Annotated in this window: 48 protein-coding genes and 1 riboswitch (2 of these 49 only partly in view); of the genes, 20 read left to right on the top strand and 28 right to left on the bottom strand. The window is 48.2% G+C overall.

Features of this window, described 5'->3' with window-relative positions; genetic code table 11:
* The 4 genes from L2713_RS20510 to dsrO all read right to left on the bottom strand — a co-directional run.
* On the bottom strand, window positions 1-804 hold the 5' portion of the coding sequence (locus L2713_RS20510) for a methyl-accepting chemotaxis protein (RefSeq protein WP_315973157.1). Its footprint begins 495 nt before the window's first position; the window shows 804 of its 1,299 coding nt (coding positions 1-804); its start codon is at window positions 802-804; its stop codon lies off the left edge, out of view.
* A 291-nt stretch (window positions 805-1,095) separates the two neighbouring features.
* Complete coding sequence (locus L2713_RS02235) at window positions 1,096-4,203, bottom strand: tetrathionate reductase subunit A (protein ID WP_248966734.1); 3,108 nt, start codon at window positions 4,201-4,203, stop codon at window positions 1,096-1,098.
* Between the two features lie 50 nt (window positions 4,204-4,253).
* Window positions 4,254-5,348, bottom strand: coding sequence for an NrfD/PsrC family molybdoenzyme membrane anchor subunit (gene nrfD, locus L2713_RS02230; protein WP_248966733.1), 1,095 nt, complete (start codon window positions 5,346-5,348; stop codon window positions 4,254-4,256).
* Window positions 5,338-6,096, bottom strand: a complete 759-nt coding sequence (gene dsrO / locus L2713_RS02225; protein WP_248966732.1) for a sulfate reduction electron transfer complex DsrMKJOP subunit DsrO — start codon at window positions 6,094-6,096, stop codon at window positions 5,338-5,340. The genes nrfD and dsrO overlap by 11 nt, the downstream gene beginning before the upstream one ends.
* Before the next feature lie 386 nt (window positions 6,097-6,482).
* Between dsrO and L2713_RS02220 the strand changes: the two genes are divergently transcribed.
* The 7 genes from L2713_RS02220 (at window position 6,483) to L2713_RS02190 (ending at window position 17,298) form a co-directional block, all read left to right on the top strand.
* Complete coding sequence (locus tag L2713_RS02220) at window positions 6,483-8,363, top strand: sensor histidine kinase (protein ID WP_380823581.1); 1,881 nt, start codon at window positions 6,483-6,485, stop codon at window positions 8,361-8,363.
* Window positions 8,360-8,971: a response regulator transcription factor gene (locus L2713_RS02215; RefSeq protein WP_248966730.1), complete on the top strand. Its 612-nt coding sequence runs from the start codon at window positions 8,360-8,362 to the stop codon at window positions 8,969-8,971. Before L2713_RS02220 ends, L2713_RS02215 begins: the two co-directional genes overlap by 4 nt.
* 226 nt (window positions 8,972-9,197) lie before the next feature.
* On the top strand, window positions 9,198-12,869 hold the full coding sequence (locus tag L2713_RS02210; protein WP_248966729.1) for an ATP-binding protein: 3,672 nt from the start codon (window positions 9,198-9,200) through the stop codon (window positions 12,867-12,869).
* 11 nt (window positions 12,870-12,880) lie between these two features.
* Complete coding sequence (locus L2713_RS02205) at window positions 12,881-13,534, top strand: condensin complex protein MksE (RefSeq protein ID WP_037422308.1); 654 nt, start codon at window positions 12,881-12,883, stop codon at window positions 13,532-13,534.
* A 42-nt stretch (window positions 13,535-13,576) separates the two neighbouring features.
* Entirely contained in the window at window positions 13,577-14,797 is a 1,221-nt protein-coding gene (locus tag L2713_RS02200) for a hypothetical protein (protein ID WP_011715822.1), read from the top strand.
* Window positions 14,785-15,657, top strand: coding sequence for a DUF7281 domain-containing protein (locus tag L2713_RS02195; RefSeq protein ID WP_248966728.1), 873 nt, complete (start codon window positions 14,785-14,787; stop codon window positions 15,655-15,657). The genes L2713_RS02200 and L2713_RS02195 overlap by 13 nt, the downstream gene beginning before the upstream one ends.
* A 390-nt stretch (window positions 15,658-16,047) precedes the next feature.
* The gene (locus L2713_RS02190; protein WP_248966726.1) at window positions 16,048-17,298 is read left to right on the top strand and encodes a dicarboxylate/amino acid:cation symporter; all 1,251 of its coding nucleotides are present in this window, start codon (window positions 16,048-16,050) and stop codon (window positions 17,296-17,298) included.
* A 62-nt stretch (window positions 17,299-17,360) separates the two neighbouring features.
* Here the strand turns inward: L2713_RS02190 and L2713_RS02185 are convergent, their stop codons facing one another.
* The 6 genes from L2713_RS02185 to L2713_RS02160 form a co-directional block, all read right to left on the bottom strand.
* The gene (locus L2713_RS02185; RefSeq protein ID WP_248966725.1) at window positions 17,361-17,831 is read right to left on the bottom strand and encodes a hypothetical protein; all 471 of its coding nucleotides are present in this window, start codon (window positions 17,829-17,831) and stop codon (window positions 17,361-17,363) included.
* 407 nt (window positions 17,832-18,238) lie between these two features.
* Entirely contained in the window at window positions 18,239-18,727 is a 489-nt protein-coding gene (locus L2713_RS02180; protein WP_011621445.1) for a TIGR00645 family protein, read from the bottom strand.
* A 469-nt stretch (window positions 18,728-19,196) separates the two neighbouring features.
* Entirely contained in the window at window positions 19,197-22,487 is a 3,291-nt protein-coding gene (gene gapS6b, locus L2713_RS02175) for a GapS6b family protein (RefSeq protein WP_248966724.1), read from the bottom strand.
* A gap of 5 nt (window positions 22,488-22,492) precedes the next feature.
* Entirely contained in the window at window positions 22,493-22,852 is a 360-nt protein-coding gene (gene gapS6a, locus L2713_RS02170) for a GapS6a family protein (protein WP_248966723.1), read from the bottom strand.
* A 199-nt stretch (window positions 22,853-23,051) separates the two neighbouring features.
* Complete coding sequence (locus L2713_RS02165) at window positions 23,052-24,041, bottom strand: nuclease-related domain-containing protein (protein ID WP_248966722.1); 990 nt, start codon at window positions 24,039-24,041, stop codon at window positions 23,052-23,054.
* A gap of 630 nt (window positions 24,042-24,671) precedes the next feature.
* The gene (locus tag L2713_RS02160) at window positions 24,672-25,664 is read right to left on the bottom strand and encodes a class 1 fructose-bisphosphatase (RefSeq protein ID WP_248966721.1); all 993 of its coding nucleotides are present in this window, start codon (window positions 25,662-25,664) and stop codon (window positions 24,672-24,674) included.
* 296 nt (window positions 25,665-25,960) lie between these two features.
* Between L2713_RS02160 and L2713_RS02155 the strand changes: the two genes are divergently transcribed.
* The gene (locus L2713_RS02155; RefSeq protein WP_248966719.1) at window positions 25,961-28,252 is read left to right on the top strand and encodes a S9 family peptidase; all 2,292 of its coding nucleotides are present in this window, start codon (window positions 25,961-25,963) and stop codon (window positions 28,250-28,252) included.
* Window positions 28,253-28,588: 336 nt separating this feature from the next.
* Here L2713_RS02155 and arcA read toward each other — a convergent pair whose 3' ends face one another.
* Window positions 28,589-29,305, bottom strand: a complete 717-nt coding sequence (gene arcA / locus L2713_RS02150) for a two-component system response regulator ArcA (RefSeq protein WP_007644695.1) — start codon at window positions 29,303-29,305, stop codon at window positions 28,589-28,591.
* A 587-nt stretch (window positions 29,306-29,892) separates the two neighbouring features.
* Between arcA and L2713_RS02145 the strand changes: the two genes are divergently transcribed.
* From L2713_RS02145 to L2713_RS02135, 3 genes are all read left to right on the top strand, one after another.
* Window positions 29,893-30,327 carry a DUF3293 domain-containing protein gene (locus L2713_RS02145; RefSeq protein WP_011621450.1) on the top strand — a complete coding sequence of 145 codons (435 nt, stop codon included), beginning with the start codon at window positions 29,893-29,895 and terminating at the stop codon, window positions 30,325-30,327.
* Window positions 30,328-30,569: 242 nt separating this feature from the next.
* Window positions 30,570-30,744: riboswitch (Lysine riboswitch) on the top strand.
* Window positions 30,745-30,887: 143 nt separating this feature from the next.
* Window positions 30,888-32,243 carry a lysine-sensitive aspartokinase 3 gene (gene lysC / locus L2713_RS02140; protein ID WP_086901965.1) on the top strand — a complete coding sequence of 452 codons (1,356 nt, stop codon included), beginning with the start codon at window positions 30,888-30,890 and terminating at the stop codon, window positions 32,241-32,243.
* A 1-nt stretch (window position 32,244) separates the two neighbouring features.
* Window positions 32,245-33,360, top strand: a complete 1,116-nt coding sequence (locus tag L2713_RS02135) for a succinylglutamate desuccinylase/aspartoacylase family protein (protein WP_248966718.1) — start codon at window positions 32,245-32,247, stop codon at window positions 33,358-33,360.
* A gap of 54 nt (window positions 33,361-33,414) precedes the next feature.
* Here the strand turns inward: L2713_RS02135 and L2713_RS02130 are convergent, their stop codons facing one another.
* Window positions 33,415-34,380: a zinc transporter ZntB gene (locus L2713_RS02130; protein WP_248966717.1), complete on the bottom strand. Its 966-nt coding sequence runs from the start codon at window positions 34,378-34,380 to the stop codon at window positions 33,415-33,417.
* Window positions 34,381-34,560: 180 nt separating this feature from the next.
* Between L2713_RS02130 and L2713_RS02125 the strand changes: the two genes are divergently transcribed.
* Window positions 34,561-34,935, top strand: a complete 375-nt coding sequence (locus L2713_RS02125) for a YacL family protein (RefSeq protein WP_086901968.1) — start codon at window positions 34,561-34,563, stop codon at window positions 34,933-34,935.
* 88 nt (window positions 34,936-35,023) lie between these two features.
* Here L2713_RS02125 and L2713_RS02120 read toward each other — a convergent pair whose 3' ends face one another.
* On the bottom strand, window positions 35,024-35,653 hold the full coding sequence (locus L2713_RS02120; protein WP_011621455.1) for a response regulator: 630 nt from the start codon (window positions 35,651-35,653) through the stop codon (window positions 35,024-35,026).
* Window positions 35,646-37,439, bottom strand: coding sequence for a nitrate/nitrite two-component system sensor histidine kinase NarQ (narQ, locus tag L2713_RS02115; RefSeq protein ID WP_248966716.1), 1,794 nt, complete (start codon window positions 37,437-37,439; stop codon window positions 35,646-35,648). Before narQ ends, L2713_RS02120 begins: the two co-directional genes overlap by 8 nt.
* A 241-nt stretch (window positions 37,440-37,680) precedes the next feature.
* On the opposite strand from narQ, the gene nrfA reads away from it, so the two are divergent.
* Window positions 37,681-39,084, top strand: a complete 1,404-nt coding sequence (gene nrfA / locus L2713_RS02110; protein ID WP_248966715.1) for an ammonia-forming nitrite reductase cytochrome c552 subunit — start codon at window positions 37,681-37,683, stop codon at window positions 39,082-39,084.
* A 186-nt stretch (window positions 39,085-39,270) separates the two neighbouring features.
* Here nrfA and L2713_RS02105 read toward each other — a convergent pair whose 3' ends face one another.
* Complete coding sequence (locus L2713_RS02105; RefSeq protein WP_248966714.1) at window positions 39,271-41,211, bottom strand: bifunctional diguanylate cyclase/phosphodiesterase; 1,941 nt, start codon at window positions 41,209-41,211, stop codon at window positions 39,271-39,273.
* A 254-nt stretch (window positions 41,212-41,465) separates the two neighbouring features.
* Here L2713_RS02105 and L2713_RS02100 point away from each other — a divergent pair, with 254 nt between their 5' ends.
* Window positions 41,466-42,188 (top strand): phosphatase PAP2 family protein, encoded by a 723-nt coding sequence (locus L2713_RS02100; RefSeq protein WP_248966713.1) that lies wholly within the window; start codon window positions 41,466-41,468, stop codon window positions 42,186-42,188.
* Between the two features lie 52 nt (window positions 42,189-42,240).
* Here the strand turns inward: L2713_RS02100 and L2713_RS02095 are convergent, their stop codons facing one another.
* Window positions 42,241-42,789 carry a DUF2799 domain-containing protein gene (locus L2713_RS02095; RefSeq protein WP_089068481.1) on the bottom strand — a complete coding sequence of 183 codons (549 nt, stop codon included), beginning with the start codon at window positions 42,787-42,789 and terminating at the stop codon, window positions 42,241-42,243.
* Between the two features lie 201 nt (window positions 42,790-42,990).
* Here L2713_RS02095 and L2713_RS02090 point away from each other — a divergent pair, with 201 nt between their 5' ends.
* Together L2713_RS02090 and L2713_RS02085 are read left to right on the top strand one after the other, a co-directional pair.
* Entirely contained in the window at window positions 42,991-43,332 is a 342-nt protein-coding gene (locus L2713_RS02090) for a hypothetical protein (protein ID WP_380823577.1), read from the top strand.
* Window positions 43,333-43,602: 270 nt separating this feature from the next.
* Entirely contained in the window at window positions 43,603-44,460 is an 858-nt protein-coding gene (locus tag L2713_RS02085) for a PA4780 family RIO1-like protein kinase (RefSeq protein WP_248966711.1), read from the top strand.
* 720 nt (window positions 44,461-45,180) lie between these two features.
* Here the strand turns inward: L2713_RS02085 and L2713_RS02080 are convergent.
* Complete coding sequence (locus L2713_RS02080) at window positions 45,181-45,414, bottom strand: transposase (RefSeq protein WP_011621463.1); 234 nt, start codon at window positions 45,412-45,414, stop codon at window positions 45,181-45,183.
* 655 nt (window positions 45,415-46,069) lie between these two features.
* Here L2713_RS02080 and L2713_RS02075 point away from each other — a divergent pair.
* Together L2713_RS02075 and L2713_RS02070 are read left to right on the top strand one after the other, a co-directional pair.
* The gene (locus tag L2713_RS02075) at window positions 46,070-46,762 is read left to right on the top strand and encodes a YiaD family glycine zipper/OmpA-like lipoprotein (protein ID WP_011621464.1); all 693 of its coding nucleotides are present in this window, start codon (window positions 46,070-46,072) and stop codon (window positions 46,760-46,762) included.
* Window positions 46,763-47,001: 239 nt separating this feature from the next.
* The gene (locus tag L2713_RS02070) at window positions 47,002-47,829 is read left to right on the top strand and encodes a molybdate ABC transporter substrate-binding protein (protein ID WP_248966710.1); all 828 of its coding nucleotides are present in this window, start codon (window positions 47,002-47,004) and stop codon (window positions 47,827-47,829) included.
* A 70-nt stretch (window positions 47,830-47,899) separates the two neighbouring features.
* On the opposite strand, the gene mgtE is transcribed toward L2713_RS02070, so the two are convergent.
* The 11 genes from mgtE to L2713_RS02015 form a co-directional block, all read right to left on the bottom strand.
* On the bottom strand, window positions 47,900-49,264 hold the full coding sequence (mgtE, locus tag L2713_RS02065) for a magnesium transporter (RefSeq protein WP_011627202.1): 1,365 nt from the start codon (window positions 49,262-49,264) through the stop codon (window positions 47,900-47,902).
* A 210-nt stretch (window positions 49,265-49,474) separates the two neighbouring features.
* On the bottom strand, window positions 49,475-49,750 hold the full coding sequence (locus L2713_RS02060; protein ID WP_011621467.1) for an HPr family phosphocarrier protein: 276 nt from the start codon (window positions 49,748-49,750) through the stop codon (window positions 49,475-49,477).
* Entirely contained in the window at window positions 49,737-50,591 is an 855-nt protein-coding gene (rapZ, locus tag L2713_RS02055) for an RNase adapter RapZ (protein WP_011073702.1), read from the bottom strand. The genes L2713_RS02060 and rapZ overlap by 14 nt, the downstream gene beginning before the upstream one ends.
* The gene (ptsN, locus tag L2713_RS02050; RefSeq protein ID WP_011621469.1) at window positions 50,588-51,031 is read right to left on the bottom strand and encodes a PTS IIA-like nitrogen regulatory protein PtsN; all 444 of its coding nucleotides are present in this window, start codon (window positions 51,029-51,031) and stop codon (window positions 50,588-50,590) included. The genes rapZ and ptsN overlap by 4 nt, the downstream gene beginning before the upstream one ends.
* 2 nt (window positions 51,032-51,033) lie before the next feature.
* Window positions 51,034-51,321: a ribosome hibernation promoting factor gene (hpf, locus tag L2713_RS02045; protein ID WP_007650503.1), complete on the bottom strand. Its 288-nt coding sequence runs from the start codon at window positions 51,319-51,321 to the stop codon at window positions 51,034-51,036.
* A gap of 28 nt (window positions 51,322-51,349) precedes the next feature.
* A complete protein-coding gene (locus L2713_RS02040) occupies window positions 51,350-52,825 on the bottom strand; it encodes an RNA polymerase factor sigma-54 (protein WP_088211739.1) in 1,476 nt (491 codons plus the stop codon).
* Between the two features lie 106 nt (window positions 52,826-52,931).
* Window positions 52,932-53,663 carry an LPS export ABC transporter ATP-binding protein gene (lptB, locus tag L2713_RS02035; RefSeq protein WP_248966709.1) on the bottom strand — a complete coding sequence of 244 codons (732 nt, stop codon included), beginning with the start codon at window positions 53,661-53,663 and terminating at the stop codon, window positions 52,932-52,934.
* Window positions 53,660-54,211, bottom strand: coding sequence for a lipopolysaccharide transport periplasmic protein LptA (gene lptA, locus L2713_RS02030; protein ID WP_248966708.1), 552 nt, complete (start codon window positions 54,209-54,211; stop codon window positions 53,660-53,662). The genes lptB and lptA overlap by 4 nt, the downstream gene beginning before the upstream one ends.
* Complete coding sequence (gene lptC, locus L2713_RS02025; RefSeq protein WP_011715847.1) at window positions 54,198-54,758, bottom strand: LPS export ABC transporter periplasmic protein LptC; 561 nt, start codon at window positions 54,756-54,758, stop codon at window positions 54,198-54,200. The genes lptA and lptC overlap by 14 nt, the downstream gene beginning before the upstream one ends.
* The gene (gene kdsC, locus L2713_RS02020) at window positions 54,755-55,306 is read right to left on the bottom strand and encodes a 3-deoxy-manno-octulosonate-8-phosphatase KdsC (protein ID WP_023268678.1); all 552 of its coding nucleotides are present in this window, start codon (window positions 55,304-55,306) and stop codon (window positions 54,755-54,757) included. Before kdsC ends, lptC begins: the two co-directional genes overlap by 4 nt.
* Window positions 55,306-56,283, bottom strand: coding sequence for a KpsF/GutQ family sugar-phosphate isomerase (locus L2713_RS02015; RefSeq protein ID WP_011715849.1), 978 nt, complete (start codon window positions 56,281-56,283; stop codon window positions 55,306-55,308). The genes kdsC and L2713_RS02015 overlap by 1 nt, the downstream gene beginning before the upstream one ends.
* A 561-nt stretch (window positions 56,284-56,844) precedes the next feature.
* On the opposite strand from L2713_RS02015, the gene mlaF reads away from it, so the two are divergent.
* Together mlaF and mlaE are read left to right on the top strand one after the other, a co-directional pair.
* The gene (gene mlaF / locus L2713_RS02010; RefSeq protein ID WP_011715850.1) at window positions 56,845-57,663 is read left to right on the top strand and encodes a phospholipid ABC transporter ATP-binding protein MlaF; all 819 of its coding nucleotides are present in this window, start codon (window positions 56,845-56,847) and stop codon (window positions 57,661-57,663) included.
* Window positions 57,660-57,671: the 5' portion of a lipid asymmetry maintenance ABC transporter permease subunit MlaE gene (gene mlaE / locus L2713_RS02005; RefSeq protein WP_023268675.1), read on the top strand. Its footprint extends 774 nt past the window's final position; the window shows 12 of its 786 coding nt (coding positions 1-12); its start codon is at window positions 57,660-57,662; its stop codon lies beyond the right edge, outside the window. The genes mlaF and mlaE overlap by 4 nt, the downstream gene beginning before the upstream one ends.

Raw genomic sequence — 57,671 nt, 5'->3', positions numbered from 1 at the left:
GGCGATATTGGCCGCATCCCGAATCGCATGGCTCTTGATAATCCTCTGGGTAATGTCACTGGCAAACTTGATTACCTTTACCACTTTGCCGTGATCATCCATCACAGGGTTGTAAACGGCCTCAAGCCAAATCGAATCCCCGTAGGCATTTTTACGTTGGAATAGGCCTTTCTTGTATTGCCCGCGTCGCAGGTCATCCCAAAAATGGGGATTATCCTGATAGAAGTTATCGAAGCAGAATAGGCGGTGATGCTTGCCTTGGAGTTGCTCCTTGCTATACCCCATGGTTCTGAGGAAGTTAGCATTGGCATTGAGGATATTACCCTCGGGGCTGAACTCGATAATCGCCTGAGATTTTTGCAGGGCGGCAAACAACGCCGCCTGAGCATCTAGCTGGTATTTATCCTCGGTGATCACCGCCGCAGTTTTCATGATTTTAGTGATTTTGCCATCCAGCTTGATGGGGAAATAGGTCGCCCTGAGCCAGATCTCTTGACCATTCTTGTGTACGCGGGGGAATTTGCCTTCCTTCGCCTGTCCTTGCTTTAATTCGCGCCAAAACTGTTGATACTCAGAGGTATTTACATAGTCTGCGGCGCAAAATAATTTGTGGTGTTTACCGACAATCTCATCCAGTGAGTAGCCTACGGCCTTCAAAAACAGGGGATTGGCATCGAGGATGATGCCATCTGGGGTAAACTCAATCGTCGCGATACTCGCCTTGATTGAATCGACAACGGCCTCGGCTTCCCTGCGTTTGGTTTCGCTTTCTGCGAGGTCTTTACGTAGTGAAGAATTAAACACTGAATACTCCTGATGAGTGGGTTAACTCAAAGACGGCGTTGAGAGCCTAAGCTGAGCATTAGGCACAGAGCATTAGGCTCTTAGCGTTCGGCATAGTGCAATATTGTGTAACTATAGCCATGATTTTACTCGTAAGAGGTATTTCAACGAAACTTAATGCTGTGAGATAGATACCAATTATCGTCAAAATAAGATCACACTGAGGATAAAAAAGAGCGGCATGTGTCGTGCTTCAAAGGCGGGTTATTTATCCAAGGCGCCGCTGCAAGCGCCTTGGATGGTGAGCCTAGGTTAAGCGATTTTTTCTATCTTGGCGGGCAGTCCTTGCCGCGCCGATGCGCCACTGGCCCAGTCCACCAGTGGATAGCGCCCATGGCGGCTTGGGTCGAACAGATTCAAGTCGTTCATATTGACCCCGACGCGGATCAGCGGATTGGCGGCAATCTTTTTATCATCGATGACTATATCCCGCGCGCCTAACTCCTTATGACCATATCCGTGCTCGATGGCAATGCAGTCGGGATGCACGCCCGCCACACATTCCACCAAGGCCACCACACTGCCATTTGGCGTACTGATCTTGACCGTATCTCCGGTCTTGATGCCAAAACGTGCGGCAGTTTGCTCATTGATGCGCACCGGATTATTGGGGTGCACTTGGCGTAAACGATCCGAACCTATGCTCATCGAACTCATGGTATGCGACTTATAACTGCTGATCAGCAGCGGCCACTGTGACTTATCGAACGCTTGCTCCAAGGGCGTGCCGTTGGCGAGCGCAGGGTGATAACGCCGTGGACAGCCGCTCATATATTCGCCGCTCAAGCTATTGCGCCGACTGCCGACCTCAGGGTTCCACAGCATTAAGGGTTTTGGCCAAACTTTGCTGGGGTTGCCCGCCTCGTCGCGACCAGCGCTGATATTCTCAAAGCGGCCGCCACGGGCAAATAAGTAACTGACTTTTTTGACCTCTTCGGGTTTGAGTCTGGCATTGAGTTCCGCTTGAATGCGCCCAACACCACTGAAGTACATATCTTCGGCATTGATATCGGCAACGGGTTTACCAAGGTAAGCCACGTTTGCCGCGCCGTAGAGCGAGAAGTCGGCCGCGCGGCTCAGGGGATGCAAACTGCCATCGGCGGCCTTGACCGCATTGGCGCCAAAGCCGGGAAGATTAAGTTTTATCGCCACTTGGCTCAGGAAGGATTCCATACAAATCACATCGCCGTCGGCAGTTTTGGCGACCCTCGGCTCGACAATCGGCCAGCGTCCGGAGGCTTCTTTGGTGAGCGTGCCGTGCCACGCGGCGCTCCAGCCCCAAGATTCATAGGTTAAAGTGTCGGGCACTATGTAGTCCGACAGCGCCGAAGTCTCATTGATAAAGCTGTCGATGCTGATAAATAGCGGTAATACTTTAGGATCTTTTAATTGTGCACCAATGGCTTCGCCGAGTCCCGCCTGACCATAAATCGGATTACCCATATGGTTGATCCACGCCTTGAGTCGATAGGGATAACCATGCACCGCCGCAGTTAAATGCTCACCGAGCAGGGGCGATGAGATAGGGAACCAAGGCTCCTTCGACGGATAGGGCGACTCACCCGCATCGACTTTACGGCGGTATTCAGAGGTTTTCTCGTAGGGGAACTTAGAGCGGGAAAGGAATACGCCCTTAGGTTCGACTCTGCCGTCAAACTCCTGCAAATTGTACCTTGGGCCAGCTCCAAAGGCGGGGAAGGTGCCGCCCTTAGCCATAGCGCCGCCCTTAAGATTTAGGTTACCAATCATGGCGTTAAGCATCATGATCGCCCATGCACTGTAAAAACCGTTAGCACTCATGGTACCGCCGTGGGAAATCACCGCCGCCTTAGTGCCGTGATCTGTGAATTTGTGGGCGAGGGCGGCAATTTGCGCCTCGCTGATATCGCACTCCTTGGCGTAGTCCGCCATCTCGACGCTGCGCGCGGCTTCACTGAGCTGCTGAAAACTCGATTTCACCCTCAGCTCGCCCTTTGGCGTATTCACGATTTGCTCAACCTCAAGTTGCGCTTTGGCGCATTGTCCGGCGGGTAGGAGCTGCCCAGTAGCGGCATCGACAACCAGTGGTGAATCCTGCTCGCCGTAGGCTTTACCTTCGAAGGGCAAGCCGAGATCACTGGCATACAAATATTGGCCGTATCTGGGGTGATTTGGCGTGCTGATGATTAAGAAGCTGGCATTACTAAAGCCGCGATAACCCGCAGCTTTCGCCGCCTCGGCATTGGGCGCGGTTAAAAATGCACTGGCGTAGCGTTGGTTATCGATAATCCAGCGCAGCATGCCCATGGCGAGGGCGGAGTCGGTTGCGGGGCGAATGGGCAGCCAAGTATTGTTACCCGCGCAGGGCTGGTTCGAGGTGTTGGGCAGCATGGGCGACACCACCACATAACTGAATTCTCGCCCATCGACCCGAGCGTTGGCTAACTGCCGTGCTTGGCGTTTAAAAGGATTGCCGGACTGCTGCGGCGAGGTGCCGATAAACAGCAGAAACTCGCTATTGTCCCAATCGGGCTTAAGATGAGCGTACTTTTTTAAATCGTCGAGCAGGGCACCCGCACCTGCGCGATAGGTAAAGCCGCAATAGGCGCCGTGGTTGGCAAAATTTCGTGTACCGAAACTATTGAAGGTAAAGCGTTTAATGATGACATCTCGGCCCTCATCCGAAGCGTTCGACACCAATAATTGGTTGGCCTTGGGGCCATATTCAGGATTATTGGCATCGAGTGGCGTACTGATATCGCGGATGGCTCTTAAGCCTTCGACTTGGCCTTCGCCAAATAAGTCACCGCCATCGACGACCTCGGTCAGCAGCTGCTCGAAACTGATGCTTTGCCATTGACCACTGCCGCGCGGCCCGACCCGTTTAAGGCATTGGGTGACGCGATACGGGCTATCTAGTTGTTCTAACATGGCATTGCCACGGGCGCAGGCAGTAGAGCGCCCCTGTAAGCCTTGCTCTTGATAAGCACTCAAGCCCACAAAGGCGGTTTTGATCGGCGTATCGAAGTCAATATGTTCCCGCGCCGAGAGTGGATGATAGGGATTACCGCTGATGCGGAGGATCTTATCTGTCTTATTGTCGATACGGGCACGCACACCACACTTGGTCCAGCAGCCGAGACACATGGTATTGGCGATGCGTTGTTCATCGTTGCCAATCAGCTGGCCTGAGGTTAAATCCACTTTATATTCAGGGGCTAGCGAATTGCCATGGATGGGGTCTTGGGTGGTTTTCCCCGAACTGCCATTCACCACGCCTTTGCCCATTTGCGCTAAGGTATGGCTGTAACCTGCGGCAAATAATCCCACGCCACCCGTCACTGCTGCGCCTTTGATAAAACGACGTTTACTCTTATCCATCACGGACTCCTTAATGCGGTAACTTTTCTTAATATGGACGGTGCTGTGGCTCAAGAGGCCAACTGAGTTGAGCGTGGTTGATGGCGAATAAATTCAGACACTAATACCATCAGCGCGAGCCAGAGGCCGAAGGTGCCAGCGATACCTAATAGGCCCTCTGGCCCCCATGGCAATTGATAGAAATAAGTGCCCGCGCCGTATTTAGGGTCAGTTTGCGCTTGGATAAGTACAATCCAGCGAAATCCCCATGCCAGATGCACCGCCGTTAAACTGACGACTAACATCAATACCGAGGGGAGGCGGCGCACTGCTAATGCCAATGCCAGCAGGGCTAGGGTAACCAATACCCAGATCGCGGCGAGTTGCCAGCTTGGGCTGGTGTCTAATAACTGCGCCGCTTCGTGCGCCGAGCCTTTATCGAATAAGGCCCAGCCGATAAGACACAGGGCGAAGAGACCAAAGCTTGCCCTGACCCATTGCAGTAATCTGTCTTGGGTGCTGGTTTGATAACCGTGCAAAACACGATTGAGCAGGGCGAGAGTACCGCAGGCGGCGAGTAGGGCACTGGTCGCCATCAATGGCGGTAACCAATAGGTATGCCAGAGTGGCCGTGCTTTGATCGCCATGGTTTCCATTCCGGTATAAAGCGCAATACTGCAGGCGCTTAGGCTAGCAATCAGTGCGATTGGCTTGATCCATTTATCACTATCCCAGTCTCCTAGGCGGATAAGTTGGGCAATACGCCTCATCCAATCTTGGGACGATTCCCCTGGTGTCGAGGCTTTAGTTGGCAAGTATTGGCGCAGTAACAGCCAAGCAAAAAGGGCACTCGCACCGGAAAATACCGGCAGTAAAAAAGCGCCGTACCACATCCACGAATGCGGCCTGATTTGGGCATAGAAATGCCATGCCCGCAGCGGTTGGTGCAGGTCAGCAAGCAGCGCAATCGGCGCGACTATGCCAGAGGTGAGCATCAAACAGGCGCAGAGCTTGAGCAGTCTGGCATCGGTTTGTTTCGCGCTAAATAAATGTATGGTCGCCACCCACACACTGGCGTAGGCCAAACCCATCAAAAAGAAGTATTGCACCGCCCAGGGCAGCCAAGTGATGGCGATATCTGGGGTAAAGATTTCTTTAATGACCATGGTGGATCTCCTCGCCAGTGTCTGTCAGTAGGGTGCGAACGGGGGCTTGGCCGCTGATCCTGTGTTCGAAGGCGCTGTTCATGCCGATGTAAAACACTCTAGGTGCCGTGTTGGCATCGGGCTTGAGCACCTTGATATCCGCTTGATTCGCTTTGAGTAGCTGGCTGATGTGGCTGTGAGGATCGTTCAGATCGCCAATCACCCTCGCTTCGCCGACGCAGGTTTCGACACAGGCGGGTAAGAGTCCTGCTTCGAGCCTGTGGGCGCAGAAGGTGCATTTATCGGCGGTGTTGGTCTCATGGTTGATAAAGCGGGCATCGTAGGGGCAAGCCTGCACACAGTATCCACAGCCGACGCACCATTCGTTGTTGACGACCACTATGCCATCAGGGCGTTGGAAGGTGGCACCCGTGGGGCAAATCGGGATGCAAGGCGGGTTTTCACAGTGATTACACAGTCTTGGTAACATCAAAAATGCGGGCGGCGTAACAGCATCCTGTTGCGACACTTCGTATTGCTGCACTGTGGTACGAAATTGCCCCAAGGGCGGCAGGTTTTCGAAGGTGCACGCCACGGTACAGGCCTGACAGCCGACACAGCGACGCAGGTCAATCACCATGCCGTAGCGTTTGCCCGTAGCTGCAGTTTGAGCCGTCGGTTGGGCTTGCACTTGCACGACGGGAATGAGCGCGGCGCCGACACTCACACTGGCCATTTTTCCGAGAAACTGACGTTTACTCTTGTCCATAGGAATTTCCTTCACTCTTACAGATAAAACGGGTCGAAAGACTTAGGGTTTAGCGTTTGAGGCATTCTGTAAAAGGCGGGGTGGCATCTCTATAGTGGTTTTCCACATATCGGATAGGGACTTGATCTAGCGCAACAAATATCAGTTAGAATGACCTCTCAAAAAATAGGGGTTATGATTTAGCAAAACAAAATGGATGTAATCCTAGGGCTAAGGAGTATGGCACAGTGTTGAGTGTTGTCGTATCAACTGTCGTATCAAGCGTCGTATCCGTATCAAACAATGGCAATGGCTGGAGCTGGGGCAGGCTATCGGGAGTGAGACTCATCATTGCCTTCGCTGGTTTGTTGAGTTTGAGTGTGGTGGCCGAGGAATCGGCCGCTCAAATGGCGCAGACTGGTGTTTTAAGCTTAGCGCCTGCCGCGCAACAGATGGATGACGCCGCGAACTATCAAGTGGTTGATGTGGGTGTATTGGCCATTCGAGGCTACAAGGGCACCATCAATCGTTGGCAACCGCTGATGGGGTGGCTTGAGTCACAAATTCCCAATAGTTACTTTAGGTTACATCCATTAAGCCTTGAAGAGTTAGCCAGAGGGGTCGAAACCGAGGGTCTCGATTTTGTTATCACTAACCCTGGTCAGTCGGTGATGTTGGCGCGGCAGTATTCCCTGTCTTGGCTCGCTACCCTACGAAGCCCTATCAATAATGGTGCGGCCATGCAGGTGGGGTCGGCGCTGGTGGTCAGGGCCGATTCCCCCTATCAGACCTTAAAGGATCTCAAAGGCAAGCGCCTTGGCATAGTCTCCAAAAATGCCTTCGGTGGTTATCTCACTATGGTCTACGAGGCGCAGCTAAAGGGCATAGATTTAATCCATTTAGTGGGGGATATCATTCCCTTAGGATTTCCGCTCGATAACCTAGTGTATCAGCTTGGCGGTACAGGTCAGCAGGGTGGGACAAGTGAGCTTAGTGCTACAGATGAACCAAGCGTTAAAACATCAAGCGGTAAAGCTCCCAGCGTTAAAGCTCTAGGCTTAGATGCGGCGATTGTGCCCGTCTGCCAACTTGAGCAAATGCAGGCCGAAGGCTTGATCAACATAAAGGATTATCGGGTGCTCGATAATCAGGCGCCCGTTGGGTTTCATTGCCAAGTGTCGAGTCGGCTCTATCCCAACTGGTCGATGGCTAAGACCAATCGTGCGACACAAACCTTAGCTAAGCAGGTGACTCAAGCCCTGCTAGCCTTACCCGAAGACAGTCCCGCCGCGAGAGCCGCCGAATCCGCGGGTTGGACTACGGCCGTGAGTCAACTGGCGATTGATCAACTGCTTAAAGATCTCGATATGCATCCCCTGCAAACTCCGTGGTGGCAGCGAGCGTGGCAATGGGTGAAGCTGCATCAGCATTGGGCTTGGCTAGCGTTGGCGATTTTAGTGCTGCTCAACGTGTACCATTTCTGGCTCGAATATCGCTTTAGCCGCCGTGGCCGTGAGTTGATCAATACTCAGAGGCAACTCAATGAAAACCGCGCCCTGTTGGAACATGCCCAGCGCATCGCGATTGCGGGGGAGTTAGGGGCGAGCCTATCCCATGAACTCAATCAACCGCTGGCGGCGATTGGCCATTATTGCCATGGCGCCGAGGTGCGTTTGCAGCGTGGAACCCGTCCTGAAGAATTACAAGCTGTGCTGAACTTAATTCAGCAAGAGGTCAGCCGCGCCGACAGTATTATCAGCCGTTTGCGTAACTTATTGAAAAAGCGGCCAGTCTCCAAACAACCTTTATATTTGCACCAACTTGTGAACGACACTGCGCCGCTACTCGCCTATGAGCTGGAGCAGCATCAGATCCAGCTTTCCACCAATATCAGTGGTGAAGCCTATCAATTGCCCTTAGATGAAGTCGGCATGCAGCAGCTATTGCTCAACCTATTGAAGAATGCCGCCGATGCCTGTGTGCAGCGTCAGCAGGCTGAGCTTGACCTTGCAAAACCCTATCTGCCCACAATCGATATCGATCTTAGGTATCTTGAGCGCAAGATACTGCTCACTGTGACAGACAATGGCACTGGGCTGACCGAGGATGCCAATCTGCTGATGCAGGCCTTTTATTCGACTAAGTCCGAGGGCTTAGGGCTGGGGCTGGTGATCTGCCGTGATATTGCCGAGAGTCATGGTGGCCGTTTTAGCCTAGAAACCGCCCTCGGTGGCGGCTGCCAAGCACAGGTTTCCTTACCCCGTAAGCTAGATGGAGCACCAGCATGAGCCACGAATTGCCCGTGTATTTAATCGATGACGATGAGTCGGTGCGCCGCTCGCTGCGGTTTATGCTCGAAAGCTATGGCCTGACTATCCACGATTTTGATAGCGCCGAGGCATTTTTTGCCGCCATCGATTTGAGTGAGCCGGGCTGCGCCTTAGTCGATGTGCGTATGCCGGGCCTTAGCGGGCCACAGTTACATGCGCAATTAGTGCAGCATAATAGTCCGCTGGCGGTGATTTATCTTACCGGCCACGGCGATGTGCCCATGGCGGTGGAGGCGTTAAAACTCGGGGCGGTGGATTTTTTCCAAAAGCCCGCCGATGGCGCCAAGTTGGCCGATGCGGTAGTCAAAGCGCTAGAGCATGCCAAGGCGCATTATCAAGATAATCAATATGTAAACACCTATTTGGCGCTTACGCCGCGTGAGCGGGAAATCCTCTCTCTTATCGCTAAAGGCTATAAAAATCAGGAGATTGCCGATACGTTGTGCATCGCTATGCGCACGGTCGAGATTCACCGTTCTAATCTTATGCGGGGCATGCAGGTTGGCTCGCTCGCCGAGATGATCTTAATCTATAGTCGTATCGCCGATCGCCTTCCCCCCGCATAAAACTCACCTTTCTTGGGGCGAATTGGCGTATCCTTGGCCGTTTGATGTGAGCTAACGCATTCAGCCCTAGGTGCTGAATTGCCAAGGCTCGATGATTGCCTTATTTTAGGGGCTAACTTTTAAGGCCAAGACTTTTAACATCCCGATTTTTGAAGTCTAATGCCGCTTTTGGACAACCTTATCGTTCGCTTTGTGCATAAGGTCTCCCGTTTGGATAAGGAATGAAATGCCAAGCTTGATTCGTATTGTGCTGATTGATACGCACCTTCCGGGCGTTGTGGAACTCGCCCTCAATGGCCATACCAATATTTGTGGTACTAACGCCTCGGGTAAAACCACTCTGCAACGTTTAGTGCCTGTATTTTATGGCGAATATCCTAGCCGCGTTGTGCCTTCAACCCGTGATAGTTTCGAGCGTTGGTACTTGCCACACGATTCAAGCTACATCATTTACGAATATCAAAAGGCCGATGGCTTGCTCTATCAAGCCGTGCTGGCGTCGGCGGGCGATGGTAAAGGGGTGAACTACCGCTTTATCGGCAAAGGTTTCGAGTTAAGCGATTACATTAAAAACCAAAATGGTGACACCATTTTATGCCACACCATGGCAGAACTCGGCCGCGAATTAAAACGTCAAGGCGTAGCTACCACTAACTTGCTGAATACCCGCGAATACCGCGCGATTATTCAAAACGATCGCACCCTGTTAAGCACAGGCAGCAACCGCAGCGAGCTGCGAGCCTATGCGCACCAATTCGCCCTGTGTGAAGGTGAGCATTCACTGCGCCACATCGAGAAACTCGCCAAGGCGGTGCACTCCAAAGAAGGCAAAATGGAAACGGTCAAATCCATGATCGCCGCCATTTTGGAAGAAGACGGGGTGAATCCACCTAGCTCACGCCTCAATCCACAACGCGTTGAGGCGTGGATCCGCGAGAGTCAATTAATCCAAGGCTTTGAAGTGATCCGCCCCGAGTTTGAAAAACTCGAGCAGGAATTTAACCAATTGCTCAGCGCCGAGATGCGCCTCTCGAGTCTGTCCCGTGGTTATCGCAACGACGAAAGCCTAGAGGCCGATCGTTTAGAGATCCAACAAACCCTGTCTAAGGAGCTGAATTTAAAGCTTCGGATGTTGGACGACGAATGGAAAGAAGTGCGTGACGAGCTAAACCTTGACCTATCCGCCGCCAAGGGCGACGTGGCCAAGTGCGAGTACGAACTCGATGCGATTGAAGATCAGCACGGCGCCTTTTTAGATGCCAATATCGAGCAAGCCAAGGCGGACTTGGACATGCTGCCAAACTGGCGCGCGGACATGGAAAACTTAAGCGAGCGCCATAAATTACAAACCGAAAAACACCAAGATATTGAAGCGGCTTACAATGCTCGCCGCAGTAAAATTGGCGAGCAGTTAAACCGCGAACTGGAAGGCTTACACGCGGATCAAGACAAGCAACGCGAAGCGCGCGACAAACAGCGTGAAGTGGCAAGAGCCGATCTCGATGCCCTCGAAGCCCAATGGCGCAGCCAAATGGATGCAGGCAAGGCAAGCTTTAGCGAGCAGGAATATCAATTCAAACTCAATGCCGCCGAGCTTAAATTACGTGTCGATGGCGTGACCTACACCGAGGAAGAAAAGTTAAGCCTCGCGATTTTCGACGAGCGGATTCACCGCGCCGACGAAGAGCAAGAAAGCTGCAACGCTAAGGTGGAGCGTTTAAGTAGCGATGAGCGTAAGCTGCGCGCCAAACGCGACCAAGCCAACGAAGCCCTGCGTATCGCCAGCCTGCGGGTTAACGAGCGCCAAACCGCGCTCGATGAACTGCATCATATGCTGTTCCCGCAGTCCCATACCTTGCTCGAGTTTCTGCGTAAGGAAGCCCAAGGTTGGGAGCAGAGTCTGGGTAAAGTCATTGCCCCCGAGTTACTGCACCGCACCGATTTACATCCGAGCGTGACAGGGACGAGCGACACCCTGTTTGGGGTGCATTTGGATCTTAAAGCCATTGATGTGCCTGAATATGCCGCCTCCGAGCAGGAGCTGCGTATTCGTTTAAGCAAGGCAGAAGAGGCCCTGCAAAGCGCGCAGGAATTACAGGCCGAGGCCGAATCACAGCTGGTGGCGATTAACGGTGAGCTGGATAAACTCAGCCGTGAACTCACCTTCGCCCGCACGGCTTACAAGAATAGCCGCGATGATTTACGTCGTCTGTTCGATGAAAAACGCAGTGAGCAGGACAAGATCAACAAGGCGCTGGCCGAGCGTAAAGCCTTTGCCCAGCAGCGCTTAACTCAACTCGATGGCGAGCTAAAGCAGCTTAAGCATCAACATCAGCTCTGGCTCGAAGAGCAAAAAGAGCAGGCGCTCGAAGCGCGGATGGAAAAACAAGCCTACTGGCAGGAAGTCATTGGCGCGCTCGACAATCAACTCGGGCAAATCAAGGCCACTATCGACGCTCGCCGCGAAAGCGCTAAGGCCGAGCAGAAAGCCTGCGAAACCTGGTACAAAAACGAGCTTAAGTCCCGCGGTGTGGATGAGGACAATATCCTTAAACTCAAGCAACAAATCCGTGAGCTTGAAACCAAAATCAGCCGCGCCGAGCAGCGCCGCAGCGAAGTATTGCGCTTCGATGATTGGTATCAACACACTTGGTTGCTGCGTAAACCTAAGTTGCAGACCCAATTGAGCGACGTAAAACGTGCCGCCTCGGAAATCGATCAGCAGCTTAAAGCCAAGACTCAAGAAGTGAAGACTCGCCGCCAACAACTCGAGACCGAGCGTAAGGCCTCGGATGCGGCGCAAATTGAAGCCTCTGAAAACTTAACTAAACTGCGCGCCGTGATGCGTAAGTTGGCCGAGCTGAAACTGCCCGCCAACAATGAAGAAGCTCAGGGCAGCCTTGGTGAGCGTTTGCGTCAGGGCGAAGATTTATTGCTAAAACGCGATTATTTGATGGGCTCGGTTAAGCAATATGTGGAGCATTTTGACTCTGTAATTGCCAGCAAGTCAGGCTCAGGTTTAGCCGAGACTTGGGAGCGCGCTCGCGAAGAATCGAGCTTTATCAATGACAAAGGTATACGCCTGCTGGATTACCGCAAGCTAGTGCCACAGCTTGAACAGTTACTCAATGTGATTGTGCCGCAATCGATTATGGCGCTGCGCGAACAGGGGCGGATCTTCGGGGTCGACTTAACCGCCTTCTACGATGTACTTGCCGATATCGACCGTCGCATCGCCTCCCAGAGTGCGCGCATTACCCGCGAAGTGGGCGAGGAGTTATTCCTCGATGGCGTATCCGAGTCTGCGGTACGTATTCGCTCTAAGATCAGCGAATTAGAGTTTTGGCCTGAGCTTGAACAGTTCGTTAAAGCCTTCAAAAATTGGAAAGCCGACGGCTTTAATGGTCTGCCCGATGAGGAATACACCAACAGCATGCGCCGCGCCTTAGACATTATTGGCCGCGCGGCCTTAACCGGCGGCATTGCTAAGTTGCTGGAAATCGAGCTGCGCCTCAAAGAGGGCAATAGCGACCTGATTATCCGCACCGACAGACAGCTGAACGAATCCTCGAGCCACGGTATGGCTTATTTGATCCTGTGTAAGTTCCTGTTGGCATTCACGCGCTTGTTACGTGGCCGTGCCGATGTGACCATTCACTGGCCGATCGACGAGCTTGGCACGCTGCACCACACCAACGTGAAGAAGATTTTCGATGCCTGTGGTAACAACAATATCAGCGTGTTAGGCGCCTTCCCGAACCCTGAGTCAGAAGTGCTGAACCTGTTCGAGCACCGTTACATTATTAATAAACAAACTAAGAAGTTGCAGGTGGTGAAGCCCAAAGCCAATCCGATTGCCGATATGTTGAGTAAACGCCTGAGCAAGGAGGCCATCTAATGAGTGCTGCCATGAATGAGTCAAACCAAACCGTATTAGTCGGTACGGGCGCCATTATCGAACTCTTGCTAAAAGGTGAGTTTATTTGCCGTACCACCAATGAAGATGGCTGGCGCGCATTGAAAAATAACAGCACCCGCGAGCGGGTCGAGGCTTATCTGAATCAAATCAATCGCACAGTGGCTTCGGCCGCCGAGGGAGATGTGTTTTTCTGCGGTTATTTGCAGTTAGGCGAAAGCGAACGCAAGGTGATTTCATCGCAGTTTAAGGATATTTGTCAGGCACTTATCCCTATGGTGGAGTGGCTGGTATTAGTGCAGGAAGCCAGCGGCCAAGATGCCCCCTTAAGCGAAGGCGCGCCAGTACGTTTAACCGAGTTGCAAAGCCGAATTGAAGATACGCCCGCGTTTCGTGAGCAGTTGGCCAAACTCAGTCAATACCGTTTATTTGGCTCAACCAGTACCAATAGCGATGCGCAAATTAAGTTAGTGTTCAAGCGCTTAGTGGAGCTTGGTTATCTGGTGCGCCCTAACGTGGAAAAACAAATTTATATCGCCACTGGCAAGTTGGATTACCTGTACGAAGTGATCCGCTTTATCGACGAGACCGAAGGCCTCAGCCTTGAAGCGCAGGCGGAAACGGCGACGCAGCGGGATTTACTATGATGCCTTGGACGATAACGCACAGCTTCAACCAAGGAGGCCGCGATGAGTAGTAACTTACATCAGGCTGGGGTTAAGCTACTCAAGCAGTTAGGTCGCCATGCAGACATTATTATGGACGCCTATCTGGCAGGCTCGCTCAAGGAAGAGAGCCATGACCCCGCCGTAGTTGAAAAACTCAAGCAGGCAGGGATTTTATGGCGCCCAGAGCCAGACCAAGAGCTGCGCCTTAAACGCTCGGTGCGTGCCTTGCTCGAAGAGGGCCTAAGTGATGAACGCAATCGCCAAATCGACTCCAACGTCGGCTCAGCGCTCGCCACCATTAAGACCTTGGCCGACCATTATAAAGAAGCGCGCCACAGCTCAGATTACAGCGCCGCCGAGGCGTATCTGTCTGATTTAAGTGAGCATGTGTATAGCTTTGCCGACAGTTTACGTTACTCCATCCGCGTGTTGTGGGGACGCATCAACAACGAGTTCGGTTATGTCGGTACCATTAACGCTAAGATCCGTGAAAACGAACTCGCTCAAAGCCAAGTATCTGAATTGCTCAATGGCTTGGAGATGTTCCAGTTTAGCGAATTAGGTGAAATCGCCGGTGATATCCGTGAGCTGCGTAAGCTGCTGGTGACGACTTTGCAGGAAACCATGAGCGACTGCGCCCAGGAACTCAGTGTGGTGCAGGGCAGGTTGCTGGAACTTCTCGGCCGCTTTAGGCAAATTCGCGGCCGTACTCGCTTGCTTAAGGGCTGGTTACTGTACACCGATTTGCATCCGGATTATCGCCCTGCGGACCATGTGTCTCATAAGGAAATCCCAAGCCTTTTCAATCGCGCCGAAGTGTTATTGGCCCCAGCGTCTGTGGATGTGCATAACGCCAGCCAAGAGTTTGAGCTGATGAACATTGTCGCCCATATCAAGGCAATTAGCCGCCAGGGCATAGTCGAGACTGTACGCGAGCAGGATGTGGCCGTGCCGCTGACGCAGAATGAAGACTTTGATATTCCTGATAATCCACTCAAGCAAGCGGTCGACACTTACTTTGTCGACGTGATTGAGTCGGGCTTACGTCAGTCGGCGCTCGATTACTTAGCTGAAAAAGCCCTGCCATGGGATGCCGAAAGCTGGATTTATCAAGTGATTGGCGGCTACGAAGGCTTACCCGATGAGCATAAGGCCTATTTCGAGTTAGAGCCCTTAGGCGAACCCCATCCGATCTACAGCGGTAACTTTATTATCCGCGATGTGGAATTATGGCTCGCCTAGGTAAACAGCAGTTGCAACTCTTGGAGGGCGTTTATCTTAATCGCTCTCCAAGGGTAAAACTCAGCCCGAATTGGCGAACGATTTACCGCGAGTTAGAAGTGGGCGAGCTGGATGGTGCGGAAAAATATTTGTGTTTTGTGCCGCGAGATTTTGAGTTGCTGCGCCAAGGTGTATTGGCAAAAGAGGGCGTCGATTTACAGGCGCTGGACTTTAATCTAGACCGTATCGCCATGTCCGCTCAAAGCCAGAATGAAAAGCTGGCGAGTATCCGCCCAGAAGCCGAGTATGTTTTGTTGAAGTATCTCGGTTTTGAATCCCCTCCCATGGGGATGTCTGCGCGTTCTGCGTTACGCACTCCCTTAGATGAAGCGCAGCAGCTTTGCCATGAGCTTAATGTTAACGCCATCTTAGTGGTTGAAAACCTAGATATATTCGATGCCATCACCCAAGCGCGCTTACCCGCCGAACTTAGCCGCGTTATGGTGATTTACCGTGGTAGCGGCCACCATTCACCCATTGGTGTGCGACAGTTTTTACAGGCGATGGCGGGTAAAATGCCGATCATTGCCTTTACCGATCTCGACCCCGCAGGGCTGCAAATTGCCCATACCTTAACGGGCATGACCCATTGTATCGTGCCCCAGTTAGCGCTTTTTGCACCTAGCGAGTTACTCGCTATCCCACAGATTAATTCCGCTGATGACTTTGCCAAGCAAGCGCCTCAGGCTAAATACTTACTGTCAGCCGACTTAAAAAATTGGCAGCAATTAAGCCTTTGGTTAATTCAGCAACGCATTAGCATTAAACAGCAGCACCTGCTGGCGCATCGGCTTGAGCTAGTGCTACTGGCATATTGTTAGTCGTTACTCTTCACGATCTCTCTATTAACACCGTAATATGTAGATTTTAATTCTGATTAAATTGTTTATTTGGTTTTTAAATCTAGCATTATTCAAGCTGAATCGATTAATTGTGTTTATTTGGTTTAAATACTGTTTAAATTTTGATTTTTCAACTTGCATCTTAATAGCGCAATTATTAATCGATAATTTTATTTTTAATAAAAATCATATAAATACAAAATTTTTGTGATGAGTTTGGCTTAATTGAAAATGAAATAAGTAAATTTATTCATTGAATTTACTGTCAGCATGTTTCACTATCCCCGCCTGAACCGAAAAGGGAATGGCGATTTTGCTCATCAAGGAAGATGAATAATAAAAGATGAGCTATTTGGGGAAACCATAAGCATGATTAAATCACTTTCGACGCGGATCTTTATCGGTCTGTTTGCGGGACTTATTCTCGGCACCTTAGTGCAATATTTTCTAAACGATATTGGCTTCTTTTCTGGCAATTTAGTCGAACTGGCTGGCGGCGTCGGCACTATGTTCGTCAATATGATCATGATGTTGGTCGTGCCTCTGGTGTTTGTCAGTATCGTTTGCGGCGTGTGTGAGCTGCAGGACTTAAAAAGCTTTGGCCGCCTTGGCGGCAAAACCTTCGGCTTTTACATCGTTAATACCGTGGTCGCTATCTCAACCGCCCTGTTAGTGGTGCTATTGCTCGACCCTGGTAAAGGCGTCGATATGAGCAGTACCGATGGTGTGGCGATTACCGCGACCGAACTTCCCAGCTTAATGGCGCTGCTGATTGATATAGTGCCGCGCAACCCGGTGGCGGCTTTTATGTCGGGCAATATGCTGCAAGTGATCTTTATGGCACTGATGCTGGGCGGGGTGATTAAATCCCTCGGCGAGCATGTGGCTGGCGCGGTACAAGGTTTTCAAACCGCCAATAAAATCATGATGAAACTGATTTCTGTGGTGATGAGCCTTGCACCTTATGGCGTGTTTGCGCTGATGTTTAAGTTAGGCGCCACCTTAGATGCGGCAGTATTTATGAGCGTGCTCGAATATGTCGTGATCATTCTGGCGCTGTTATTACTGTGGATTTTTGTGGTCTATCCGCTGGCGGTGGGATTCTTCACACCGATTTCGGCCAAGAGCTTTCGCGAGAAAACCCAAGAGCAAGTGCTGTTTTCCCTGTCTACTGCCAGCTCTAATGCCACGATTCCTGTGACTATGCGCACCCTAACGGAAAAGCTTGGGGTTAACCGCGCCGTGGCAGGTTTTGGTGTGCCGCTTGGGGCGACCATGAATATGGGCGGCGTGGCGATTTATATCACGATTGCGATCTTCTTTGTCGCCAATGCCTTCGGCATGCCAATCACCAGCGAGCAATTGCCATCGCTGCTGTTTAGTATCTTCCTGTTATCCGTTGGCGCGGGTGGTGTGCCCGGTGGCGGCATGGTGATGATTGGGGTATTAATCCATCAAATGGGCTTGCCGATTGAAGCCTTTGCGATTGTGGCCGCGCTGGATCGCATCATCGACATGGTGCTGACCTCCTGCAACGTGGTGGGGGATACGGCGGTGTTGACCATCGTCGACCAAACCGAAAAGGCTCATCAAGTCGAGCTGGTCGATAGCGAGTCTTAAATCGCACAACTAAAAAAGCCACTGATTACAGTGGCTTTTTTGTATCAGGACGAGACATGCCCTTACTGGCTGCACTTCTGTTTTAGTTGGCTGACCGCTTCACTAAATCCCACGGCCACTAAGGTTGAGCTAGTGTATTTGCTTGAGCGAAACGAAACAGCCTCAAGGCTTAGCTCTTGAGTTTGCAACTGAGCTAATGCCTGCCACAGATCGTCATCGGCCTTTGGCAAACTGGTAAAGTTCATCAAGGTCGCGGTGCCGCGGAATTTCACACTGTGCTGCTTGTCGCTGCGAATAATTAGCACGCTCGGATCGCTACCAAATGCAAAGGATTCACCCATAGTGACGTTTAAAATGGGTTGGGTTTCGCCAACGGAGCAGCTCAAGCTCAGCTTGAGGCCTTTATCAATAAAGTCGATGCTATGGCTTTTAGGGACGGGTTCTGCGGTGTCTAAGCTTGTGGCTAAATCTTCCTTGGCATATGCGTAGCCTAAATGACTGACGAGCATGAGGGCCAGTAACTGTGTTTTCACTTTACTACCTTGTTAATTGTGCGGACGAATACAGGTGATGATTTGTGTTGCTACATTGTCAAAATGTTGGCGATTATAAAGAATCTTGACGCATTTTAATAACCCTTTTGGGTTAATTGGTCTTGAATTTGATTCAAAAGGTTAGCCTTTGGTATCAAACGCCGTTTAGGTTGAAACTCGGGCTATTATCTCAAGCAATAATTTCAATTCAAACATGCACTTATGCAATGCCGACTAAATTAATACCAAAGTGCGAGGCACATTTTTTGTTCATAAAATAAAAAAGCCACTATTATCAGTGGCTTGTTTTAATCTTTGGCACTCGGCATTGTTTGGCAATGGCTGGTTTCGTGATGCATAGCACTCACTCTCAAACAGCAATGCCGCTTACGGGGCGATGTCGCCGTTTATTTACGAGTCATCTTATCCAAGTAACCCATGGCAAATGCCGACACCACGAAGGTGATATGGATAAGCAAGTACCACATGATTTTGTCGTTATCGATATTCTTCACATCCATAAAGATTTTCAGTAGGTGAATTGACGAAATCGCCACAATGGAGGCGGCCACTTTGTTTTTTAGTGAGCCCGAATCTAATTTACCCAACCAGCTGAGCTTCTCACTGTCTTCGCCGACATCCAGCTGCGAGACAAAATTCTCGTAGCCAGAAAACATCACCATCACAATCAGACCGCCCACTAGGGTGATATCAATTAAGGACAGGGTGACCAGCACCAGATCCACTTCGGTCATCTCAAAAATAATCGGCAGAATATGGAAGATCTCTTGGAAGAATTTAATGCCTAAACCCAACAACACTAGACTCAGTCCCAAGTAGATGGGCGCCATAATCCAGCGTGATGCGTACATTAGCCTTTCAAATATTTTTTCCATATGGAGCAAATCCTTAGTGGTTAAAGCTTAATAATCGAATCTATGAAGCCAAAACAATAACATACTGGGTTAACGCCGCGCTATCGGCCAATCGCAAAGGCGTGAGGTATATGCAGGTTAGCCTGTATAGGCTGATATGTTCTGATCAACACTAGATTTGCGGTTTAGTGAATCAATTTAATGGTTATCTAATGCGGCCTTACGGCCGAGGTAAGTCAAAGTCGTGGGTCTTCAACCCACACCCGACCAAGAGGGGATCAACAGCAATTCCCTCTTGGATCTCCCTTGCCGCCCCTAGCGAAGTTACATGCATTGGTTAGTGGCTTCGTGCTTATTCAAAAATCGCTAACGCCCTTCAGCAACTTCGCAGGGGAAGGTGAACTTCTGTGGTCCCAGTGTTGGCTGCTAATCCTAAAAGAGTTGTGCCTGCCTCATCTTTCTGAACTAATCTGGTATTCAAAGTGTACTATCACTCTGCATAGCCATTTAGATTCATATTATTTAAGCCTTCAATAGCAAATAATTTTCTTAACTCAATATCTATTTGGCATGAATCTAGAAAGTGACCTTGAACAAATTGACGAAATAGGATGAGAGCAAAGTTTGCAATATCATCAAGCGAACCTAATGCTTTGAAAATTTCATATATTAATCTAGACAGACTTTGTTCGCAGGTATCGCCTTCGAGACAGAGCATTGAAGACTCGCAGCAAGCATACACAACATGTTCGGTATATCTCCATTCGAAGAAGCTTCGCTGAGCTTTGAGTTCAATATATGCTGAGCACATTGATTTCAAACAACACTCCGTTAAAACTTGCAGTGCTATATCTGTAGATGGGTAGTTATTCGGATACATTTTAAGTATTTTGGCTGCAAGGTATTGGCCTTTTTCTTTCTGGCTACATAGTTCAACTACATCTCTGTGCATTATTGGGACAGTCAAACCATATTGAACATGACATTCAGCATGTCGACTTTCAGTTGTCTTTGTCGCTATACTGGCGTCGTTCATGAACTGGCTTACGTTAGCTAGTGGTATATCAAACTGTCGATAAAAAGAGCAAAAAATTGAATCTAAACAAAGGAAAGGTATAGAGTGAGACATTGATGCCTTGAGAGAACTGTAGTGAGATATATCGAGAATATCTTTCACCTTAGTTATTATCTCCGGCATATCGATACTTTTAGATGATATTAACTCGCACATACCATACAACAATTGCAGATTGTTAAAAGAAGCATCTCTAGCAATATCATCAGCTGTTGTTTTTAGGAAGCCTTGCTCAAATTTAGAAATGGATAAATAATCGGCACGACCAGTATGTTCTATCCAATCAGAAACAATTTCCTTTGTCTCTCTAGTGATATAAAGTTTGATTCCTGTACGAATGAGGCCATGGCAAAAACCTGTGAGAGATAAATAAGTTAGAGAAAGTACATCAAGGACAACTGACTCTTTGATGATTTCGCCATCAGAATATAAATTTAAAGTTGAATTGCTTTTTTTATCAAAAAGATAAAGAAACGAGCCTCGAATTAAATCGTTTTGGTGAGTTTGGTGTAATCGCATTAGGAGGGGGATAGTCTTCCCATTAATTTCGGCATCAATAATTTGTTTTTTTTGAGATATGGCGCCTATTTGGTTTAAAAGATCTTCAACATTTCCCTCTTCAAACCAAAGTTGGTAGAAACAATCAGAGCCAGGATTTGTGTCGTTACGGATATTAATCGATATCCGAAAAGCGCCCACGATAGGTGGCAGTCTCTCAATTACTTGATAGGTCGCCAATCCTACTTCAATTTTATCACCTACATGAGCATCCTTGAGACTCTTACCCAAAAGAGTATCAGTGCCCAATAGATATTCACTATGTTCACCACTATCAACTAATAGTTTTGTATACGTACGATTACCGGAGCGATATACAATGGCATTGGAACATCGTTCGGAAGGATACTTAATATCAACAGGGTATTCACTGAGGTATATATTATTAAAGTGAAGGTTGGTAACGTTGATAGCCATTCCAACAGGATCGTCAATAAACCACTCTAATATGACAGATTCAGCTAAAGGTAAGTCAGTTTTTGCCATTAAATTAAGAAGTATAAAGCCTTCATAACTGTATTTTTCAATAATACTTTTAGGTATTTTTGATATAGTAAACGCTAATTCTTCTGATGAAGTCTTTGCTAAATGCAAAGATTGCAGTAGAACTCTCCAGTAGTAGCATGAATTTGGATATTTATTTAAAGCATTTTCTGTTAGTTGAATTGCTTTTTGAAAGTTTTCAGATGATATGGCTCTTTCAATCTTGATTGCCATGAATCTGTAGCTTTCTCCGACACCTTCCATTTTTTCTAACAGGTCATCTAATTTTACAAGCTGGTCCGAATCCAGTAATGCTTCTGCATATACATCTAATATAGGAGAGGCCCAAGGGGATGTAGGTAATAAAGGTTCTATCAGTTTAACGGCAAAAAGGGGAAGTCCAGCTCTACTCAAATTTTGACATAACTGGTGTATTGCTAACACATTAAAGCTAATTAAACTTTCATAATTTTTTTCTAAGAAATGCTCAACTTTTTCCGATAATGCTATTTTTTGTGGTGTATTTTCATGATCACAGGTAATGGCATGGAGAGATATCTGAATAAATTTTCTTATTTTCTCATCAGATACTCTTACATCTCCCCCATTATCTAACCATCGCTGTATCTCGCGATTGGTGACATTCCCTTTTTCCAAGGCATAAGAAATCTGGGAGAAATCCTCCTCGGTTATCTTCAAGTCTTCTTGCTTAAGTAAGAAACTAGGAGATATTGAGCTGTTTTTATATTTAGCGCTACTTGATAGTATGCTGGATATGTTTGGAATTATATTTTTAGCTTCTTCGATGTTTTTTGAGCAAAAATCTATTAATTCAGAGGCCTGAAACTGTGTTGAAGCTAGCAAAATAGCTGCTATATGCACTACGCGGAAATCATCATAACCTTTTACTAACTCTAAAGTTTTTATAATTTGCTCTTCTAGTTCTTTCATTAATTTACTATTGATTAGCCAGAAGTGATTACCATTGACTAACTTATGGATTTCGTAGGCGTTGGAAAGAGATAAAAGAATTTTACTGTTACTGTTTGGGTATCTATTTATTAACTCTTTTGATAGGTTAATGGCAAGTTGGAAGTCTTCATGTCTTATTGCACACCTAACTAGTGAGCATAATTCATGCTCGAATAATTCTGATATGCTCTGAGATGGAAATTGAGCTAGCTCTTCTTTGTTAGCGATTTTTTCGTAGAAAACTTCTGTTGTAAAGCTGCCTTTGTATTGGGAATTATAATATCTACTTCTAGCATCACTATTTGATGAAAGTGATAAGTAGTGAATATAAATCGATTCTACAATATCCTTTATTATAGAATTTGACCTAGGGCTACGTAGTAATTCAATAACAATTTCTTTTTTGATGTTGGCATCTTTTCCTTGCGCGGTACTTAACTTATACTGAAGTATCTCAAGTAAATTTTTGCATTCAGCATCAATGGAACCCACGGAGTTAAGGCTTGTCAAATACGTATTTGCTGTTTTCCAATCTCTATGGGTTATGGCATGAAGGAATTGCTTTGCATAGATAACCAAATCACTGGAAGAGAGACTGGTTATAATAATATCCCCAATAGTTATACCTGAGTTATCACCAGCGATAATATTGTGTCCAATACCAGTACCTTGTGTGATTGAACTGTTGGTCATAATTCTTACTCATTTCCTTTATTTACTACTATATTACCTACATGAATTTGAGCATTATCATTGGCGTTAATGTTGTGCCCAACTCTTGAAATTTGACTAATATGAGGGCTGTTAACGCAGCTTGGTATTTTTTTCAACAAATCAGTTAGTGGCTGATGTTCACTGATTTTCCTCTCCATAGAATGAGGTGCTAAATCTTCATTAACACCGGCTTCTTTAAGTTGTTCCACAATCCTGTTTATTTGCTTTTCGTCAACAATCCAACCTTGAAGCTTAGACTTTAGCAGCTCATAACCTATGGTTGCTCCATTTTTAACCCCATCGTAGATGAGGCCTGAAAGTATTGCTGCGGTTAGGTATTCCATTGAGTTCCTCTTGATTTAAGCTCTTTGAAAGGGCGATTTATAGCTTTGTTACATCTAAACAAGCTAGCTTTAACCGTTTAGTTAGGTTTCTCATTTTTCCGATGGAAAAATGGGATCGACCCGAATCTCTGTTTATTTTATTTCTCATGTACTTAGCCTTTATTTGAAGCTGTAACTTAGAACCAATTTTTTCCAAGCTTTAAATTACCTGTGAGCTATGACTGCAATCTTGGCAGGTGAGGGTATAGCTCTGGTTGCGTTTTTGTATTTTGATATTTTTGCTTTGGCACTGTGGGCATGCTTGTTTCATTGGCGTGTTTTTAGTGCATTGATTGCATTTTATGTAGTAACCAAACTTACCGTACATCGGGGTGTAGTTTGTTGATTCTCCGCAATGTTTACAGCGAAGCATGCTGTTTGTTGTAGGTTGCGATATTGGTTGGTTTTTTACTTCTGCCACTTTGTTAACGGCAAAGGAGGCTACAGGTTCTTTGATTTGTGGTGTATGTACGGGCGTTATTTCACTCGCAGCTTGAGATTGGTCTAGGTGGCGATCGATTAAGAACTTAGCGATTGAATTCAGCTCTTCTTGATTAAAGTCTGGGCGGGGATCACTCACATTAATAATTCGGAAGAATTTGCTTTTAAGATTCATAATCTTTTCAAGCTTCTCGACTAAAAACTCTGTCTTAACTAACTGCTCTGAAACTGCCGCAGGCATAGTTTCTCTGTTGATGACCGCATCGCTTGAGACCGCACATAAATGATCCCAACACCGCATACCAAAGCCTTGCTGTCTTATCCCGAGTAACTTACCGAGAATTTCACTTCTATGCTGCTTCAGCATCTCTTTAAGCAGTGATTGTTGTAGTTCAACCTGTTTGATAGGTGATGGCATACCAAACCAGTTATTGCCGTGACTGCGTGTCCATTCGCCATGTTGGTTTACATCTACATGACCTTTTATGCTTTTAGACTCAATTAAAACAAAGCCGTAGGGATAAATAATTAAGTGATCAATTTGAGCTGTTTCGCCGTTAAAGGTGAATCGAAAATCATTGATAACGAGTACTTCTGGATGATCTTTGAAAGCGCGGCGCAGATAGAAGGCAACGTCCTGTTCTTGTTTTTGACCCGCAATCGTTTGTGGTGTTTGGGTATTTTGCAGTGTTTTAGTTTTCAGAATCATTTATCAACAGCGTCCATTCATAACTTGATAATAATCGGTTTCATAATACCCACTGTGCCATTGAAAGATAAAGACAAAAATCGCTAAACGTTAACGTTGGTCAAAGATAGGAAAGTGCAACTCTTTGGGGATTTACAGCCAACACAGAAGTTACAGAAGTTCACCTTCCCCTGCGAAGTTGCCGCGGGGCGTTGGAATAAATTGCGTGAGTCCGGTCAGGGATGACCGGCTAGCTTTCGGGGTACAGGATGTACCATCGGAAGCGATAGCAATTTATCCATAAGACCAAGGCTAGTCTCTAATACATGTAACTTCGCTAGGGACGCCGGGGGATTTCCAAAAGGGGAACAGGCGTTTTTCCCCTTTTGGTCGGGTGTGGGTTGAAGACCCACGACTTTGATTCACCTCGGCCGTTAGGCCGCAATTACTAATCGTGATTCACAGCGATAACTTTGTTAGCGTGACACCAAACAAATCATCACGATTGATTGAGGGTGAAGCCCCACGACGTTAAACTTTCTCGGCCGTAAGGCCGCATTTAAAAAGCGAATGTCGCATTCCGCAACAATAAAAAAGCCACTGTGGTCAGTGGCTTTTATCATAAAAAAATCAAAGCTTAAGCGATTCGGCTTAGTCCAGCGTTGGTTCTTCGCTGTAATCGATACCATGGTAGCTTAGGCAAGCGTCCACTTCATTGGCGCTACCTAGGATAACTGCAACGCGTTGGTGAATTTGGGTTGGTTGAATATCCAAAATGGTTTCATAACCAGTAGAGGCTTTACCGCCAGCTTGCTCTACTAACAAGGCCATTGGGTTGGCTTCGTACATTAAACGCAGCTTGTATGGCTTTTTCGGATCTTTATTGTCGGTTGGGTAAGTAAAAATACCGCCGCGAGAAAGTACGCGGTGCACGTCACCGACCATGGCAGCAATCCAGCGCATGTTGAAGGATTTTTCGCGCGGGCCAATTTTGCCTAGCAGTAAATCGGCGATATAGGTCTGCATTGGCGCTTCCCAAAAACGTTGGTTCGACATGTTAATGGCGAATTCTTGGGTGTCAGGGCTGATGCTCATGGCCGCGTTGGTCAGTAAAAATTCGTTGGTTTCTGGGTGCAGGGTAAAGAGTTGCACGCCTTGGCCTGTGGTGAGCGCGAGCATGGTTGATGGACCGTAGAGCACATAACCTGCGGCTAACTGATTGCGGCCAGATTGTAGGAAGCTCGCCTCGGTTAACTCACCCTGTGGTGCTGGTAAAACAGAGAAAATCGTGCCGACTAGCGAGTTGATATCGATATTTGATGAACCATCTAAAGGGTCGAAACACACCAGATATTGACCATTGGCGCTGACTTCAACCACATGATCTTCTTCCTCAGAGGCTAAGCCGCGCACTGTGCCGTCGGCTTTTAATGCATCTTTGAGCATATCGTTGGTGATGATATCCAGTTTTTTCTGGGTTTCACCTTGCACGTTTTCCTGTTCGGTCGCGCCTAACACGCCAGCTAAGGCACCGTGGCGCACGGCATGGCTGATGGCTTTGGAGGTGTCGGCTAAGGTCAAAATCAGTTGCGAGAGGGATTCGTTCACTGCCTTTGAGGTTAAGTGCTGGGCAAGAGTCTGCATGTTAGGTCCTTTAGGGGTTCAACATTGAGGTCAATTTCATTATTTGCCGCGAATAATAACTCAGTTAGTCGACAATTTCAGCGATGTTGCTGTGGGTTTTAATCAATTTAAGCCAAGAGGGTTATCCCTTTGTGTCAGACTGAGTGGGTTATCTTGAAAATTGCGCTAACCGCAGGAGTTCGCCAGCTAATTTGTATCTGTATATTGCCTGCGCTTTTTATTTAGGCTTTGCCTTGGCACAATGACGGCAGTTTTTGATCGCCACCTTAAGGCGAGTATGCTTCCAAGGAATAATAATGACTAAAAATGGGTTAGCTTCTTCCCTGCGCTCGGTGACATTGGGCGCCTCATCCCTACTGATAGCGAGTCAACTGGCCATGGTTTCTAGCGCGATATTGACCCCCGCCTATGCGCTTGAAGGCGGCACAACGCCGCTGACTATCGAGCGCATGAATGCTTCGCCTGCCTTGGCGGGCACGAGTCCCCGTGGATTAAAGTTATCCCCAGATGGTCAAAGAGTGACCTATCTTGCGGGACGTAAAGACAACCAAAACTTTTACGATCTCTGGCAGATGGATGTGAAGACGGGCGAATCTAGCCTGTTGCTAAACGCCGATAAGCTGGCGAGCAATGAGTTATCCGATGAAGAAAAGGCCCGCCGTGAGCGCCAACGTATTTATGGCGAAGGCATTATGGAATATTTCTGGGCGGACGATAGCAAGGCGCTGTTGATCCCTGCTTCGGGGAATCTGTATTACTTCTCCTTAGCGGATAACAGCGTCAGCCAACTGCCGATAGGCGAGGGCTTTGCCACCGATGCGCGCCTATCGCCCAAGGGCAATTTTGTGTCCTTCGTGCGGGACCAAAATCTGTATGTGCTCAATTTAGCGACTAAAAAGCTTGAGGCCATGACCACAGACGGTGGCGGCGCGATTAAAAATGCCATGGCGGAATTTGTCGCCCAGGAAGAAATGGATCGCATGACGGGTTACTGGTGGGCGCCCGATGAGTCGGCCATCGCCTTTACCCGTATTGATGAGTCTGGTGTTGAGTTAGTCACCCGCAATGAAATCTACGCCGATGGCATTAAGCTTACCGAGCAGCGTTACCCTGCTGCGGGTAAAAACAATGTCGAGATCCAACTGGGTGTTGTGACCCTTAATAATAAAGCCATCAATTGGGTCACCTTAAGCGATGATAAAAATAAGGATATTTACCTGCCTCGCGTCGATTGGTTGCCGGATAGCAAGCATTTATCCTTTCAATGGCAGAGCCGCGATCAACAAAAATTAGACCTGCAAATGGTGGCGCTCGATGCGCTGACCAAGCCGAAAACCTTAGTCAAAGAGCGCAGCGATGCTTGGGTGAATCTAAACAATGACCTGCACTTCTTAAAGCAGCAATCGGCGTTTATCTGGGCCTCGGAGCGTGACGGCTTTAATCATCTCTATTTGTTTGACCTAAAAGGTAAGCTGAAGACGCAACTGACCAAGGGCAATTGGGCAGTCGATGAGCTGGAATATATCGATGAAACCGCAGGCTGGGTGTATTTCACCGGCCGCAAAGATACCCCTATCGAAAAACACCTCTACCGTGTGCCGTTAGCGGGTGGCAAGGTTGAGCGCGTGAGCAGCGAGGCGGGGATGCATAATCCGGTATTTGCCGATAGTCAAAGCGTGTATTTGGATTATTTCAATAGCTTATCTCAGCCGCCACAGATCAGTTTGCACGGCGATAAGGGCCAACATCTGGCGTGGGTCGAGCAGAACCAAGTCAAAGCAGGTCATCCTTTGTATGACTATGCTGGCCTGTGGCAACTGCCTGAGTTTAAAGAGCTTAAGGCGGAAGATGGACAAGTCTTACAAACGCGTCTCTTTAAACCTGTGCCCTTCGATGCGAACAAAAAGTACCCCGTAGTCGTGCGCGTTTATGGCGGCCCACATGCGCAATTGGTGACCAATAGTTGGAGTGAGCAGGATTACTTTACCCAATACTTAGTGCAGCAAGGTTATGTGGTATTTCAACTGGATAACCGTGGCAGTGCCCACAGAGGCACTCAGTTCGAACAGGTAATTTACCGTCACTTGGGCGAGGCGGAAGTGAACGACCAAAAGGTTGGCGTCGATTATCTGCGCAGCTTGCCCTTTGTCGATAGCAATAATGTGGCGATTTATGGCCACAGCTACGGCGGTTATATGGCCTTGATGAGTCTGTTTAAGGCGCCGGATTACTTTAAGGCGGCGATTTCGGGCGCGCCCGTCACCGATTGGCGTTTGTACGACACTCACTACACCGAGCGTTATCTCGCCCATCCCGCGAATAATGAACAAGGTTACGAAGCTAGTAGCGTGTTCCCCTATGTGAAAAACTATCAGTCTGGGCTATTGATGTACCACGGCATGGCCGACGATAACGTGTTGTTTGAAAACAGTACTCGCGTGTATAAGGCGTTGCAGGACGAAGGCAAACTGTTCCAGATGATTGATTATCCGGGTTCTAAGCATTCGATGCGCGGTGAGAAAGTGCGTAATCACTTATATCGCTCGCTGGCGGATTTCCTCGATAGACAGCTTAAAAGCGGAAAATAACCCACAGCAGGGCGCTGTTTAAGCAAGCGATTGCCGTTATCCAAGAGTGAGGCTAACACCTCACTCTTTTTTTACACTCGGTATTTGGCTAATACCTTAGCTACCACCTTAGCAAGCACCTGAGTTAAGGCTGTGGATCGCACTTGGTCGTGAGTAAGTGCTCGATATCCAATCGATGCGCTTAAGGTTTGCGATGGCTATTTCAGCTTGGCGATTCAAGTTTAGCGATTCAAGTTTGGCGGGTGATAAAGCGGGGCAGAGGATTTGCCATATTGCAGAGATAAAAAAACCAGATCCGAGGATCTGGTTTTTTATTATTCAAACGGACTGAGAAGATTAGTCTTCTAAGTTACCGCAGAAACGGTAGCCTTCACCGTGGATAGTCGCGATGATTTCTGGCGTATCAGGCAAGCTTTCGAAGTGCTTACGGATACGGCGGATAGTCACGTCAACAGTACGGTCGTGTGGCTTTAACTCACGGCCAGTCATCTTCATCAGCAGATCGGCACGAGTTAAGATTTTGCCTGGGTTTTCAACAAAGTGCAGCATAGCGCGGAATTCGCTACGTGGCAGCTTGTAAGATTCACCCTGTGGGCTCACCAGAGAACGGCTATTGATCTCTAGGCTCCAATCGTTGAAACGGTAGTATTCGACAGAGCTCTTTTCTTCGACTTCGTTACCAGCGCTATTCACACGAGTCAGAAGGTTGCGAGCACGAATCGTCAATTCACGTGGGTTGAACGGCTTGGTAATATAATCGTCCGCGCCAATTTCAAGTCCAAGGATTTTGTCGACTTCGTTGTCACGGCCTGTCAGGAAGATCAGACCGATGTTGTTGATTTCACGTAATTCACGTGCCAACAACAGACCGTTTTTACCTGGTAGGTTAATGTCCATAACCACTAGGTTAATTTTGTTTTCCTGCATAGCCTTATGCATTTCTGCGCCATCATTGGCCTCAGTTACCACATACCCTTCTGCCTCGAAAATACTTCTCAGCGTGTTACGGGTAACGGCTTCATCTTCAACGATCAGAATGTGCGGATTTTGCATATTAATTACCTAAATTTTAACCAATTTTATTCTAACCATAAGGACCGCTTACATCGGATCCTTATATTCATAAAATGTTGATACTTCCTCTAACTGCTCTGTGCTTCAAAGGAAAGATCTTTACGGCGACACATCAGGATGTATATAAAGTGCACGTTTAAAGTGTAATACGATAAAACGTAACCAGTATCAACTTCGATAAGCAATAGTTATAAATAGTTCCTTAACTATTGTTTTTTTTTAAAATGTTTAAATGATAACTCAAATGTAGAACACATTTTAAAAGATGTCTGGCTAGCCTTGGGTGATTTCACAGAGGAATCTAACAAACCCTTGTCAAGATTAAGCAAACTTAATGTTATCTGCTCAGCTAGCCAATGGCGTCATTGTACTCGTTTTAGGCATTTGTTAACAAATGAAATGTTAACAAATTTCTGGATGAGGCCCTGATTTACCATGATATTTACTTTAGTCATTGATTAGTATAACTAATGTATTTTTAATTCTTGTGACCTAGTTCACGCCTCTTTGGATTTTGGAGGCGCTCTGCTACACTAACTCGGGTTCATTTTTCGACTAGACTACCAATGGACAACATGACTCAAGATTTGTGGCAGCATTACCAGAAGCCGTTGTTTTTGCTTACTCAAGCATTATCCTGTGATTTTTCCTTTGCTGTAATTACCGCCCATAATCCCGCTTCAACCCTCCTCAGTCCCAGCCAAAACCGTTTACTCGACCGCCAACTTCTCCGTGATATTGAATTAATCGGCAGCCCCTATCGTGCAATGGTGGGCGCATCGCCAGATTTATCCCATATGGAAAAGAGCTGGGCGGTGTTTGTCGACAGAAGCATGGCGCTGCAGTTGGGGAAAAAGTTTAATCAATATGCCATCTACATGGTGGAAAAGGGCGAGGTGAGTTTAGTGCCTTGCACCATCACCGGGCATGATGAAGTGTGTTTAGGCCTGTTTAATGATCACGTGCGTTTGGTTTACGAACTGCCGGATCTAGCGACCTAAGCCGCGCGAGTTTATTACTATTTTTCTTATCCGGCTTTGCCTGTAAAGGGCAAGGCTAGGTCAGTTATTTTTTTAATCCTGTTAATGCCTGCATGATACCTCGCCGCCATTTTTGCTTTGGCTTTACCGCTAAATTGCTCATTGTTTTTAAAAGCGTTTATTGAATTTGTTTATGCGATGTGAAATTAGCATTGACTTCATTAGGGGTTTATTGCTACTTTTTTCGTCCCTTTCCGGCGGAAAGGAACAGAAGAGGAGCGTTAACTAGGTAGTCAGTCAGAGGAGCACAAACTCCAGCGATGATTGATGAGGGAGATTAACGCCGAGGCATAGATGTGGTTGCTGCATGTTTATGTCGGTCGCTTAGGCTGAATCCTAACGATTGTCACCTGTAATTGGTGGAGAGCTTCTGGTGACGATTGCTGTTTCCCTTCTATTGGGGTGCGTATCATTGAGCACCAGGCTCTTCGAACGAAGTTGGTTCGGAGCGTAATCATGTTAGTTAATCAAGATCTTATCCTAGTTTGTGCCGTGTCTTCTGCTTCTGCGGAGGTACGATAATGTCTCTTGTTGTCGCAAAATTTGGTGGTACCTCAGTCGCCGATTACGGTGCAATGAATCGCTGCGCCGATATCGTACTGGGCAATCCCGATTGCCGTTTAGTGGTGGTTAGCGCCTCCAGTGGCGTGACTAACCTCTTGGTTGAACTTACCCAAGAGTCGATGAACGACGATGGTCGTTTACAGCGCTTAAAGCAAATCGCGCAAATTCAATACGCTATCTTAGATAAACTGGGTCGCCCCAACGATGTAGCTGCGGCATTGGATAAACTGTTAAGTCGTATGGCGGTATTGAGCGAAGCGCTAGCATCCCAACGCAGCAAGGCCACCATGGATGAGTTATTGTCCCTTGGAGAGCAGTGTTCGTCGGCATTATTTGCGGCGGTATTGCGCGAAAAAGGCGCCAACTCGAGTGCCTTCGATGTGCGCCGAGTGCTGCGCACCGACAGTCATTTTGGCCGTGCTGAGCCACAGGTTGAGCAAATTGCGCTTCTTTCGTCTGAGCATTTACTGCCGTTGTTATCTGAGCAAGTGATTGTGACTCAAGGCTTTATTGGTTCAGATGAGGCCGGACAAACCACCACGCTTGGCCGTGGCGGTAGCGACTATTCTGCGGCATTGTTAGCCGAAGCCTTAAAAGCCTCTGCGGTTGAGATTTGGACCGATGTGGCCGGGATTTACACGACCGATCCGCGCCTTGCGCCAAACGCCCATCCTATTGCCGAAATCAGTTTTAACGAAGCCGCCGAAATGGCGACTTTTGGTGCTAAAGTGCTGCACCCTGCGACGATCCTGCCTGCGGTGCGCCAACAAATTCAAGTGTTTGTCGGCTCGAGTAAGGAGCCTGAAAAGGGCGGCACTTGGATCCGTCATCAGGTTGAAGATGCGCCCGTGTTTCGCGCGGTTGCGCTGCGCCGCGACCAAACGCTACTCAATTTACACAGCTTGCAAATGTTGCATGCACAGGGCTTCTTAGCTGAAACCTTTGCCACATTGGCAAGACATAAGATAAGTGTGGACTTGATCACCACTTCAGAAGTTAACGTCTCTCTGACCCTAGATAAAACCGGCTCTGATTCAAGCGGCCAAGGGCTGTTGAGCGAGGCGTTGCTGCAGGAATTATCACAGCATTGCCGTGTACGTGTTGAAGATGGTTTGGCACTGGTGGCGATTATCGGTAATCGCATTGCCACCACAGCCGGTATCTGCCGCCGGGTGTTTGAAGTACTTGAACCCCACAATGTGCGCATGATCTGCCAAGGCGCCAGTCCGCATAACTTGTGCGTATTGGTAGCCGAATCAGAAGCGGCGCAAGTGGTTAAAGCACTGCACGAAAACCTGTTCGAAGGCGCGTAATATGCAACCGACTGCGTCGTCTTTAACCATTGGGGAGCTTGCCGCAGGGCAAGCACTCACTCTGCCGATTTACCACTTCAAGCCAAGTGGTCATGTTTCTGGCCCTAAAGTGTATATTCAGGCCAATGTCCACGGCGCCGAGGTACAGGGGAATGCGGTGATTTTCCAATTGATGAAGCAGCTTGAGCGCTGTGACATCTTAGGGGAAATTACCTTAGTGCCCTTGGCAAATCCGCTGGGGATAAATCAAAAGAGTGGTGAGTTTACGCTGGGGCGTTTTGACCCTATTACAGGGGCAAACTGGAACCGCGAATACTTAAATCACTCGATTGATTTACCCGCTTGGTACCGTGAACATGCCGAGCTTAGTGACAGTGCGCTTATCCAAGCTTATCGCAGTACCTTAGTCGAAGCGTGTCAGCAGCGTTTGCGCAACGAGTGGGGCGTGACCACGGGCCACAGATTAGCGGTTAACCTGCAGGCCATGGCCCACGAGGCGGATATAGTACTCGATCTGCATACTGGGCCTAAATCCTGTAAACACTTGTATTGCCCAGAATATGATATTGCGGCGGCGCAGTTTTTCTCGATTCCTTACACCTTAGTGATCCCCAATAGTTTTGGCGGGGCTATGGATGAAGCGGCATTTTGCCCTTGGTGGCAATTGAGTGAAGTCGCCAAAGCACAGGGGCGAGAACTTAAGATTGCCGTTTCGGCCTTTACCTTGGAACTTGCGAGCCAAGAACGCATTTGCCTTGAGGATGCTTTAGTCGATGCTCAGGGGATTTTGGCCTACTTGAGTCATCGTGGGGTGATCGCCGAGCGAGTCGCACCCGCAAAGATGCCACGTTTTGGCTGTTATCTTAAGGATTACAAAAAGTACCATGCGCCCATGGCAGGATTGGTGGAATATGTGGCGCCCGTGGGAGAGCCGCTGGCGGCGGGTGAGACCTTAGTCAATCTGCTGCGGCTCGACTTATATGGTAGTGAGCAGGAGCTGACGGCGCTAAGCTTGCAGCAGGATTGTGTGCCCATACTCCATTTTGCCTCGGCGTCAGTGCATCAAGGCACTGAGCTTTATAAAGTCATGACAAATCTGTTTGAGTTGCCGCAGTAATGGCAATGGGTAAAACAAAACGCCAATCATAAGATTGGCGTTTTTTATTGCAGTCTACAACCACTTAAAGCGATAGAAGAGTGCCATTTGCAGGGCGACCAGAGAGATAAGAATGCCGCAGAAGGTCGCAAAGGCCCAAGTGTTATCCGCACCGGGAATGCCACCAATATTCACCCCTAGCAATCCGGTTAAAAAGCCTAGCGGTAAAAAGATTGCCGAGACTAAGGATAAGAAATACAAGCGCTTGTTTAGCTGCTCCGATTGCTGGCTGAGTAACTCTTCCTGGGTCACATTGGCTCGGTCACGCAGGGCGTCTAAGTCTTCAATGGTGCGGATCAGCTTATCCGTGGTTTCACGCATCTTGAGTCTTTCGGGCTCGTTAAACAGCACAAATTGTTCTGCGAGCATCTTGGTATAGGCTTCTTTCTGCGGGCCTAAGTAGCGGCGCAGCGCCACAGTTTGCCTACGTAGCTCGGCGATATCAGTGCGTAAATCTTTCACATTGCCAGAGACAACTTGTTCTTCTAACTCCGACAGTTGCTCTTCGAGTGTGTCGATAAAATCCACTTTACGGGTAGTGAGTCTTTCACAAACGGCGACGATAAAGTCCCCTGTGGTGGTGGGACCTGCGCCTTCCATGATGAGTTCGGCGACATCTTTGACTGAGAGCAGCTCGCGATCGCAGGTAGAGATAATCCGCTGTTTATCGGCATAAATACGTACCGCGACCATGTCTTCTGGGGCCGAATTAGGATTTAAGTTTACTCCGCGCAGGGCTAGCAAGACGCCTTCGCCAGCCAGTACGGCCCGCGGGCGAGTATCCTGAGCGAGCAGGGCGTCGCTTTCAACTTTATTCAGGCCGCTATTTAACACCCAGTGACGGGCTTTTTTGTGGCGATAACGTAGGTGTATCCAGATCAGCCCATCATTGGGATCCCAGTTTTCAAGCTCTTCTGGGCTTAAGCTTGAACCCGCCTTCGCGCCGCTAAGCACTAAACTGTAGATAAATCCATCGTGCATATCGCATTCCATCTCTTGCTAAATCATGGACTCAAGCTAACTGATTTCGTTGTGAAAATGAAGTCTAGGCGACGTTTGTGCTGACAATAGCGACGGTTAGCGGGGCTAAATTGCTGGCCAAGCAACTTACGATGAAATAGATTAAAATTAGCCTTAGTTGTAATGCATTGAGAAGATAAAATGGAATATGAATTTCGGCGTAACAGTTTGACGGGCACTTATTTAGCCAGCTTTAGTATGGACCATGAAGTGCTGGGCCAATGGTTTTCGGAAGAGTTGGGGCCAGAGTTAGCCAAAATTCAACAAGTGCTCGATATTATCAAAGATATTCAAGCGGGTAAGCGTGATTCTTGGCGTCTGATTGGTGGCGATCTCACCCTAGATCTGGATGAAGAGCAGGCACGCATTTATGCCAATGCCTTAGGGTTTGAGCAGGAATATGAACTCGAAGAGGCAATGTCCCTCTACGATGCGGAATCGGAAGCCTATTGCGGTTTAGAAGACTTAGAGGAAGCCCTGCTAAGTTGGTATGAGTTTGTGCAAAAAGGGCGATAATACCGATTTAATCAAAACATAAAATAAAGGCAATCGATTGATTGCCTTTATTTTTTTAGCTTAGTGCTAAATCATTAGGTTTGAAGTATTAGTTGTTCAAATACCTGACTGCCATTTCGGTTCTCGACTTGGCATTGGCCTTACGCAGCAGGTTTTTCACGTGTACTTTTACCGTGCCTTCACTGATATGTAAGTGCTCTGAAATCATTCGGTTGCTTAAGCCTTCTGCCAGCTGTTGCAGGATCTGTAGCTCCCTTGGCGTGAGGCTTGAAATCCATTCCTGCTCATCGGCGGCATTTTTAAGTTCGTACAGATATTCTTCGACCTCATCGCTGATCACTCTGTGGCCCAACATGGCATTTTTGAGCTTATCGAGCAGTAGATCCGGCTCGGTATCTTTCAGCAAGTAACCGTCGGCGCCTGCGCGCAGTAGTCGGATGACATCTTGTTTGGCATCCGACACGGTGAGGATCACTATCCGTGAGGTAACGCCTTCTTGTCGCATCGCGTTGAGGGTATCGAGTCCTGTCATTCCCTTCATATTCAGATCGAGCAATACAATATCGGGCTCATCGGTGGCGACGGCGCTTAAGGCATCCAAGCCTCCGCCGACTTCACCGAAGAGACTAAAATCCGGATCGGAGGCGATCAGTTGGCAGATCCCTTTGCGAAGGAGAGGATGGTCATCGACCACTAGGACAGAATAAGGCTTACCCATGTGTAGGCTCCTGTTGGGAAGGGAAAACTAAAGTAACTTTGGTTCCCTGTGACAAATGTGATGCGTTATTGGACTCTGAGGGAGTGCCTGGGATTTGTTGATCTTGTTCTGCAATTCCCTTGCTATTAGTGTGCGTATCATTACTGCTAAATACAACAGTGCCCGCTAATTTACTGGCGCGCTCGTGCATGATCCCTATGCCAAAGTGTTGATCTCGCTCCTTAAGATAACCAATTCCTATGCCGTTATCGCTCACACTGATATTGACCATGCCATTGTCATCTTTATAACAGCGAATATTGATCAGGCTGGCATTGGCATGCTTGATGGCGTTGAGTGTGGCCTCACGGGTGATCTGTAGAATGTGAATATGCTGCTTTGCCTCGAGCCATTGGGGCGCGAGTTTGTAATCGAGATGGATCTTGATATCGGTATTGGCCCTGAGCTGCTCGAGCATGGCTTCCATCGCGTTTTTCAGATTCGGTTCCTTAATGGTTAATCTGAAAGTGGATAATAACTCCCTGAGCTGTACATAGGCTGTACTGACACCTTCATTGATTTCCGTCAGTTGACTCTCTACCGCGGGGCTGCGGCAACTATGGTCTAAGTTTTTGCGTAGCAAACTAATTTGGATTTTGAGGAATGACAGTACTTGGCCGAGGGAGTCGTGTAATTCCCTGGCAATCACGCCGCGCTCCTCCATCAAGGCCAGTTGTTGTCGCTGCTCGGTGGCGTTATGGATAACGATAGAGCGAGTGAGCATGATGGCGAAGTTTTTAAATAGCGGCGTATTGGTATCCTGCGCCGAAATCAGTTCTAAGTAACCTAAGTCGGCCTGTTCAAATTGCAGTGGGAAACGGGTGCTGTGCTGGGCATCTTCCGGCCAGCCACCATCGGCTTCGACGACTTCGAGTTCCTGCTCTGGGTACTGAATAATCAGCCTTAAATAGTCGATAGACTCATAATCCTTTAACTGATTCAACGCGGCCTTGAGCGCCTTGTAGTCCAGTTTTTTCGCATTAAGAGTCAAAAGGTTATCGTATAAAAAAGCGAGTTCATTGTTTGCTCTGGTGAGCGCAAGAGTCTTTTCGGTGACTTGGGATTCTAGGTTGCCATAGAGGGTTGCGAGCTCGCGGGCGGTTTTTTGTAGCGCATGGGTTAGGGCTGTGAGTTCAATATATTCGGTTTCGGGCATTTCTATCTCGAAGTTACCCTTTGAAATGGTGTTGGCCGATTCCATTAACTGCTGCAAGGGCACCACGACTTTTCGCTTGGTAAAACGCACCGCTAAAAAGGCGATGGCGAGCATCAGCCCGAGTCCAAAAATCTGACTCGCGGCAAGCAGGCGCAGCTTAAAAGCGGCATGGTGCTCCATTTCTAACACCAATAAATCAATGGTATCGACAAAGTCCTTGAGCGAGGCGGCGTAATCGCGGGAGTTTTCCTGCTCAATGTAGTACTTCATCACCAGCCATTTATCGATAACGAGTTGATACTGTTCGGCGATCTTTTTCGGGCTAAGCCAACCCGTGGAGGGCTGCAATGCCTCGGAATGCAAGGTGTTTTCAAACTCGGTAATTTTCTCTTGGGCGGCGTCACTGCCGGAATTGGCATAAAACATCAGCCGGTAACTTTGCATCCGCAGTGAACCTGAGGCGTTGATGGCCTTTGCATCGCCTAAACTGTAAGACAAATTGATGATTGCGAAGATGGCTAGGCTGCTAGAAAGTAAAATCAGTACTAACATTAAACCTAAAATTTTTGAGGTAAGGCTGCCTCGTTTCATATGTCCATTACCTAATATATGGCCGTTGATTTAATGGCACTTTAGTCGTGTTTTACATTAGAAAATAATGTACTACATTAACGAAAACATAAAAGTGTGAACAACAACACTATTACATTTTGATCTAGCGCAAACTTCGCACTAGATACCCCCTAAGAGGTATGTCTTTGGAGGGTTTAAGCCACTAACTTTGGCTTTGGAGATGTCGTGATTTATTAAAATAATGCAACACGGAGATGAGATGATGAAGAAGATGACAGGTAAGTCCTTTGCACTGAGTGCATTGGTTGCCGCGAGCTTCATGGCGGCGGGTGCGATGGCGAGCGATAAGACCGAGCCACGCAACGAAGTATACAAAGATAAGTTTGCTAATCAATACAATAGCTGGCATGACACCGCGAAAAGCGAAGAGATCACCGACGCATTAGCGGGCGATCCTAGCTTAGTGATTCTGTGGGCCGGTTATGGTTTCGCAAAAGACTACAACGCACCTCGCGGCCACATGTATGCCGTGACTGACGTACGTAACACGCTACGTACTGGCGCACCAGCCAATGCTGAAGACGGCCCAATGCCAATGGCATGTTGGAGCTGTAAGAGCCCTGACGTACCTCGCCTGATCGAAGAACAAGGCGAAGACGGTTACTTCAAAGGCAAGTGGGCTAAAGGTGGCCCAGAAGTCGTTAACACTATCGGTTGTAGCGACTGCCACGAAAAAGGCACCCCAAAACTGCGTATTTCACGTCCATTCGCTGAGCGCGCAATGGAAACTATTGGCACTCCATTCGACAAAGCTTCGAAGAAAGACAAGCAATCTATGGTTTGCGGTCAGTGTCACGTTGAATACTATTTCGAGAAGAAAGACGACCGCAAAGGTTTCGTAAAATTCCCTTGGGATTCAGGTACCACTGTTGAACAAATGGAAGCTTACTACGATGCAATCGAGTTTTCTGACTGGACTCATTCACTGTCTAAGACTCCAATGCTGAAAGCACAACACCCAGGTTATGAAACTTGGAAACTGGGCGTACATGGTAAGAACGATGTGAGCTGTGTTGACTGTCACATGCCTAAAGTGACTAACGACAAAGGTCGTAAGTACACAGATCATAAAGTGGGTAACCCATTCGATCGCTTCGATGAAACCTGTGCAACTTGCCATAGCCAAAGCAAAGAGTTCTTAGAAGGCATCACTAAAGAACGTTATGCCAAAGTGAAAGAGCTGAAAGCTCGTGCCGAAGGTCAATTAGTGAAAGCACACTTCGAAGCGGCTAAAGCGTGGGAAGTAGGTGCAACTGAAGCCGAAATGAAGCCAATCCTGACTGATATCCGTCATGCTCAATGGCGCTGGGACTTCGCGATTGCTTCTCACGGTGTAGCGGCTCACGCTCCAGAAGAAGCACTGCGTATCCTAGGTACTGCGGTTGATAAAGCGGCCGATGCCCGTGTGAAATTAGCCCAATTACTGGCGAAGAAAGGCGTGACTGACGCTGTTGCTATCCCAGATATCTCTACCAAAGCGAAAGCTCAAGCTGCACTGGGTATGGATATGGACAAGATGAATGCAGAGAAAGAAGCATTCAAGAAAGACACTTTACCTAAGTGGGATGCCGAAGCGAAAAAACGCGAAGCAACTTATAAGTAATTCCTGTTGAATATGAGCTAACCCCTCATGTAAAAGCCCCCGCAACTTAGGTTACGGGGGCTTTATTTTTGGCGGCTTTCGAGCTTGTTGTTTAAGGGCGAGGCCAATATCATGTCAGTTCTGACTCTTTTGCTTTAGGTGCAAACAACTTGCCGCGTTTATGCGGACTTTATCTACATCACGCTTTTAGCGCTTGGATGGGCGAATAAAGTCACGTTCAAACTGCGCGGGTGTCACGGGTTTGCCATAGAGATACCCCTGTCCTAAATCGCATTCTTCATTGCGGATAAAACTGTCCTGATTTTGGTTTTCGACGCCTTCGGCAATCACCTTCAGTTTGAGCTTTTTGCCTATGGCGATAATAGCTTTAGTTAACTCTCTATCCTGCTCGCTGTTTTCGAGTTTACTGATAAAGCAGCGGTCGATTTTTAGGGTATCGAAGGAATATTTCTGTAGATAGCTTAATGAAGAGTAGCCAGTGCCAAAGTCATCGAGTGAGATGCGGATCCCCAGTTCCTGCAATTGCATAATGGCCTTGTGGGCCAAGTGTTCGTCCTGTAGCAACATGCCCTCGGTGATTTCCAGCTCCAGCGCCGTGGCGGGTAATTGGTACAGGGTTAAAAGCTCAGCAATATGTTCGACAAAGCGGGGATTACGCATTTGTACGGGGGAGATATTGATGGCGATTTTAAAGTCCCGTTGCAACATTTGGCACCAGTCGGCCGCTTGCTTAATGGCGCTGTGGAGCACGAAGTTACCTATCTCCATGATTTGTCCATTGCGCTCGGCCAAGGCGATAAATCGGTCGGGTGAAACCTGTCCTAACACTGGATTGTGCCAACGCAATAAGGCTTCTGCGCCAATGACTTTGTGGGTCTTGAGTTCGATAAAGGGTTGGTAGTGCAGACTTAATTCATTATTTCTCATGGCATCGACTAAGTGCGACTCGAGTTGATAGCGCTGGCTCAGTGCGATTTGAGTGTCTTGATTGAAAAAACTATAGGGAATGCCTTCGGCCTTGCTGATGGTCATGGCGGCTCCGGCTTTTTGCAGCAGGGTTGCGGCATCGATACCGTCGCTTGGCGCCTGTGCTATGCCGATTGACGAGGGAATAGTGATCACGAAGTCAGCGATACCAAAGGGAGAATTGCAGCAGTTGATGATCTGATTCAGCAGTTTGTGGGTCTCGCGCTGCGAGGGCTTATGGGCTTGCACTAGCACAAACTCCGCCCCCGCGATGCGGGCAATAAAGGTATGGCCGTCTGTGCAATGCTGTAACCGCTGGCTCAAGATGGTGAGTATCTTATCGCCGATAAGATAACCGTAGCTGTCATTTATGGACTTAAAGTTACGTAGCCCGAGGTAAAACACTGAGATTTTTTCTTTACGATTAATATCTTCCAGCATTTTCGCCAACGTATTGAGCAGATTGAGCCGGTTGGGGAGGCCTGTCAGCGGATCGTAACTCTTATGGTATTCAAGCGAGCTTTCGGTGGTGGTGCGCGTTTCGATTTCACGGATTAGTTTGGCACTCAGCTCGGCCAACTCGTGGGTGCGTTGCTGAACTTTTTGCTCGAGTTGTTGGTTATGGAGCTGCAATTTAGCCTGTTGGTACAGAGTGATTAGATTGGTTTCGATGGCATTTTGAAACCGTGCTAACAAACTGCGAAATTGCTGACTGTAGTTGCGCTCCTTGCTATCGAGCATACAAATGGTGCCGAAGGTGCTGTTATCGGGCCAATGTAATGGCAGGCCGCAGTAGGCAATCATCCCTAGCTTTATATCGGGATTTTTATCCCAATTGGCATCCTTTAAGGCATTGGGGATGTGGAGTTCACGGCACTCTTTCATCACTGTCTCGCAATAGAGACCATGCCCTAAATGTTCTTTATCGTGGGGTTTGTAGGGATTCCCCTGACTATGGCTCGAGGCAAACACCTCTATCTCAGTGGGGTGGACACGCATGATAAGCGCGGCAGGTGTATCCACAATTTCGGAGAGCAGATCTAAGGTTTGTTGCCAATTCTCTAGCATCTCGGGGGGTACGGTAATTTTTCCTGTCTCAATTGCCATGTCGGCGAATATACGCTCTTTTTGAGATTGTTGGAGGGCAAACTTGTAGGGCATTTGAGGCTCATCCGAAAAGCAGGTTGTTGTTTATAAACTATAGTCTTTTTCTCTCAGCGCGAGTTTACCCAAACAATTAAGTTTGCTTTAATTTGTAGATAGTATGTTAAATCCCATGTTTTGCGTTTCTTAAGCTTTTGATAAGAATTCGACCGTAGTCTGGTGCTGGGTATTTTTGGCGAGTGGATAATTAAGTGCATCACAATAACAAAAGCAATGTTAGGACGACATTTTTCAGCTTCGCAAAGGGACATTTGCTTGCACCTTGGCTCGTGTTTGCGGTGATTATTTTTTGGCTCGAACTGACCCATGCCGATATGCGATTCGCCAGCATGTTATTTCACTGGCAGGGTGGTGTCGATTCTTGGCCACTGCGCGGCCATTGGTTGACTGAAGATCTACTGCATGTCACTGGGCGAAACCTGGTTATTCTGCTTGCCGTCGTCGTGGTTAGCTGCATTGGTTTAAGTTTTCGCATCGACAAACTGCGCCCTTACCGTAAAAGCTTTATCTATTTATTCTGCAGTGTGCTGGCCAGCGTGGTTTTAGTGCGCCTTGGTAAGAGTCTTACCCATATGACTTGCCCTTGGGATGTGCTCGAGTTTGGCGGTCGCATGATGCATTCATCCCTGTTTGCTCGCCTACCTGAGGGCGCCGAGTTTGGTCAGTGTTTTCCCGGTGGACATTCGAGTGGTGGTTTTGCTTGGGTCGCAAGCTATTATGTGCTGAAGGAATACCGCCCAGCTTATGCCAAAGCGGGACTCATCTTTGGGATTGTATTAGGCGCGGTGTTTGGTTTTGCGCAGGAGCTGCGTGGTGCCCACTTCTTGAGCCACGACCTCTGGAGTTTGGCCATCGCTTGGACATCCGCAAGCTTGCTCTACTATGGCTTCTTCCTTCGTGTGCCTAAGGTTAAAAAGATTAAAGTCGCCAACAAAATCAGTATTATCAATACCAAAGAAGCCATCTCTAAGTGATGGCTGAACCCTCAAGCCATTGTTATCCCTCAAACTAGTCTGAGGCGAAAGCTTAGAAGCGAAACTCAAAGCGGATATCGCCTTGACGCAATCTGAGTCTTTCGTCGAGGAGATGGTTTTTCTCGTTCAATAGGATGTTCTTCTGTCGCAGCAGATCGGCTTTATCGGTGAGATTGTTCAGCTTGTTGTTGATGCTGCTGATTTCGATATCGATGGCATTTAGGCGGTCGGCAATTTCAGCCAGACGTTTATTCACCAAATATTGCTCGTGTCCTTGGTTATAACGCTCAACAAACTGATTGTTGTTACACACGCCGTAGTAACTTTCTCCTGCTAAACCTACGCGGTAGCCATTTTCGGGCAAACAATAGCTGATAAGCCCCTGCTGATACCCCTGTTGCCACTGGGCAGCATCCACCTTGAGGTTAAACTCATGACAATCCTGCTGATATTGATTGAGCAGACTCGCGTTGGCGCCTCGATTACCATCGGCTAAGCCCGTGGCGTACCAGTCATTATCTCGGCATTCCTCGAGTGAGAGACTCGTGCATTGGGTGAGGGAGAGGGCGGTAAGAGCCAAAGCAAGATTAAGATAGCGCATTTGAAAATCAGATCAGTCACAAAAGGGCATCAGCATAAAGCTTAGGGAAGGGGAGAGCCAGTGCAATATTGCGCCCGCAATACGGTTATCCGGCACAGCGCTTTGGCTGGCTTTCCCTATCTGAGTCACAACTCGCGCGATGTAATAATGCTAAGGCATTGAGTTAATGTTAGTTTTAATTTTTAACCCATTGTATTGGATATGCTTATGCAGGTTTTGCCACCTTCATCAGATAGCTCGCTATTGGGAACAAAACGGTCTGTGCCACACACGGCGACGATTTCTGCGTCTGCCAAAGAGCTAAAGTCGGAACTTAAAAGTGGCACTGGACCTCAAGAGTCGAGCGATAACAAGACTCAGACTGAGGTCGGCGCTCTGCAATCCTTTGCCCATGGCGCGCTTGGTCTGGTTGAGCCGCAGGAGCGTGAATCAGTCCATGAGCCGAAAGCATCGTCCCAAGAGAATGTTCAAGGCTATTACAAAGCCGGACAATTGCTCAAAGCTGCGGCAACGGTTGGCAGTGTGATTGCGCTCTTCGTATAAATCACGATGGATTTCATAGCCTTGTTGCTTGAGTCAATCGATGCGCTCGTTAAGCCAAGGTACAGGCAATCAGGGTTAATTTTCAGCAGCTTTACTGACGGTAAATCCACTGCGTTTTGCTATTGTGTTCCTGCACGAGGTGCTTTAGTTTTTACTGAAGTCAGGTATCTTTAACTGAATCTTTTTATCTATCCTCTTTATAAGGCTGCTTTTATATGAAGATTTGCCCGGCACATTCCATCTTACGCCTAAGTAAGGTATAAGGTCGGTATGAAAACTCCTAAACGAATCCAACCTCTGGTTGATGAAGGGCTGGTTGACGAAGTCATTAGCCAACTGATGAGCGGTAAAGAGGCTACAGTGTACGTGGTACGCTGTGGTGAGGATATTCGCTGCGCCAAGGTGTATAAAGAGGCGGATAAACGCAGTTTTAAGCAGGCGGTGGTTTACCAAGAGGGCCGTAAGGTCCGTAATAGTCGCCGTGCTCGGGCAATGGAAAAAGGCTCTAAATTTGGCCGCGAACAAATGGAAGAAGCCTGGCAAAATTCAGAAGTGGATGCGCTGTTCCGTTTAGCCCATGCGGGCGTCAGAGTACCGACGCCATTTGGTTGTTTCGATGGCGTGTTATTGATGGAATTAGTGACCGACAGCGAAGGCCATGTTGCGCCCCGTCTTAATGACGTGAGCCTCAGTGCCGAGCAGGCCATGCGTGATCACGCTTTGGTGATGACCTATGTTAAACGTATGCTTTGTGCTGGTTTAGTTCACGGCGATTTATCCGAATTTAACGTCCTAGTCGATGCCAATGGCCCTGTGATCATCGATTTGCCTCAGGCTGTCGATGCCGCGGCCAACAACCATGCAAAATGGATGCTTGAGCGTGATGTTAATAACATGACGCAATATTATGGTCAGTACGCCCCAGAGCTACTTAAGACCCAATATGCTAAAGAAATGTGGGCACTGTTTGAAGCGGGACAATTAAAAGCGGATACGCCGCTCACGGGTAAATTTACCGAAGTATTAGTCGATGCCGATGTGAATTCTGTCTTGGATGAGATCCAAGCCGCCTATGATGAGGCGCAGGAGCGTAAGCTGCGACTACAAGAGGCTAACGAAAACTATTAGCTGACATCCCAATAAAAAGACGCCAGATAGGCGTCTTTTTATTGGATAAATCCTTTCGATGCAGTCATAAAAACAGTGGCATTGCCGTCCTTGGCATGGGCACTCAGCCCCTTCCTTTCCATTGAACCACTCAATAAAAGGACAAGACCTAAGGGAGAAATATATTGATGGGTCACAGAGCCCTATCGACATATTAATCTTTGGGGGAGACAACTCCCTCGAGCCTTGCCGAAACCTTTGGTGTTGCAAGCAACACAGCCATCCATGGCGCGCTATCCTAGTCTAGCGCTGGATCGTCTTTGATCCGTGAATAAAAGGACAAGACCCAAGAGGGTAATATGTTCGTGACTTGGGGGAGCACAATTCACATATTTGATCTTTGGGGGAGATAGCTCCCTCTAAAGCCTTGTCAAAACCTTTCCTCTTTTGCTATTGCATACCCTTTAAGCATTAAGTTGACAGAGCCGGATAGTAAACTGCACAGTTATTATTGTTATTTGTACGATTTATATCTTAGGTCGTTGGGGAGCGATAATAGATACCCATCCGACCCTGTCTAAACTGTTATTGAGCACTCATTCTATTTATTGGATGACAAGGCCGGACGTAAAAGGGCGCTGTTATTATTGTTTTTAGCACAACTTTCATACCGCGTTAGACCTACAGGGCAATATGCAATGGGGTCCGGCCTTGTCGATAAGGGCACTGGGCGAGGTTACCTCAACCTATAGTGCGTAATTCACTGTTTAGCTGTTTAATACGTTTCTGCAACTGCGCAATTTCAGAGATTAAAGCGCACTCCCTTTGCTGCGGCTGTTGCTCACTTTCTCTTACCCATTGGTAAACCGCTTTAGCCGAAATACCGTACTGTCGTGCGACATCAGAGAGTAATCTGCCTTTGACTTTCACTTCAAAAATAACGTCAGGTTTAAGACTATGATTGGCGATTCCCATGGGTTATCCCTCTTACTCTATGTTCTGTCTGCTTGCTGGTTCTTTCGGTGCTTCCCTTGGTGATTAATGACGCTGTTCTATATCCCACTGGCTATGTCCTAGGTGGCGCAGGGACAACCATTCGTGGCGACAATGACTAATAAGTTTCATCAGATGTTTCATCTCTATTCTCCTCAATCCACTTAGGGATTGTGCTTCGATTACATGCCTCACAACGGGCACTTAGATTAACGTCCATTGATGTCAAACAGCTTACATAAGGTGTTGAGTGAGTGGCTTTGAGCGCCTCTGCTCTTCTACCTATTTATTAGTATGTAAAATCCGTGCCAACATTTATAAATTTATATTTTTATTAAAAATCATAAACTTATTAAAATGTTTCAAACGGTAACTTTTTTAAGCCATGTCTGAAACGGTGCAGCTTGCACTATTTCAGTGCTTTTACTCTAAATGTTGTGCAGATGATCTTAAGATGTTTTCATTTAGTGTTGTTTTCGATTGAATCAGTCATAAACTGAGCAAAGAAGCGATTAAAGATTGTCTCAAAAGAGAATGCTTATATACTGCGATTTTTTATGGTGTCCTTTGGCGACTTGCCACGCCCTTTGCCTTTTGGCGGGCAAATACCATCATCAATCATGTTATGAGGTCATAAATGATGAAGCCTTCTCTGATCAAATCACTGCCAGCATCTAAGCTTGCGATTGTTGTGGTGACAGGCGCCTTGATTGCGTCTGGCTGTTCTACAGTCAATCCCTATACCAATGAGCAACAAACGGCAAAAGCAACTACGGGCGCCTTAATTGGTGCGGTTGCCGGCGCGGCTGTTGGGGTTGCGTCCTCTAGCAAGAGCGACCGTGGTAAAGGTGCCTTAATTGGTGCAGCCTCAGGCGCGGCCGTCGGCGGTGGGATTGGTTACTACATGGATGTGCAAGAAACCAAACTGCGTCAACAACTGGCCTCGACAGGCGTGAGTGTGACCCGCGACGGTGACAATATTATTCTAAATATGCCAAACGAAGTGACCTTTGGTGTCGACCAAACTGAGCTGAGTGATGGTGCAAAGCGTGTACTTAACTCAGTGGCGCTGGTGGCCAAGGAATACAGCAAGACTCAACTGAACGTATTAGGTTACACCGATAGCAGCGGCTCAGATTCTTACAACCTACGTTTATCACAAGTCCGTGCTAGCGAAGTGGGCAACTACCTGATGAGCAAAGGCGTGGCTTCTGCTCGTGTTAAATCTAAGGGCATGGGCGAGGCGAGTCCTATTGCATCGAATGCGAATGCCGCAGGTCGCGCGCAAAACCGTCGGGTGGAAATTGTGTTAACCCCAACGGGGCAATAATTTCCATAAAATAAGAGTCGCCTACGGGCGACTTTTTACTCTCTGCACTCGCTGACTCTTTGCATTAGGCAACAATTTGTATTCGGGGACAATTTGTCCATTCATCTAAACGACTTAAGTGATCTTGGCCACAATCGTCCCGATTTGAATTTATCCAGCAGCGGTAATACTTGATCCGCTAAAGGTTTTGCCGTCTTGTATGCACTAGGACATTTTCCTGTGCAAACGGAGATAACAGCATGGCAAAACAGGGTTTAGTGTTAGCAATCAGTTTAGGGTCGACATTAATGGCGGGAATGGTACAAGGCGCGCCAATGAGCGCTGAGGCGACAACCCCTATTGAACTCAGGGCCGCAGGCAGTTTAAAGGCGGCGATGAACGATATTATTGCCGCTTATCAAGCGAAATCCGACGCTAAAGTCGCGGCGCAATATGCGCCTTCGGGCTTATTACTCAAGCGGATCCAAGAGGGGGAGCGAGTGGATATCTTCGCTTCGGCGAATATGAAACATCCGCAGGCCTTAGTCGATGCGGGAGCGGGTCAACAGGTGCAAATGTTTGCCCGTAACCAGCTCTGTGCCATTGCCCAGGCGGATGTACCACTCACCAGTGCGAACTTATTAGACACCCTGCTCGCGCCGCAAATTAAGCTTGGTACGTCAACGCCAAAAGCGGATCCCGCGGGGGATTATGCTTGGGCTGTATTTGCGAAAGCCGAGGCCTTAAAAGCCAATGCAAAAACCACATTAGAAACCAAAGCATTGCAGCTAACGGGTGGGCCAGAGAGTGCTAAACCGCCCAAAGATCGTAATCCCTATGCTTGGGTGATGGAAAATAAGCAGGCGGATGTGTTCTTAACCTATTGCACCAATGCGGTGCTGGCACAAAAAGAAGTGCCGAGCCTCAAGATTGTCGATTTACCGCCAGAGTTAGCCGTTGGCGCCGACTATGGCCTATTGGTGTTGAAGGATGCCAATAGTGCGGCCGCGCCTCTGGCCGAGTTTATTTTATCCCCTGAGGGACAGGCGATTTTAACGGGCTATGGCTTTCAGCCGCCTAAAAAATAATGTCTAATGGACTCATTAAAAATGGCGCCCTATGGCGCCATTTTTGTTGCTCGATTTAGCAGGTTTAGTACTAGTGCATTAAATACAGGGTCGCTAATCCTAAGAAGGCAAACAGGCCAATGACATCGGTGACAGTGGTGAGCACCATACCGCCCGCTAACGCCGGATCCACTTTCAAGCGTTTTAAGATCAGCGGAATACTGGCGCCAGCCAGTCCTGCTACTGTCATATTGATGAGCATTGCGCCGCCAATCAGGCTGGCAAGCGCCATATCATCTTTCCAAACTAATACCGCGATAAACACCAAAATCGACCACATGAGGCCGTTCAAAAAGCCAATGGCGAGTTCTTTGCCAATCAGCCAGCGAGCATTGCTCTGGCCAATATGGCCTAAGGCAATCCCGCGGATCACTAGGGCTAAGGTTTGATTACCCGCGACCCCGCCCATGCTCGGTACAATCGTCATTAAAATCGCAATCGTGGCGAATTGTTCGATTGTGCCTTCAAACATATTGCTGACAGAGGCCGCCAGCAGGGCGGCAAACAGGTTAATCGTCAGCCAGAGTGAGCGGCGGAAAGTACTCTTTACCACAGGGGCGAAGGTGTCTTCATCATCGTCCATCCCCGCCATCCCCATCATGGAGTGCTCGGCGTCTTCACGGATAACATCCACCACGTCATCGATGGTGATACGCCCGAGTAATTTGCCCTCACTGTCGACCACTGGCGCAGATACCCAGTCATGGCGCTCGAACAGCTGTGCTACTTCGCTGTCGGACATGCCCACGGGAATGCTCTCAATATCAGTATCGATAATGCTGCTGATATGAGTATTGGGATCGCAGGTGAGCAGATCCGCAAGTTTGACCCCGCCGAGTACGCGATCGTGCTTATCCACCACGTATAAGGTGTCAGTGGTGTCGGGCAGGTTGCCCCGTTGGCGCAAATAACGCAGTACCACATCGATATTTACATCGGGCCTTAAGGTCACAGTATCTGTGTTCATTAGGCTGCCCGCGGTTTCATCGGGGTAGGAGAGCGCTTGCTCGACCCGCTGGCGGTTTTGCAGGCTCATAGACTGCAATACTTGCTTATAGACGGTATCCGGCAAGCTTCGCAGGATATAAGCGAGATCGTCCGTATCCATACTGGCGGTAGCCTTGGCGACCCGTTCAGGGCTCATGGCGCGGATCAGCGGGTCTTTTAACTCTTCACTGAGTTCATCGAGAATATCCCCGAGCTGATCTTGATCGATAAGTTGCCATAGCACTTGCCGCGCTTTAGGGGGCGAGGACTCTAGAATCAATGCGATATCCGACGCCGCCATGTTTTGCAGCATTTGCCTGACATGCACAAACATACCGCTATTGAGGGCATGGCTCAGTTGGTCGAGACGTTGTTCGACTTGTAAACTGTCTGAGGCTTCTACAGGCATGTTTCCTCCAAGGTGGCGACGTGGATGGGGCGTTTGGCTGTTGAGGACTTAAGCCAAAGGACTTAAGCCAAAGCGCAGCAGTATATTGTAATTGAGCGCACGGGAGGGCGTCGAGTCACAAATGTGTTTTACTGGTATAAGGTGCTGAAATCAAAACCAAACAGGGTACTGAATAGCTGTAGGGGGCATAGAGATGAGATGTCGAGGCAATTAGCAGGCTTCGTCGAACTTAGCGTCGATAAGCGCGCAAATGGCATTGAGAGCGGGCTCCGCATCTGGGCCTTCGGCAATCAGGGTAATGGTTTTACCCATACCGGTTTCCAGCATGAGTAGTCCTAAAACACTGGCGGCAGAGGCCTGTTTTTCACCTTGGATCAGCGTAATGCTGGCATCAAACTCTGAGGCCAACACCACGAGCTTTGTCGCGGCGCGGGCATGTAAACCGAGTTTATTGCAGATGGTGATTTGGCGCTCAAGCTTTGGCATGGCTTAACTCTCGGTGGCGGGCATTCACTTTGTGTTTGCCGTTGCTAAAGCGTTTAGCTAGCTGTTCGGCCACGTAAACCGATCTGTGTTGGCCGCCGGTACAGCCGATGGCGATGGTCAGATAGCTGCGATTATTACGCTCTAAGTGAGGTAACCAAGTCTCGAGTAAATTCTCGATTTGCCAGATGAACTTATTGACCAGCGGCTGGCGATTTAAAAACTCGGCAACGGGTTCATCTAAGCCGGTTAGGGGGCGCAGCTCGGGTTCCCAATGGGGATTGGGTAAAAAGCGCACATCAAACATAAAGTCGGCTTCGGTTGGCATACCATGCTTAAAACCGAAGGACTCGAAGTTGATCACCAGTTCCTTATCGACACTGCCAAGCAGGATTTGCCGCACTTGGTCGCTGAGTTCATAGATATTCAGATTCGAGGTATCTATGTAGTGATCCATCTGCTGTGACAGGGGCTCGAGCAATTTTCCTTCAAGTTTGATGGCTTCTTGCAGTGATACTCGGCTCTTAGATAAGGGATGTAAGCGCCGAGTCTCGCTGTAGCGCTTTAACAGTACTTTATCGCTGGAATTTAAGAAGAAGCTGGTAAGTTCAGTGCCCTCTGGCAGGCTTGCGAGCTGTTTGACGAGTACCTTGTCTTGCTCCGGCAGGTTACGCACGTCGACGCTGATGGCGACGAGATCGTTACTGCCCTTGAGCTGTTCGAGTAAGCTGCCAATCAGCGGCAACGGAAGATTATCGACACAATAGTAGCCGAGATCTTCAAGCACTCTTAGTGCGACCGATTTGCCTGAGCCTGAGCGCCCTGACACTATGACCAGTTTCATCCAGTGATTACCTGATAGAGTTCCGTTTCATCATGCGTCTTGCGCAATTGCTTCAATATTTGTTTGTCGCTGAGCTTTTCAGCCATGCAGGACAAAGTGCTTAAGTGCTGTTGACATTGGTCAGCAGGCACCAGCAGCGCAAATAAAATGTCGACAGGTTGTTTATCGATAGCATCAAAGGCTATCGGCTCCTCACATTTCACCAATATGGCTATGGGTTGTGTTATATCGGTTAATCGACCATGTGGAATGGCGATGCCGTTACCTATACCTGTGCTCCCCATCTTTTCGCGCGCCACTAGGCTTTCGAAGATCTCTTGAGATGAGAGGGTGGGGTACTGGGCAGCGGCTAAGTCGCTGATAAGTTCCAGTACCTTTTTCTTACTGCCCGGAGTGGCGCAGGTCGTGCATTCCGGCCGCAGTATGGTACGAAGTTCCATTGCTAGTGTTTTGTTAACTTCTCTTTGTGTTTAATAACCTGACGATCAAGCTTGTCTATCAGGACGTCTATGGCAGCATACATATCTGCATGCTCTGAAGTCGCGAAGACTTCACCACCGGTGAGGTTGATTCTCGCTTCGGCAATTTGTTGCATTTTCTCAACATTGAGCACAACGTGCACATTATTGATCTGTTCGAAATGACGTTCAAGTTTTGAAAACTTTTCCTCAACATAAGCCCGTAACGATTCAGTAATCTCGATATGGTGTCCACTCAGGTTTATTTGCATATAAACGTCCTCCGATTTCCACTTTAGGCTATAAACTTTTACGCTGATTGGAAGGGGGAATAAGCATCGCTTCTCGGTACTTCGCAATGGTTCTGCGCGCAACGTTAATTCCCTGTTCTGCCAGAAGCTGTGCCATCTTGCTGTCGCTTAATGGTTTTTTCTGGTTTTCCGCTGCAACCAGTTTCTTAATGAAGGCTCTGATTGCCGTGGATGAGCACTCACCGCCATCATCAGTCCCGACGTGGCTTGAGAAGAAATATTTTAGTTCAAAAAGTCCCTTTGGGGTATGCATGTATTTTTGTGTGGTCACCCGTGAAATGGTGGACTCATGCATTTCTACCGCCTCGGCGATATCGTTCAGGACCATAGGTTTCATGGCTTCTTCACCGTATTCGAAGAAGCCCTGTTGATATTGCACTATGCAGTTTGCCACTTTGAGCAGTGTTTCGTTACGGCTTTCAAGGCTTTTGATAAACCACTTGGCTTCTTGCAGATGCCCGCGGATAAATTGGCTATCGGCTTGGCTTTTGGTGCTGCGTGCCATGGCTGCATATTGCTGATTAACATTGATTTTTGGCATGCAGTCTGGATTTAACTCGACCACCCAGCGACCGTTTTTCTTCGACACCGATACATCGGGGATGACATATTCTTCATCAACAGGGGTGATGAGCAAACCGGGGCGAGGGTTTAAGGTTTGGATCAGCGCTATGCTGTCCCTTAACTCGTCCTCTTTAAGTTTGGTCTTACGCATCAACAACCTAAAGTCGCGGGCAGCGATCAGATCTAAATGATCTTTGATCAACATGCGGGCGTTTTCGAGGTGTGGGGTATCCGGCGAAAAATGGGAGAGTTGGATAAGCAGACATTCGCTTAAATCCCTTGCGGCGACACCAACGGGATCGAAGTGTTGAATACGCTTGAGTACGGCTTCGACTTCATCCAGTTCAATCTCTGGATTGCCCATGGCCTCGAGGATATCTTCAGTACTTTGAGTGAGATAACCTTGATCGTCGATGGCATCAATAATCGCGGTGGCGATGGCTAAGTCGGTTTCAGAGAAGGGCGTGAGGTTTTTCTGCCATTCTAAATGTTCGTACAGGCCTTCACTGGTTTCCCCTTGGAAGGGCATGTCATCTTCACGGCTGGCACCAGAACCTGAGTTTGGCGAGGCGGTAAAGACTTCATCCCAAGTGGTGTCCATGGGCAGTTCTTCGGGCAGAGATTCTTTGGTCAACGACTCGGCAATGTCCACGGTGGAATTGTCTTGTTCCTGTGGTTGGGCCGTCGTTTCGCTAAAGTCGGTATCGGCGATATCTTGCTTACGTTCGGTAGGCGCGTCGAATTGCTCCTCTTCCAGCTCGAGAAGAGGATTAGAGTCTAAGGCTTGCTGGATCTCTTGCTGCAGTTCCAATGACGACAATTGCAACAGACGAATGGCCTGTTGAAGTTGTGGCGTCATGGTTAACTGTTGACCCAGTTTGAGCTGGAGTGACGCTTTCATGTTACCGCTGATCCCTACGTTATTATTTTGAATTTAGGCCGCTTGTTATCATATTGATGGCGCTTACTAAGCCAAAATCCAAGGCTAATTGGCTCTGTTTAAGTAACTATAGCCTGAATTGTTCACCTAAGTACACAGCCCTAACTTGCTGATTGTCTAAGATCTCTGCGGGAGTTCCTTCGGCAATCAGGTTTCCGTGACTAACAATGTAGGCATGTTCACAGACGTCTAAGGTCTCGCGCACATTGTGGTCTGTGATCAGTACCCCAAGGCCTCGGCTCTTGAGTTGTTCGATGATTTTCTTGATATCGATAACCGAAATCGGGTCGACACCGGCGAAGGGTTCATCGAGCAGAATAAACTTAGGATTGGCCGCTAAAGCGCGGGCAATTTCGACACGGCGACGTTCACCGCCCGATAACGACATGCCTTGGCTATCGCGAATATGGGTGATATGGAACTCTTCGAGCAGATGTTCCAGCTCTTCTTCGCGTTGATCGCGATTGAGCTCTTTACGGGTTTGCAGTACCGCCATGATATTGTCGTGCACGCTCAGCTTGCGAAAGATACTGGCTTCCTGTGGCAGGTAACCAATACCTTTGCGGGCGCGCAGGTGCATGGGATCGGCGGTTAAATCATCATCGTCGATAAAGATATGGCCTTTATCGCTTTTGACTAAGCCCACGACCATATAGAAGGTGGTGGTTTTACCCGCGCCGTTTGGGCCGAGTAGGCCGACGACTTGACCCGTTTTCACCGTCAGGCTGACATCTTTCACAACCTGACGACTCTTATAACTCTTAGCGAGATTCTGTGCTTTTAAGGTGATTTGGGTCATTTAGAGTCCTGTTTTTTCACAGGTTTGTCCGCGGGCTGGTTCTTGAGCTCTTCCTGATAGTTGTCAGGTTGAATAATGGTAATCACGCGATCATCACCGCTACCCGTACTCTCAGCGATCAATTTTTGCTGAATAATATCGTAACGGATGAGGTTACCCGTCACTTGGCTACCCGCTTGATCTAGGCTCGCTGAGCCCGTCAAAGTTAGGGTGCGGGTCGCCATTTCGTAGCGAATTTCTTTCGCGCTCGCCGAAGCTGGGCGTCCATCGTCGAGGATCTGGCTATAAGTCGCAGGATTACCGGTTGCCACTAAAATCTTGCTGTTTTCCCCTTCGGCAGAAAATGCACGTAGTTGATCTGCATGGATTTTAATCGAGCCTTGGGTGACTTCAACCGGACCGAAGAAAATGATCTGGTTGTTTTTAATGTCCGCAGTTTGGCTAACGGCTTTAATTTTCACTTCTTGCTGTAAGTCACCAACCTTGGCGAAGGCGCTCATGCTGGTGATTAGCATTAGGCCGGCAAGTAATATGTTATTTTGCTTCATAGGTTCCTACTACCTGACTGGTCAATTGCACTTCCTGCGCGTTAAGGTCGGCATAAAGGCCTTGCCCTTGAATATTAAAATCTTTCCCTGTGACGTAAATGATGCGGTCAGAGGTCATTATCATAGTGTTGAGATCGAGTTCTAAAAAACTGGTGGACAATGTCTGTATGGGTTCACCAGGGCTGATGGCATCGATAATAACATTATTTTCTAATACAACCTTGCCGGTATCTTTGTTGAGTCGACCTTGGTCGGCTCGGATCTGCCATTTTGCTTTACCTTGGTCGGGATAGACAAGATAGACGGGCTCAGTAAAGTCGGTTTGGTTTTTTAGCTCATAGTGTTCCATGTGCTTTGCCGTGACGCGACTGTTAACTTGCCCTTGCTCATTAAACTCAATGCTGCGCAGATCTTCGATAATGTAATCGGGTCTGTCACTGACGTTCAAGCTGTCATCCGTATCGCCACCGCGTTTTTGCTGCACTTGCCAATATAGCACCAGCGCAGTACCAAAAAAGGCGATAATGGCGAGGGTCACACGACTCATATGCTCATCCCATGGGCGGAAGTGAACTTGTTTTGACTCAGCAAGAGCAGATCCGTGAGTTCCCTGAGTGCACCATGTCCACCATTCAAGTGAGTCACAAAATGGGCATGTTGACGGACATAGGGATGACCATCGGCAACACAGACGGCCAAGCCGACCACATTCATCACCGGCAAGTCGACAATATCATCACCGATATAGGCGACTTCTTCTGGGGTGACATTGTAGAGTGACAGCAGCTCTTCATAGGGAACGAATTTATTATCCACGCCCTGATAAATATGCGTCACACCCAGAGCCGTCATGCGGTTTTCGACAATTTTAGACTGGCGACCTGTTATCACGGCCAGATTAAAACCACTGGTCAATAATGAGCGCACGCCATAACCATCACGGGTGTGGAAGGCTTTGAGTTCTTCCCCTGAGTTGCTCAAATAAATGCGGCCGTCGGAAAACACCCCGTCCACATCGCAGATCAGCAGTTTAATTTTTTGCGCCCTTTGCCAAACATCGTCGCTGATGGGGCCATAAAAACCTTGCTGTGGCATTAAATCACTCCCGCTTTAACCATATCGAGCATATTGAGGGCTCCGACAGGATGATGTTCTTTATCTATCACTATCAGACCGTTGATATTTTTGGAATCCATCACTTGCAGCGCCTGCGCCGCTAAAACGTTTTCAGTAATTGTGACACAGTTTCGCGTCATCACATCGGCAATCGGCGTGGTGCGTAGGTTGACTTGGGCATCGATAACGCGGCGCAGGTCGCCGTCGGTAAAGATACCCACGAGTTTGTTTTGCTCATCGATAACCGCGGTCATGCCAAGGCCTTTCTTGGAGATCTCATACAGGGCATCGGTGATGCAGATATCGTGTTTAACCAGTGGTAAATCATCGCCGCTGTGCATCACGTTGCTGACTTTAAGCAGCAGCTTACGACCTAAGGCGCCGCCCGGATGGGACATGGCGAAATCTTCCCGGGTAAAGCCTTTGGCTTGCAGCAGCGCGATGGCGATGGCATCGCCCATGACTAAGGTTGCAGTGGTGCTTGAGGTTGGCGCAAGCCCAAGCGGGCAGGCTTCCTCTGGTACTTCAATACATAAATGAATTTTAGATAGACGCGCCATAGTGGATTCTGGCTTGCCTGTCATGGCAATCACAGGGATGGCTTTACGTTGGATAACTGGCATCAGCGCGAGGATTTCGCTCGATTCGCCCGAGTTTGAAATCGCAAGAATCACATCATTGTCCGAGAGCACGCCTAGGTCACCATGGCTGGCTTCGCCTGGATGGACAAAAAACGCTGGGGTGCCTGTGCTGGCGAGGGTGGCCGAGATTTTATTGCCAATGTGGCCTGATTTCCCCATCCCCATCACTATCACTTTGCCGGTGCAGTTGAGAATTAACTCGCAGGCTTGGGCAAATTCAACGGAATCGACATATTGATAAAGATTATCGAGGGCCGATTTTTCAATATCGATGACTTTACAGCCCCACTGGCGCAATTGTGATTGGTCTACCATGTCTATCTCTCTTCTTGCATTGTCTTTGTCGCCCCGTTCTGGGATTGGAATAGCACAATTTGGTACGCGATAAAGATGATAAAATTAACGGCTTCTTACTCGGAGTAGCGTCTTATTGTTCTGCCCTTGCCTATAGGGTTTGCGGCAATAGGGCAGGATAACCTGTTTAGCGATTGAATGCCTTGAGCAAAATCATCGTCTTGGTTGTTTTGTGCTGCCACTTTTATTGCTATGGCCGCCATGATAACCAGTTTGACATTCAATATGGCTTTTGAGTTAAGTTGTCTTGCCTAGTTCAGTGTTATTTCGCTTATCTTATTAGCCTTAACTAAACAATCCTGCTGATTAATCAACAAGGATGAAAACATTAAGTAACACTTTAGCTTCACAGAGCGAAAACTTAGGGCGCATTCTCGCTGGAAATGAGGCAAATTGAAAGTATCGCAGGACGATAGTGTCGATTCTGTTGTAGGTTAAAGCGCAATTACGTACAATTTGCGGCTCTTCGATTGGTCTGGGCAGGAAGCGTAGGCCACCTCTTTTCAAATATCGGAATCAAGCATGACTCAAGAACAAACGCCGTTGGTTGAGATCCGTCATTTGGGCTTCAGCCGTGGCCAGCGTGTCATATATGAAGATATTAGCTTGTCTATCCCTCGGGGCAAAGTGACCGCCATTATGGGCCCCAGCGGTATAGGTAAAACCACTTTGCTCAAGCTTATCGGTGGCCAATTAACGCCCGATAGCGGCCAAGTGTTGTTCGATGGTCAGGATGTGCATGCCGCGAGTCGTAGCCAATTATTCGAACTGCGTAAGCGCATGAGCATGTTGTTTCAAAGTGGCGCCTTATTCACCGATATCAACGTCTTCGATAACGTCGCCTTTGCGCTGCGTGAGCATTCGGGTTTGCCTGAAGAGATTATTCGCTCAATTGTATTGATGAAACTCGAAGCCGTTGGCCTGCGCGGCGCCGCGCAGATGATGCCAAGTGAGTTATCCGGTGGGATGCAGCGCCGTGCCGCCCTTGCTCGGGCGATCGCCCTTGAGCCTGAAATGGTGATGTACGATGAGCCCTTTGCCGGACAAGACCCGATTTCCATGGGCGTGCTGGTGAAGCTTATCCGCGAACTCTCCGATGCGCTGAATCTGACCTCGATCGTGGTGTCCCACGATGTGGATGAAGTGCTCGGAATTGCAGATTATGTGTATGTGGTGGCTGATAAAAGAGTGATCGCCCATGGCACGCCTGAGGAGTTAAAGCATGCTGATAATCCGCAGCTCAAACAGTTTATTCAAGGCGCGCCCGACGGCCCAGTGCCTTTCCACTATCCGGCGAAGGATTATCAGCAAGAATTAATGGCTAAAGGAGCTGGCAAGTGAAGTTATTC

The sequence above is a fragment of the Shewanella seohaensis genome (genome assembly GCF_023283775.1).
GTDB classification, from domain to species: Bacteria; Pseudomonadota; Gammaproteobacteria; order Enterobacterales; family Shewanellaceae; genus Shewanella; species Shewanella seohaensis.
The sequence above is the reverse complement of the archived record's forward strand: the minus strand, read 5'-3'. Positions and strand labels throughout refer to the sequence as shown.

Coding starts and splice junctions, on each gene's coding strand:
- L2713_RS02235 (WP_248966734.1), bottom strand. CDS start 4,203: ATGGATAAGAGTAAACGTCGTTTTATCAAAGGCGCAGCAGTGACGGGT.
- nrfD (WP_248966733.1), bottom strand. CDS start 5,348: ATGGTCATTAAAGAAATCTTTACCCCAGATATCGCCATCACTTGGCTG.
- dsrO (WP_248966732.1), bottom strand. CDS start 6,096: ATGGACAAGAGTAAACGTCAGTTTCTCGGAAAAATGGCCAGTGTGAGT.
- L2713_RS02220 (WP_380823581.1), top strand. CDS start 6,483: ATGGCGCAGACTGGTGTTTTAAGCTTAGCGCCTGCCGCGCAACAGATG.
- L2713_RS02215 (WP_248966730.1), top strand. CDS start 8,360: ATGAGCCACGAATTGCCCGTGTATTTAATCGATGACGATGAGTCGGTG.
- L2713_RS02210 (WP_248966729.1), top strand. CDS start 9,198: ATGCCAAGCTTGATTCGTATTGTGCTGATTGATACGCACCTTCCGGGC.
- L2713_RS02205 (WP_037422308.1), top strand. CDS start 12,881: ATGAATGAGTCAAACCAAACCGTATTAGTCGGTACGGGCGCCATTATC.
- L2713_RS02200 (WP_011715822.1), top strand. CDS start 13,577: ATGAGTAGTAACTTACATCAGGCTGGGGTTAAGCTACTCAAGCAGTTA.
- L2713_RS02195 (WP_248966728.1), top strand. CDS start 14,785: ATGGCTCGCCTAGGTAAACAGCAGTTGCAACTCTTGGAGGGCGTTTAT.
- L2713_RS02190 (WP_248966726.1), top strand. CDS start 16,048: ATGATTAAATCACTTTCGACGCGGATCTTTATCGGTCTGTTTGCGGGA.
- L2713_RS02180 (WP_011621445.1), bottom strand. CDS start 18,727: ATGGAAAAAATATTTGAAAGGCTAATGTACGCATCACGCTGGATTATG.
- gapS6b (WP_248966724.1), bottom strand. CDS start 22,487: ATGACCAACAGTTCAATCACACAAGGTACTGGTATTGGACACAATATT.
- gapS6a (WP_248966723.1), bottom strand. CDS start 22,852: ATGGAATACCTAACCGCAGCAATACTTTCAGGCCTCATCTACGATGGG.
- L2713_RS02165 (WP_248966722.1), bottom strand. CDS start 24,041: ATGATTCTGAAAACTAAAACACTGCAAAATACCCAAACACCACAAACG.
- L2713_RS02160 (WP_248966721.1), bottom strand. CDS start 25,664: ATGCAGACTCTTGCCCAGCACTTAACCTCAAAGGCAGTGAACGAATCC.
- L2713_RS02155 (WP_248966719.1), top strand. CDS start 25,961: ATGACTAAAAATGGGTTAGCTTCTTCCCTGCGCTCGGTGACATTGGGC.
- arcA (WP_007644695.1), bottom strand. CDS start 29,305: ATGCAAAATCCGCACATTCTGATCGTTGAAGATGAAGCCGTTACCCGT.
- L2713_RS02145 (WP_011621450.1), top strand. CDS start 29,893: ATGGACAACATGACTCAAGATTTGTGGCAGCATTACCAGAAGCCGTTG.
- lysC (WP_086901965.1), top strand. CDS start 30,888: ATGTCTCTTGTTGTCGCAAAATTTGGTGGTACCTCAGTCGCCGATTAC.
- L2713_RS02135 (WP_248966718.1), top strand. CDS start 32,245: ATGCAACCGACTGCGTCGTCTTTAACCATTGGGGAGCTTGCCGCAGGG.
- L2713_RS02130 (WP_248966717.1), bottom strand. CDS start 34,380: ATGCACGATGGATTTATCTACAGTTTAGTGCTTAGCGGCGCGAAGGCG.
- L2713_RS02125 (WP_086901968.1), top strand. CDS start 34,561: ATGGAATATGAATTTCGGCGTAACAGTTTGACGGGCACTTATTTAGCC.
- L2713_RS02120 (WP_011621455.1), bottom strand. CDS start 35,653: ATGGGTAAGCCTTATTCTGTCCTAGTGGTCGATGACCATCCTCTCCTT.
- narQ (WP_248966716.1), bottom strand. CDS start 37,439: ATGAAACGAGGCAGCCTTACCTCAAAAATTTTAGGTTTAATGTTAGTA.
- nrfA (WP_248966715.1), top strand. CDS start 37,681: ATGATGAAGAAGATGACAGGTAAGTCCTTTGCACTGAGTGCATTGGTT.
- L2713_RS02105 (WP_248966714.1), bottom strand. CDS start 41,211: ATGCCCTACAAGTTTGCCCTCCAACAATCTCAAAAAGAGCGTATATTC.
- L2713_RS02095 (WP_089068481.1), bottom strand. CDS start 42,789: ATGCGCTATCTTAATCTTGCTTTGGCTCTTACCGCCCTCTCCCTCACC.
- L2713_RS02090 (WP_380823577.1), top strand. CDS start 42,991: ATGCTTATGCAGGTTTTGCCACCTTCATCAGATAGCTCGCTATTGGGA.
- L2713_RS02085 (WP_248966711.1), top strand. CDS start 43,603: ATGAAAACTCCTAAACGAATCCAACCTCTGGTTGATGAAGGGCTGGTT.
- L2713_RS02080 (WP_011621463.1), bottom strand. CDS start 45,414: ATGGGAATCGCCAATCATAGTCTTAAACCTGACGTTATTTTTGAAGTG.
- L2713_RS02075 (WP_011621464.1), top strand. CDS start 46,070: ATGATGAAGCCTTCTCTGATCAAATCACTGCCAGCATCTAAGCTTGCG.
- L2713_RS02070 (WP_248966710.1), top strand. CDS start 47,002: ATGGCAAAACAGGGTTTAGTGTTAGCAATCAGTTTAGGGTCGACATTA.
- mgtE (WP_011627202.1), bottom strand. CDS start 49,264: ATGCCTGTAGAAGCCTCAGACAGTTTACAAGTCGAACAACGTCTCGAC.
- L2713_RS02060 (WP_011621467.1), bottom strand. CDS start 49,750: ATGCCAAAGCTTGAGCGCCAAATCACCATCTGCAATAAACTCGGTTTA.
- rapZ (WP_011073702.1), bottom strand. CDS start 50,591: ATGAAACTGGTCATAGTGTCAGGGCGCTCAGGCTCAGGCAAATCGGTC.
- ptsN (WP_011621469.1), bottom strand. CDS start 51,031: ATGGAACTTCGTACCATACTGCGGCCGGAATGCACGACCTGCGCCACT.
- hpf (WP_007650503.1), bottom strand. CDS start 51,321: ATGCAAATAAACCTGAGTGGACACCATATCGAGATTACTGAATCGTTA.
- L2713_RS02040 (WP_088211739.1), bottom strand. CDS start 52,825: ATGAAAGCGTCACTCCAGCTCAAACTGGGTCAACAGTTAACCATGACG.
- lptB (WP_248966709.1), bottom strand. CDS start 53,663: ATGACCCAAATCACCTTAAAAGCACAGAATCTCGCTAAGAGTTATAAG.
- lptA (WP_248966708.1), bottom strand. CDS start 54,211: ATGAAGCAAAATAACATATTACTTGCCGGCCTAATGCTAATCACCAGC.
- lptC (WP_011715847.1), bottom strand. CDS start 54,758: ATGAGTCGTGTGACCCTCGCCATTATCGCCTTTTTTGGTACTGCGCTG.
- kdsC (WP_023268678.1), bottom strand. CDS start 55,306: ATGCCACAGCAAGGTTTTTATGGCCCCATCAGCGACGATGTTTGGCAA.
- L2713_RS02015 (WP_011715849.1), bottom strand. CDS start 56,283: ATGGTAGACCAATCACAATTGCGCCAGTGGGGCTGTAAAGTCATCGAT.
- mlaF (WP_011715850.1), top strand. CDS start 56,845: ATGACTCAAGAACAAACGCCGTTGGTTGAGATCCGTCATTTGGGCTTC.